Source organism: Burkholderia sp. JPY481 (assembly GCF_038900515.1).
GTDB classification, from domain to species: domain Bacteria; phylum Pseudomonadota; class Gammaproteobacteria; order Burkholderiales; family Burkholderiaceae; genus Paraburkholderia; species Paraburkholderia youngii.
In genome coordinates, this window is record NZ_JAYMRT010000008.1 from 1 (window position 1) to 56,979 (window position 56,979).

Annotated in this window: 54 protein-coding genes (1 of these 54 only partly in view); 15 read left to right on the forward strand and 39 right to left on the reverse strand. The window is 64.6% G+C overall.

Annotated elements, in window-relative coordinates:
• The first annotated feature begins 80 nt into the window (after positions 1–80).
• Entirely contained in the window at positions 81–3,149 is a 3,069-nt protein-coding gene (locus VSR82_RS19845; RefSeq protein ID WP_498858003.1) for a GAF domain-containing sensor histidine kinase, read from the forward strand.
• On the opposite strand, the gene VSR82_RS19850 is transcribed toward VSR82_RS19845, so the two are convergent.
• From VSR82_RS19850 to VSR82_RS19890, 9 genes are all read right to left on the reverse strand, one after another.
• Positions 3,144–3,836 carry an RNA polymerase sigma factor gene (locus VSR82_RS19850; protein WP_410842364.1) on the reverse strand — a complete coding sequence of 231 codons (693 nt, stop codon included), beginning with the start codon at positions 3,834–3,836 and terminating at the stop codon, positions 3,144–3,146. The two genes, VSR82_RS19845 and VSR82_RS19850, sit on opposite strands and share 6 nt — an antisense overlap.
• Complete coding sequence (locus VSR82_RS19855; RefSeq protein WP_429463089.1) at positions 3,833–4,138, reverse strand: cupredoxin domain-containing protein; 306 nt, start codon at positions 4,136–4,138, stop codon at positions 3,833–3,835. Before VSR82_RS19855 ends, VSR82_RS19850 begins: the two co-directional genes overlap by 4 nt.
• A 1-nt stretch (position 4,139) precedes the next feature.
• Positions 4,140–4,676, reverse strand: coding sequence for a DUF4142 domain-containing protein (locus VSR82_RS19860; protein ID WP_368582489.1), 537 nt, complete (start codon positions 4,674–4,676; stop codon positions 4,140–4,142).
• Positions 4,677–4,808: 132 nt separating this feature from the next.
• A complete protein-coding gene (locus tag VSR82_RS19865) occupies positions 4,809–6,227 on the reverse strand; it encodes an FAD-binding oxidoreductase (RefSeq protein ID WP_368624077.1) in 1,419 nt (472 codons plus the stop codon).
• A 17-nt stretch (positions 6,228–6,244) separates the two neighbouring features.
• Positions 6,245–7,504, reverse strand: coding sequence for an alpha-hydroxy acid oxidase (locus VSR82_RS19870; protein WP_410852307.1), 1,260 nt, complete (start codon positions 7,502–7,504; stop codon positions 6,245–6,247).
• Between the two features lie 60 nt (positions 7,505–7,564).
• Entirely contained in the window at positions 7,565–9,112 is a 1,548-nt protein-coding gene (locus VSR82_RS19875) for a UxaA family hydrolase (RefSeq protein ID WP_368624076.1), read from the reverse strand.
• Positions 9,113–9,160: 48 nt separating this feature from the next.
• Positions 9,161–10,441, reverse strand: a complete 1,281-nt coding sequence (locus VSR82_RS19880; protein WP_429463087.1) for an MFS transporter — start codon at positions 10,439–10,441, stop codon at positions 9,161–9,163.
• A gap of 119 nt (positions 10,442–10,560) precedes the next feature.
• Entirely contained in the window at positions 10,561–11,694 is a 1,134-nt protein-coding gene (locus VSR82_RS19885; protein WP_368582494.1) for a mannitol dehydrogenase family protein, read from the reverse strand.
• A gap of 20 nt (positions 11,695–11,714) precedes the next feature.
• Positions 11,715–12,737: a zinc-binding alcohol dehydrogenase family protein gene (locus VSR82_RS19890; protein WP_429463086.1), complete on the reverse strand. Its 1,023-nt coding sequence runs from the start codon at positions 12,735–12,737 to the stop codon at positions 11,715–11,717.
• A gap of 270 nt (positions 12,738–13,007) precedes the next feature.
• On the opposite strand from VSR82_RS19890, the gene VSR82_RS19895 reads away from it, so the two are divergent.
• Positions 13,008–13,718, forward strand: coding sequence for a FadR/GntR family transcriptional regulator (locus tag VSR82_RS19895; RefSeq protein WP_429463085.1), 711 nt, complete (start codon positions 13,008–13,010; stop codon positions 13,716–13,718).
• Positions 13,719–13,815: 97 nt separating this feature from the next.
• Here VSR82_RS19895 and VSR82_RS19900 read toward each other — a convergent pair whose 3' ends face one another.
• The 11 genes from VSR82_RS19900 to VSR82_RS19950 all read right to left on the reverse strand — a co-directional run bounded on the left by VSR82_RS19900 (position 13,816) and on the right by VSR82_RS19950 (position 28,687).
• Positions 13,816–14,736, reverse strand: a complete 921-nt coding sequence (locus tag VSR82_RS19900; protein ID WP_429463084.1) for a LysR substrate-binding domain-containing protein — start codon at positions 14,734–14,736, stop codon at positions 13,816–13,818.
• A gap of 74 nt (positions 14,737–14,810) precedes the next feature.
• Complete coding sequence (locus VSR82_RS19905; protein WP_410852329.1) at positions 14,811–16,058, reverse strand: metal-dependent hydrolase family protein; 1,248 nt, start codon at positions 16,056–16,058, stop codon at positions 14,811–14,813.
• 65 nt (positions 16,059–16,123) lie between these two features.
• Positions 16,124–17,314 carry a M24 family metallopeptidase gene (locus VSR82_RS19910; RefSeq protein ID WP_429463082.1) on the reverse strand — a complete coding sequence of 397 codons (1,191 nt, stop codon included), beginning with the start codon at positions 17,312–17,314 and terminating at the stop codon, positions 16,124–16,126.
• A 72-nt stretch (positions 17,315–17,386) separates the two neighbouring features.
• Positions 17,387–18,274 carry an ABC transporter permease gene (locus tag VSR82_RS19915; RefSeq protein WP_368582500.1) on the reverse strand — a complete coding sequence of 296 codons (888 nt, stop codon included), beginning with the start codon at positions 18,272–18,274 and terminating at the stop codon, positions 17,387–17,389.
• A gap of 3 nt (positions 18,275–18,277) precedes the next feature.
• Positions 18,278–19,339 carry an extracellular solute-binding protein gene (locus VSR82_RS19920; RefSeq protein WP_410852314.1) on the reverse strand — a complete coding sequence of 354 codons (1,062 nt, stop codon included), beginning with the start codon at positions 19,337–19,339 and terminating at the stop codon, positions 18,278–18,280.
• Positions 19,340–19,350: 11 nt separating this feature from the next.
• Positions 19,351–20,403, reverse strand: coding sequence for an ABC transporter ATP-binding protein (locus tag VSR82_RS19925; protein ID WP_429463081.1), 1,053 nt, complete (start codon positions 20,401–20,403; stop codon positions 19,351–19,353).
• Positions 20,404–20,405: 2 nt separating this feature from the next.
• A complete protein-coding gene (locus VSR82_RS19930) occupies positions 20,406–21,269 on the reverse strand; it encodes an ABC transporter permease (RefSeq protein ID WP_410852316.1) in 864 nt (287 codons plus the stop codon).
• 261 nt (positions 21,270–21,530) lie between these two features.
• Entirely contained in the window at positions 21,531–22,826 is a 1,296-nt protein-coding gene (locus tag VSR82_RS19935; RefSeq protein ID WP_429463080.1) for an MFS transporter, read from the reverse strand.
• A 115-nt stretch (positions 22,827–22,941) separates the two neighbouring features.
• Entirely contained in the window at positions 22,942–24,750 is a 1,809-nt protein-coding gene (gene treA / locus VSR82_RS19940; RefSeq protein ID WP_429463079.1) for an alpha,alpha-trehalase TreA, read from the reverse strand.
• Between the two features lie 341 nt (positions 24,751–25,091).
• A complete protein-coding gene (locus VSR82_RS19945) occupies positions 25,092–26,582 on the reverse strand; it encodes an alkaline phosphatase family protein (RefSeq protein ID WP_429463078.1) in 1,491 nt (496 codons plus the stop codon).
• A 188-nt stretch (positions 26,583–26,770) separates the two neighbouring features.
• Positions 26,771–28,687 carry a potassium transporter Kup gene (locus tag VSR82_RS19950; protein WP_429463077.1) on the reverse strand — a complete coding sequence of 639 codons (1,917 nt, stop codon included), beginning with the start codon at positions 28,685–28,687 and terminating at the stop codon, positions 26,771–26,773.
• Between the two features lie 373 nt (positions 28,688–29,060).
• Here VSR82_RS19950 and VSR82_RS19955 point away from each other — a divergent pair, with 373 nt between their 5' ends.
• The 6 genes from VSR82_RS19955 to VSR82_RS19980 are packed head-to-tail and all read left to right on the forward strand — an operon-like array spanning position 29,061 to position 34,832.
• Positions 29,061–29,456 (forward strand): hypothetical protein, encoded by a 396-nt coding sequence (locus VSR82_RS19955; protein ID WP_429463076.1) that lies wholly within the window; start codon positions 29,061–29,063, stop codon positions 29,454–29,456.
• Positions 29,457–29,513: 57 nt separating this feature from the next.
• The gene (locus VSR82_RS19960) at positions 29,514–30,209 is read left to right on the forward strand and encodes a TetR/AcrR family transcriptional regulator (RefSeq protein ID WP_368582509.1); all 696 of its coding nucleotides are present in this window, start codon (positions 29,514–29,516) and stop codon (positions 30,207–30,209) included.
• Positions 30,206–31,171, forward strand: coding sequence for an HlyD family secretion protein (locus VSR82_RS19965; protein WP_368582510.1), 966 nt, complete (start codon positions 30,206–30,208; stop codon positions 31,169–31,171). Before VSR82_RS19960 ends, VSR82_RS19965 begins: the two co-directional genes overlap by 4 nt.
• The gene (locus VSR82_RS19970; protein WP_498858004.1) at positions 31,168–32,154 is read left to right on the forward strand and encodes an ABC transporter ATP-binding protein; all 987 of its coding nucleotides are present in this window, start codon (positions 31,168–31,170) and stop codon (positions 32,152–32,154) included. The genes VSR82_RS19965 and VSR82_RS19970 overlap by 4 nt, the downstream gene beginning before the upstream one ends.
• 32 nt (positions 32,155–32,186) lie before the next feature.
• Complete coding sequence (locus tag VSR82_RS19975; RefSeq protein WP_429463664.1) at positions 32,187–33,302, forward strand: ABC transporter permease; 1,116 nt, start codon at positions 32,187–32,189, stop codon at positions 33,300–33,302.
• Between the two features lie 12 nt (positions 33,303–33,314).
• Positions 33,315–34,832, forward strand: a complete 1,518-nt coding sequence (locus tag VSR82_RS19980) for an efflux transporter outer membrane subunit (protein ID WP_429463074.1) — start codon at positions 33,315–33,317, stop codon at positions 34,830–34,832.
• 12 nt (positions 34,833–34,844) lie between these two features.
• Here VSR82_RS19980 and VSR82_RS19985 read toward each other — a convergent pair whose 3' ends face one another.
• The 5 genes from VSR82_RS19985 to benA form a co-directional block, all read right to left on the reverse strand.
• Positions 34,845–36,062, reverse strand: a complete 1,218-nt coding sequence (locus VSR82_RS19985) for a benzoate/H(+) symporter BenE family transporter (RefSeq protein ID WP_429463073.1) — start codon at positions 36,060–36,062, stop codon at positions 34,845–34,847.
• Positions 36,063–36,186: 124 nt separating this feature from the next.
• Positions 36,187–36,978, reverse strand: a complete 792-nt coding sequence (locus VSR82_RS19990) for a 1,6-dihydroxycyclohexa-2,4-diene-1-carboxylate dehydrogenase (protein ID WP_368582514.1) — start codon at positions 36,976–36,978, stop codon at positions 36,187–36,189.
• Complete coding sequence (gene benC, locus VSR82_RS19995) at positions 36,975–37,997, reverse strand: benzoate 1,2-dioxygenase electron transfer component BenC (protein WP_429463072.1); 1,023 nt, start codon at positions 37,995–37,997, stop codon at positions 36,975–36,977. The genes VSR82_RS19990 and benC overlap by 4 nt, the downstream gene beginning before the upstream one ends.
• A gap of 25 nt (positions 37,998–38,022) precedes the next feature.
• Positions 38,023–38,514, reverse strand: a complete 492-nt coding sequence (gene benB / locus VSR82_RS20000) for a benzoate 1,2-dioxygenase small subunit (RefSeq protein ID WP_410852325.1) — start codon at positions 38,512–38,514, stop codon at positions 38,023–38,025.
• The gene (gene benA, locus VSR82_RS20005) at positions 38,511–39,878 is read right to left on the reverse strand and encodes a benzoate 1,2-dioxygenase large subunit (RefSeq protein WP_429463071.1); all 1,368 of its coding nucleotides are present in this window, start codon (positions 39,876–39,878) and stop codon (positions 38,511–38,513) included. The genes benB and benA overlap by 4 nt, the downstream gene beginning before the upstream one ends.
• A 445-nt stretch (positions 39,879–40,323) precedes the next feature.
• On the opposite strand from benA, the gene VSR82_RS20010 reads away from it, so the two are divergent.
• From VSR82_RS20010 to VSR82_RS20030, 5 genes are all read left to right on the forward strand, one after another.
• Positions 40,324–41,241, forward strand: coding sequence for a LysR family transcriptional regulator (locus VSR82_RS20010; protein WP_018434770.1), 918 nt, complete (start codon positions 40,324–40,326; stop codon positions 41,239–41,241).
• A 287-nt stretch (positions 41,242–41,528) separates the two neighbouring features.
• Entirely contained in the window at positions 41,529–42,308 is a 780-nt protein-coding gene (locus VSR82_RS20015; RefSeq protein WP_498858005.1) for an ABC transporter substrate-binding protein, read from the forward strand.
• Between the two features lie 89 nt (positions 42,309–42,397).
• Positions 42,398–43,087, forward strand: a complete 690-nt coding sequence (locus VSR82_RS20020; protein ID WP_498858006.1) for an ABC transporter permease — start codon at positions 42,398–42,400, stop codon at positions 43,085–43,087.
• The gene (locus tag VSR82_RS20025) at positions 43,084–43,797 is read left to right on the forward strand and encodes an ABC transporter permease (RefSeq protein ID WP_368582520.1); all 714 of its coding nucleotides are present in this window, start codon (positions 43,084–43,086) and stop codon (positions 43,795–43,797) included. Before VSR82_RS20020 ends, VSR82_RS20025 begins: the two co-directional genes overlap by 4 nt.
• Before the next feature lie 32 nt (positions 43,798–43,829).
• On the forward strand, positions 43,830–44,597 hold the full coding sequence (locus tag VSR82_RS20030) for an ABC transporter ATP-binding protein (RefSeq protein WP_176368014.1): 768 nt from the start codon (positions 43,830–43,832) through the stop codon (positions 44,595–44,597).
• Positions 44,598–44,863: 266 nt separating this feature from the next.
• On the opposite strand, the gene VSR82_RS20035 is transcribed toward VSR82_RS20030, so the two are convergent.
• From VSR82_RS20035 to VSR82_RS20085, 11 genes are all read right to left on the reverse strand, one after another.
• Entirely contained in the window at positions 44,864–45,196 is a 333-nt protein-coding gene (locus VSR82_RS20035) for a Rieske (2Fe-2S) protein (protein ID WP_368582521.1), read from the reverse strand.
• Between the two features lie 3 nt (positions 45,197–45,199).
• Complete coding sequence (locus VSR82_RS20040; protein ID WP_368597967.1) at positions 45,200–45,511, reverse strand: YciI family protein; 312 nt, start codon at positions 45,509–45,511, stop codon at positions 45,200–45,202.
• A 5-nt stretch (positions 45,512–45,516) separates the two neighbouring features.
• Complete coding sequence (locus VSR82_RS20045) at positions 45,517–46,389, reverse strand: intradiol ring-cleavage dioxygenase (protein WP_429463069.1); 873 nt, start codon at positions 46,387–46,389, stop codon at positions 45,517–45,519.
• Between the two features lie 45 nt (positions 46,390–46,434).
• Positions 46,435–47,502 carry a maleylacetate reductase gene (locus VSR82_RS20050; protein WP_498858007.1) on the reverse strand — a complete coding sequence of 356 codons (1,068 nt, stop codon included), beginning with the start codon at positions 47,500–47,502 and terminating at the stop codon, positions 46,435–46,437.
• 7 nt (positions 47,503–47,509) lie between these two features.
• Entirely contained in the window at positions 47,510–48,976 is a 1,467-nt protein-coding gene (locus tag VSR82_RS20055; protein ID WP_429463067.1) for an aldehyde dehydrogenase family protein, read from the reverse strand.
• Between the two features lie 46 nt (positions 48,977–49,022).
• Positions 49,023–50,042 carry a hydroxyquinol 1,2-dioxygenase gene (locus VSR82_RS20060; protein ID WP_410850989.1) on the reverse strand — a complete coding sequence of 340 codons (1,020 nt, stop codon included), beginning with the start codon at positions 50,040–50,042 and terminating at the stop codon, positions 49,023–49,025.
• Between the two features lie 24 nt (positions 50,043–50,066).
• Positions 50,067–50,561 carry a cupin domain-containing protein gene (locus tag VSR82_RS20065; RefSeq protein WP_410850990.1) on the reverse strand — a complete coding sequence of 165 codons (495 nt, stop codon included), beginning with the start codon at positions 50,559–50,561 and terminating at the stop codon, positions 50,067–50,069.
• A 233-nt stretch (positions 50,562–50,794) separates the two neighbouring features.
• Entirely contained in the window at positions 50,795–51,724 is a 930-nt protein-coding gene (locus VSR82_RS20070) for a LysR family transcriptional regulator (RefSeq protein ID WP_429463066.1), read from the reverse strand.
• Positions 51,725–51,835: 111 nt separating this feature from the next.
• Positions 51,836–53,107 (reverse strand): MFS transporter, encoded by a 1,272-nt coding sequence (locus tag VSR82_RS20075; protein ID WP_429463065.1) that lies wholly within the window; start codon positions 53,105–53,107, stop codon positions 51,836–51,838.
• A 398-nt stretch (positions 53,108–53,505) separates the two neighbouring features.
• Entirely contained in the window at positions 53,506–53,727 is a 222-nt protein-coding gene (locus VSR82_RS20080; RefSeq protein ID WP_429463064.1) for a TRAP transporter large permease subunit, read from the reverse strand.
• Positions 53,724–53,897 (reverse strand): hypothetical protein, encoded by a 174-nt coding sequence (locus VSR82_RS20085; RefSeq protein ID WP_429463063.1) that lies wholly within the window; start codon positions 53,895–53,897, stop codon positions 53,724–53,726. The genes VSR82_RS20080 and VSR82_RS20085 overlap by 4 nt, the downstream gene beginning before the upstream one ends.
• 174 nt (positions 53,898–54,071) lie before the next feature.
• Between VSR82_RS20085 and VSR82_RS20090 the strand changes: the two genes are divergently transcribed.
• Positions 54,072–54,977: a cation diffusion facilitator family transporter gene (locus VSR82_RS20090; RefSeq protein ID WP_429463062.1), complete on the forward strand. Its 906-nt coding sequence runs from the start codon at positions 54,072–54,074 to the stop codon at positions 54,975–54,977.
• Positions 54,978–55,063: 86 nt separating this feature from the next.
• Here VSR82_RS20090 and VSR82_RS20095 read toward each other — a convergent pair whose 3' ends face one another.
• Positions 55,064–55,336, reverse strand: a complete 273-nt coding sequence (locus VSR82_RS20095; protein WP_013093856.1) for a hypothetical protein — start codon at positions 55,334–55,336, stop codon at positions 55,064–55,066.
• 256 nt (positions 55,337–55,592) lie between these two features.
• On the opposite strand from VSR82_RS20095, the gene VSR82_RS20100 reads away from it, so the two are divergent.
• The gene (locus tag VSR82_RS20100) at positions 55,593–56,408 is read left to right on the forward strand and encodes a class I SAM-dependent methyltransferase (RefSeq protein ID WP_429463061.1); all 816 of its coding nucleotides are present in this window, start codon (positions 55,593–55,595) and stop codon (positions 56,406–56,408) included.
• 49 nt (positions 56,409–56,457) lie between these two features.
• Here the strand turns inward: VSR82_RS20100 and VSR82_RS20105 are convergent, their stop codons facing one another.
• Together VSR82_RS20105 and VSR82_RS20110 are read right to left on the reverse strand one after the other, a co-directional pair.
• Positions 56,458–56,763 carry an acylphosphatase gene (locus VSR82_RS20105; protein ID WP_429463060.1) on the reverse strand — a complete coding sequence of 102 codons (306 nt, stop codon included), beginning with the start codon at positions 56,761–56,763 and terminating at the stop codon, positions 56,458–56,460.
• Between the two features lie 45 nt (positions 56,764–56,808).
• Positions 56,809–56,979, reverse strand: partial view of a hypothetical protein gene (locus VSR82_RS20110; protein ID WP_368582534.1) — the 3' portion only. The gene runs 918 nt beyond the window's last position; the window shows 171 of its 1,089 coding nt (coding positions 919–1,089); its start codon lies beyond the right edge, outside the window; it ends in the stop codon at positions 56,809–56,811.

Here is a 56,979-nt window from a genome sequence, read left to right on the forward strand (position 1 = left end):
TCGCCGCCGAGACGCGACTTGCGGCGCTATCGAAGCGTGCGACGACCACGCTCGAGCGCGCCCAGGTCACGTTCTGGCAGATGGATGTCTACCTGATGCTCGACCAGAGCGAAAACGCGATCGCCGTTGGCCTCGCCTTCCTTCGTCATGTGGGCATCGAGTGGTCACCCCATCCGGACGACGCGCCCGTGCGCCGCGAATACGAGCGCATCTGGTCACTGCTTGGCGACCGGAGCATCGAGGAACTCATCGATCTTCCGCCGATGGAGAATCCCATCGCGCTGGCAACCGTCGAGGTTCTGACCAAGCTCTTCGCGCCCGCGTTGTTCACGGATGGGAACCTCAATTGCCTGACGATCTGCAAGGCAATCAGTCTCAGCCTCGAACAAGGCAATGCCGATGCGTCGTGCGTGGCCTACGCCCAATTCCCCTGGTTCGCCGGACGGCTTTTCGGCGACTACCAGCCCGGATTCGAATTCGGCCGGCTCGGCTGCAAGCTCGTCGAACGACGCGGCCTCGTACGCTTCGAAGCCCGCACGCATCTCGCGTTCTCCGTTTATGTCGCCCGCTGGGTGCGCCCAGCGCGGCAGACTTGCGGCGACCACTTCCGCCGCATTTTCGACGCCTTGAACAGGACCGGCGACCTGTCGTTCGGCGCATTCGCGTGGTTCCACCTCGTCTCGAACCTGCTTTTCATCGGCGAGCCACTGGCCGACGTGCAACGAGAGGGTGAAACCGGCCTTGCGTATGCCAGCAAATTGCAATTCGGCCTGGCGATTCACTTTATCGAAGACCAGCTTGCGGTCATCCGGACGCTGCGCGGCTTGACGCCGGTATTCGGCTGCCTCGACGACGCGCAGTTCAACGAAGCTCACACAGAACAGCACTATCTGGATCTGAACAAACCGTCGCTGTCGGCCGCCGCATGCTGGTACTGGATCCGGAAGCTCCAGGCGCGCTATCTCGCCGGCGACCACGAGGCGGCCATGGCCGCCGCGTCAGAGGCGCAGCGGCTTCTGTGGACCTCGCACTCGTTCCTCGACGAGGCCGAATATCACTTTTATGCCGCGCTCGCGACGGCTGGACGGCGCGACTCCATCGCGGCTGGCGAGTGGCCGCAGCAGCGGGAAGCATTACTTGCCCACCATAAGCAGCTGCGCGTTTGGGCCGATCTCTGCGCGGAGAACTTCGCAAGTCATGCCGCACTGGTCGGCGCCGAGATCGCGCGCATCGAAGGCCACGTGGCGGAGGCCGAAACGCTCTACGAGCAGGCTATCGATTTGGCGCAGGACAGCGGCTTCGCGCATATCGAGGCACTGGCGAGCGAACTCGCGTCGCGCTTTTATGCGGCCCGCGGTCGTCGAAGAATTGCGCGCATGTATATGCAGGACGCCCGCTATGGCTATCTGCGTTGGGGCGCCATCGGCAAGGCGCGTCAACTCGAGGAACAGTACCCATACCTGAGAACCGAAGAGACGGTGCCCGGACCGACCAATACGATGGCGGCAACCATCGAGCACCTGGAGCTGGCGAAAGTGATCAAGGTGTCGCAGGCGGCGTCAGGCGAAATCCACCTGGAAAAGCTGATCGGGATGGTCATGCGCACGGCCATCGAACAGGCGGGCGCCGAACGGGGTCTGCTGATCCTGTCGGATGCGGGCGAGCATCGGATTGCCGCGGAAGCCACCACCGCCGGCGACGCGGTCCATGTGCAGCTATCGGACGCGCCGCTCAACTCAGCGGTGTTGCCGGAGTCGATCATCAACCAGGTCTTGCGTACGCGCGAGAACATTTTCCTCGACGATGCCGCATCGGATCCGATGGCCGATCCGGACCCTTACGTCCGTCAGCATCGCGCACGTTCCATTCTGTGCCTGCCGCTGATGAATGGCGCCAAGCTGATGGGCGTGCTCTACCTCGAGAACAATCTCACTGCCCGCGTGTTCAGCCCCGCGCGGATCGCCGTGCTGAAGCTCGTGGCCTCGCAGGCTGCCATTTCGCTCGAAAATGCCCGCTTGTATCGCGACGTCGCGCAACGCGAAGCAAAGATCCGACGCCTCGTCGACGCCAATCTCATTGGGATCGTCATCTGGGGCCTGGACGGACGACTCATCGACGCCAACGATTCCTTTCTCGACATGCTCCAGTACGACCGTGAGGATTTGCGGAAAGGGCTGCGATGGTACGACATGACGCCCCCCGAATGGCAACAACGTGTGCCGCGCGAGTTCGAAGAGCTTGCGGCGACCGGCGCCATGCAACCCTGCGAAAAGGAGTTCTACAGGAAAGACGGCAGCCGGGTACCCGTCCTGATCGGCGGCGCGGCATTCGAGGATGAGCCGAACCAGGGGGTGGCTTACATTCTCGATCTGAGCGCGCAGAAGCAGGCGGAAAAGAAAATCCGTGACAGCGAAGAGCGCTATCGCGACGTGCAGGCCGAACTGGCGCATGCGAATCGCGTCGCGACGATGGGGCAGCTCGCCGCGTCGATCGCTCACGAACTCAGTCAGCCCGTTACCGCGACGGTGGCCAACGCGGAGGCCGCATTGCGATGGCTGGCCCGCGAGCCCGCCGACCTCGGCGAAGCGAGGCGTGCGCTCGATCGTATCGTCAGGGACACCAATCGCGCCGGAGACGTGCTCGGCCGGATCCGGCAAATGGTCAGGAAGGCGCCACGGAAACAGGAGCCGGTAGATATCAACGAGGCGATCCGCGAGATCACCGAACTGGTCCAGGGAGAAGCAAGGAAGAGTGGCGCCAGGCTGGAGATCCAACTCGCGGAAGATTTGCCGTCCATCGAAGGCGACCGGGTGGAATTGCAGCAGGTGCTGCTCAACCTGATCATCAATGCATTGGAGGCAACGAGCAGTCTGGAGGGGACTCGGCACGTGCAGGTCAGCACGGGCGAGGCGGACGGTGCCGGCGTGGTCGTGACCGTGCGCGACTCGGGACCGGGCTTCGGTCCGAACGGTCCGGAACACGCGTTCAGCGCGTTTTACACGACCAAAGCGACGGGCTTGGGCATGGGACTTTCAATCTGCCGTTCGATTATCGACGCCCATGGCGGCCGGTTATGGGTGAGTGAATCCACGCCGCGCGGCGCGGCGGTTCAGTTCACGGTGCCCCTGCACGCGTCGCCAATGCTATGACTCGCCACCGGATATTTTCCCGAGGACGCTCGCAACGATGCGATCGCACTGCGCCCCGCCGAATTCGAACACGTCGCGCTCGGCGAGATCGAGAGCCTGAGCGAGCGACTCGCGCAACATGCTGCGCGCGCGGAAATGCCGGCTCCGTACCGTCGCTTCTGGAATGTTCAGACACTGCGCGGTCTCCTCGACGCTCATTTCCTCGATCGCGCGCAGCACGAATACGACGCGAAACGGCTCGGGCAATTCATCGAGTTTGCGTTCGAGCAGCGCGCGCACTTGCGAACGCGCAAGCGCCCGGTCGGGGGCATCGTCGTCGTGTGTGGTCATTGCATCGTCAGGTTCGATGTATTCGGGTGCGTCCACGATCGGAATCACATTCTGACGCCGCGCCGAGCGCCGTAATCGCGCGAAGCATTCGTTGAGCACCAGCCGTGACAGCCACGTGAACAATTGCGACTCACCGCGAAACTGGCTGATCGATCGGTACGCGTGCAGATACGCATCCTGTAGCGCATCTTCCGCCTCGGCGTCGTTGCGCAAGGTCGCGCGCGCCATGCGATAGAGCCGGCGGTTATGCCTTCGCATCAGCAGTTCGAACGCGTCACGGTCACCCGCGGCGATGCGGCGCGCGATGCCGAGGTCGTCTTCAGTGGACTCGACAGGCAGATTCATCATCGCTTTCATCGTACGTTCAGAACCGCGTGCATCGTCGGATGCAGCGTGCACGAATACGTGTAGCGTCCCCCCTTGGTCGCCACGTAACTCCACGATGCATCCGGCGCGATGTCATGCGAATCGAACGCTTTCGCATCAGCGGTCGCGGTGTGCGGAAACAGGTCCTTGTTGATCCACACCACGCGATCACCGCGCGCGACCGTCAACGCGGCCGGATTGAACCGCATCTGTTCGATCACGACGACGTACGTCGCCGCCATCGCATCGACGTGCAACACCAGCACGCCCATCAGACAAACGAGCCGGCGCATCTCACGCACCGCTCTTTGCCAGTTCCGCCTGCACGTGGCGCGCATGTTCGAGATGCGCGACGAAGGCCGGCCGCACCTTCACGAGCAGCGCCTTCAGTTCCTCGTTCTTCGCGCTCGGAATGAGCGTCTTGTCGAGCGCGTCGATCACGTTTTCATGATAGGTGACCTCGTGATCGATATAGGCCTTATCGAAGCTGGCACCCGAAAGTGTCTTCAGTTTGGCGATGTTCTGGTCGCCGCCCTGCTTGAGGTTCTGACTCGTCGGATTGTCCTCGGGGGTCACGTTGAGCTTCTTCACGAGATCCGTCGCGGCCTTGTTGACGCCGGTGTGATCGGTGACCATTTGCTGCGCGAACGCCTTCACGTCCTTCGATTTCGTTTTGGATTCCGCGAGCTTGCCCGCGTCGATATCGACCTGATTTGCGGTCACGACGATCGCGGCAATCTGCGGATCGCTCGGCCCGGCGCCTTGCGCGCTGGACGCGATGCTCGCTAACGCGAGCGTTGCCGCCAGCACTGTGTGGATGATGAGCTTCATCTGACATCTCCCCATATTCCGTTGCGGATATGGGATTGGATGTCACGTCGGAGAAGCGCGTTCCCGATCGGCCAGGAACGCGCCCGGAATGCGCGCGCCACGTTGCCGCGTGACGCGCAAAACCACCGCACACTACATCGCGATCACCTTGCCGGGGTTCAGGATATTGTGCGGATCGAGCGCAAGCTTGATCGCCTTCATCGCCGCGAGTTCGGCCGGCGAGCGCGACATGCCGAGCACGCCCAGCTTTTCCTCGCCGATCCCATGCTCGGCCGATACGGAGCCGCCCATTTCCCCGGTGAGTTCATAAACGACGCGCTTGACCTCGTCGATGTCCGCGTCGGTCCAGCCCGGTTCCTGCGCCACCACGTGCAGATTGCCGTCGCCGAGATGCCCGTACACGAGGATCGTCGCTTGCGGCCAGCGCGCGCGCAGCCGCTCGTCGCAACGCTGCGCCGCATCGCCCGCCTGCGCAACCGCGAAGCTGATGTCGAACGAGATGCGTCCCGGGATCAGGCGCGGATATTCGGCCGGCGCGTCGCGAATCGCCCAGAACGCCGCGGCGTCCGCGTCCGATTGCGCGAGCGCGGCATCGGAGATCACGCCCGCGTCGAGCATGTCGGCGAGAAAGTCCTCGAACGCCGCCGACTGCCGCTCCGGGTCCGCGCCGCAAGTCTCGAGCAATACGTAGTAAGCGTGATCGCTGCCGAGCGGCACGCGCAGTTCGGGCAGGCGTTCCCGCACGAAATCGCAATAGCTGGGCCACATGACTTCGAACGCGGACACGCCGGCCGGCAGCCGTTCCTGCGCGCGGCCGAGCAGCGTGGTTACCGCCTCGTAATCCGGCATGCCGCACCATGCGGTCGAGATTGCGCGCGGTTTGGCGCGCAGGCGCAGCACCGCGCGCGTGATGACCCCGAGCGTGCCTTCGCTGCCGGTCAGCAGGTTGCGCAGGTCATAGCCGGTATTGTTCTTGATCATCTTGCGCTCGCCGCCGATCACGCTGCCGTCGGCGAGCACCGCTTCGACGTCGAGCACCTGGTCGCGCATCATGCCGTAGCGGATCACGCGATTGCCGCCCGCATTGGTCGCGATGTTGCCGCCGATCGTGCAACTGCCGCGCGCGCCGAGGTCGAGCGCGAACATGAAGCCGGCGTGATCGGCCGCTTCCTGCACCACCTGCAGCGGCGTGCCCGCGAACACGGTGATCGTCGCGCTGACCGGATCGATGTCGATGACGCCGGTCATCCGCTCGACGCTCAGCGCAACCTCGCCGCCGAGCACGCAGGCGCCGCCAGCATGCCCGGTCATGCCGCCTTGCGTGACGACCGGCTGGCGGAATTGATGACAGATCCTGAGCGCGGTGGCGACTTCTTCGGTCGTGCGCGGGCGGATCAGCGCGATCGGATCGGTCGATGGCGTGCCGCTCCAGTCGGCGAACTGCCGCCCGCCAAATTCGGCCGGCAGACTCACGATGTCCGCGCCGAGCGCTTCGCGCAGCGCGGCGACGGCTTCGTTACCGCGGGTCGCGACGTTCGGTTCTTGCTGCATCAGATATCTCCAGTTCGTCAGACGGACAAAGCCGCTGCACGCGCCTGCACGGTTTGCGTTTGCGCTTGCGATTGCGATTGCACGCGCGGCAGCGGCGCCTGCTGCCCTGGCCAACGCAGATAACTACGGTCCAGCCCGGCGATATCGCAGCAACCGAGCAAGCCGAGCGCCCGGTCGATCTCGGTCTGCAGAATCTCGATGGCCCGCTCAGCGCCCGGCTGACCGCCCGCGCTCAGACCATAGGTGGTCGCGCGTCCGAGCAATACCGCATCGGCGCCCAGCGCGACCGCCTTCAGGATCTCGGAGCCGCGGCGAAATCCGCCGTCGAGCATCACGCACAGCTTACCCCCAACCTGCTCGACGACTTCGGGCAGCACGTCCATCGCCGATACCGCGCTGTCGAGTTGCCGCCCGCCGTGGTTCGACAGCACGATGCCGTCGACGCCGGCCTCCAGCGCCTTCAGCGCATCGGGCGCACCCAGCACGCCTTTGACGATCAGCCGACGCGGCCACAGATCGCGCAGCCAGCGGATATCGTCCCACGACAACGACGGGTCGAGTTCGCGGCCCAGTGTGATCGTCGCGCCCTTCACGCTGTCCTGCCCCGGCGGCAGCAGGTCGCCGAGATTGGCGAAGCGCGGCATGCCGTTCGGCCACAGCACGTTGGCCATCCAGCTCGGATGGCGCAGCACGTCGAACTTGTTGCGCCAGTCGAGTTTCAGCGGCTCGATGTAGTTGCGCAGGTCCCATTCGCGTTTGCCGAACACCGCGCTGTCGGTCGTGACGACCAGCGCCTCGATGCCCGCGGCGTTCGCGCGCCGCGCCAGCTTCGCGAGAGATTCGCGCGTGCGGTACATGTAGACCTGCATCCACACGCGACCGCCCGCGCGCTGCACGACGTCCTCCAGCGAGATCGTCGACACGTTGCTCAGCACGAACGGAATGCCGGCCGCTGCCGCCGCACTGGCCAGCTTGACGTCGCCTTCGCGAAACATCAGGCCGCTATAGCCGGTCGGGCCGATCATGAACGGCGACGCGCTGCGCTCGCCGAACAGCGTCACGCTCTGATTGCGCTTTTCGACGTTCACCAGCGTGCGCGGCAGAAAAGCGATTTCGCGGAACACGTCGCGGTTGCGCCGCAGTGTGGCTTCGTCTTCGGCGCCGCCCTCGACATACTCGAAACAGAAATTCGGCAGACGCTTGCGGGCCATCGCGCGCAGATCATCGATGCTGTGCGCGCGCTTCACGTCGCGGCCTGAATAAAGGCGGCGTTCCAATTACATCCTCCAGTGCGTGATTTATTCGCTTGTTTGCTTGTGTCGCTGCAATGCAGCCGTTCAGGTCACCACGCCGACTTGCCACGGCACGAACTCGCTCTGCCCGTAGCCATGCAGCTCGCTCTTGGTGCGCGTACCCGACGCGCAGTCGAGCATCATGCGGAAGATCGCTTCGCCGAGTTCATCGATGCTCGCGCTGCCGTCGATCACCCCGCCGCAATTGATATCGATGTCGTCCTGCTGGCGCTCCCACAACGCGGTGTTGGTCGCCAGCTTCAACGACGGCGACGGCGCGCAGCCGTAAGCGGAGCCGCGCCCGGTCGTGAAGCAGATCAGGTTCGCGCCCGAGGCGACCTGTCCCGTCGCGGAAACCGGGTCGTAGCCGGGTGAATCCATGAACACGAAGCCCTTCGCGGCGATCGGTTGAGCGTATTCGTAGACGTCGACCAGATTCGTCGTGCCGCCCTTCGCGACCGCGCCGAGCGATTTTTCGAGGATCGTCGTCAGACCGCCCACCTTGTTGCCCGCCGATGGGTTGTTGTCCATCGCGCCGCCGTTGCGCGCGCAGTAGTCCTGCCACCACGCGATGCGCGCGAGCAGTTTGTCGCCGACCGCCGCGCTCACCGCGCGGCGCGTCAGCAGATGTTCCGCGCCGTAGATTTCCGGCGTTTCCGACAGGATCGCGGTACCGCCATGCCGCACGAGCCGATCCACCGCGGCGCCGAGCGCCGGATTCGCGGAGATGCCCGAGTAGCCGTCCGAGCCGCCGCATTGCAGACCAACGCACAGATGCGAGGCCGGCACCGGCACGCGCTGCACGCGATTCGCGTCGGCGAGCATCTCGCGCACCATCGCGATACCGCGTTCGATCGTCTTGCGCGTGCCGCCGCTGTCCTGGATCGTGAAGCTGCGCAGCTTCGTCGTGCTGGCGTCGAGGCCGCCCGCCGCGAGCACGCCGTCGATCTGATTCGTCTCGCAGCCCAGCCCGACGAACAGCACCGACGCGAAGTTCGGATGCACCGCGTAGCCGGCGAGCGTGCGACGCAGAATCGCAATGCCCTCGCCTTGCATGTCGATGCCGCAGCCGAGCCCGTGCGTCAGAGCGATCACACCGTCGACGTTCGGATAGTCGGCGAGCGCGTCGGGACGCACGTCGCGCCGGAAATGATCGGCAATCGCGCGCGCAACCGTCGCCGAGCAGTTCACACTGGTCAGAATGCCGATGTAATTGCGCGTCGCGATGCGGCCGTCGTCGCGACGAATCCCCATGAAATGCGCGGGTTCATCGACGTAGACGGTCGGCTGCGCATCGGCGCCGAACGCGTGCTCGCGCGCGAACTCGGACATGCCGAGATTGTGCGTATGAACATGCTGGCCGCGCGCGATCGCCTCGCGCGCTACGCCGATGATCTGGTTGTAGCGCTTGACCGGCTCGCCGCGCGCGATGTCGCGCGTCGCGATCTTGTGCCCCGGTGGAATCAGCCCGGCGACCACCAGTTGTTCCGCGTCGATGCGCGTGCCCGGCAGCAACTGCCGGGTCGCGATGATGACGTCGTCGGCGGGATGCAGGCGAATGATCGGGCACGCGCGGCTAGCTTGAGTCGACATGAAAAGCCTCGAAGACAGGGTTATCGGTAAGCGTTCAAACAGAATACGTCAGATCGTGGAGCCCACGCCCTTGGGCAGATCGCGGCTGTCCGATTCCAGCGACAGCGGCTCGATGCGTCCCACGATGAAAAGATAGCTGAACGCGCCAAGGAAGCAGAAGCCGCCCGCGACGACGAGCGGAATCGTGAACGAGCCCTTCGACATCGCCACCATCACGCCGGTGAACGTGGTGATCACGATCCCCGCCAGATTCGACGCGAAGTTCTGGATGCCGCCGATCGACGCGACGTGGCGCGGCGTCGGCGCGACGTCGCCGGGCAGCGACCAGATGCTCGCCGCGGCGAACGCGAGGCTGCCGTACGCGATGCCGAAGAACGCGAGCATCAGATACGTGTTCTCCGTGAACGCCGACAACGTGATCACCGACGACAGCAGCATGCCGCCGACCATGCAGGTCTTGCGCGCGGCCGTCAGGCTCCAGCCGCGCCGGAACAGCGCGTCGGACACGAAGCCGCCGAGCCAGCCGCCCGGAATCGCGATCAACGCCGGAATCATGCCGAGCGTGCCGAGCGATTTCAGCGAGAAGCCACGGGTCTCAACGAGGTAGCTCGGAAACCACGTAATGAAGAAATAGATCACGAAGTTCAGGCAGAAGAAGCCGAGCATCATGCCCCACAGCGTGCGGTGGCGAAACAGCGACGCCCATGTCACCTTCTCCGCGCTCACCTGAGCCGCGGGAGTCGCCTCGAGTGCAACGGCCATCTCGTCTTGCACCGGATTGCGATAGATCACGAACCAGCCGACGATCCAGACCGCGCCGAGCAAGCCGGTAAGAACAAAAGCCGCCTTCCAGCCGAGCGTGCTGATGATCAGCGCAACCACGGGAATCGACAGTGCCGAGCCGACCCGCGAGCCGCTATCGAAGATGCTCGTCGCGAGCGCACGTTCCTTGGGCTGGAACCATTGGCTCACGAGCTTCGTGCAGGACGGATACGCACCCGCCTCGCCGACGCCGAGCAACAGGCGGCAGCCGAACATGCCCGCGACGCTGGTCGTGACCGCGGTCGCCGCGGTAAACATCGACCACCAGCCGACCGCGAGCGGCAGCGCGATGCGCGCGCCAACTCGATCGACGAACCAGCCGAACGGCATCTGCATGAACGCGTAGGTCCAGAAGAAGCCGCTCAGGATGAAGCCCATCTCGGCGGGGCCGATGCCGAGCGCCTTTTCGATTTGCGGCGCGGCGACCGCGAGATTCGCACGATCGATGTAATTCACCGCGATCGCGAGAAAGCACAGAAAAATCACTACCCAACGCATTTTCTTCATGAAACTGTCTCCTGCTAGCCAGGCTAAGCCTATGTTTAGATGAACCTTGCGACCTCGTGAGCCGCCGGTGTACTGCGGGGTCGACGACCCGATTTACTGCGGAGTTGCGGCCCGCGCCTTTAGCCGCGTTGCACGCACGCGGCAAGCGCCGCGTTCAGACGCGGTTGCTCGACACGCACGTCGAGCTCGCGCGCGAGTTCGATCACCGGCCTGAAGCGCCGCTCTTTCTTTTGCTCGTGATTGCGCGCGATGTCGGCGAGGCGATGATCGAGGAACGGGTTTTCGAAGCGCTCGCGCACGTCATCGAGATAGGCGCGCGCGTCGCTGCCCTGACCGAGCGCATCGAAGACCGGCAGGACCTCGTCGCGCCACAGCGATTCGAGATCGGCGCGCAACAGCGGATCGCGCATCGCGTGCAGCACGTTCTCGTCGGGATCGCGCGCGTCGGCCTGCCAGCGCTCGGCGAGCCACGTATGCCCGAGGTTCAGCAGCAGCAGCTTCAGGCGTTCGTAGTGCAACAGATCGTCGGTGACGATCATCGCTTCGTGCTCGCACGGCAGCACCATGCCGGCACGCCGCTCGATCGCCCACAACGCGTAGGGTTCGGCAATCGCGCCGACCGGCCGGATCGGCTCGGATACGATGCGGTCCACCAGCGAATTGACCCAGACGCAGGTGTGCTCGATGTAGCGCACGAACTCGGTCCCGGCGCCCCACTCGCGCGCGATATCGGCGACGAGACCACGCAGCGTGTCGCCGTTGCCCGATACGAGTTCGCATGGCAGCAGCGTCAGCGGCGCGGCGCCGGCATTGAAGCGCGCGTGCAGCAGCACCACGAGCTTCGCCGCGAATCCGCGCGGCACGCTCTTGTCGTTGTGCAATAGCTCGGCGGTGTCTTCGGCGAAACACTCGTAGCCTCGATCGCCGGTGTTAGAGATCACCACGCGCGCGTCGCGCGCAAAGCGCTCCACCACCGTCGGCCAATCGGTATTCGCGTTCAATGCCTCGCTGATCGCATGACAATGCGTGGTCGTATCGATCACCGCTTCGCGGCGCAGACCGCGAATGCGCACCTCGTACTGCCGGTGCGCGCGTAACGCGTCGATGCGCGCGAGGCTCTCGGGGTTGGCCGTCGTCTGCACGACGGTCACGTGTCCCAGCGCGCGGCCCGCGTCGAGCGCCGCCGATACGAACAGATCCGCGTGCGCCTGCAGAAAGCGACTCGTGCCGAATTGAAGAATCGGGTTGCCCATCGTCCGTTGTCCCCGCTCGCTCAACAGGCCACCAGCGCCTTGATGACGCCGGCATCCGGTTTCAGCAGCTTGGGGAATTCGCCCGGCAGATTGGCGAGTTCGACCACGTGCGTATTGAGCGCGGCCGTCGGAATCTTGCCGGCGCGCATCGCTTCGAGCACCGTTTCGAAGTCGGCGACGGTCGCATTGCGGCTCGCGAGCAAGGTCGTCTCGCGCTTGTGCAACTCCGGATCGGCAAACGAAATGCGCTCGCTGACGATCGACACCAGCACGTACTTGCCGCCATGCGCGACGAACTGCAGCCCGCGCTCCATCGCCTTCACGTTGCCGGTCGCGTCGAACACCACGTCGAAGAACTCGTTGTCGGTCAGCGCCGCGAGTTGGGCGGCATCGGTCGCGGCGTCGGTGGTGTCGAGCAGCACCGTGTGATCCGCCTGCAATGCGCCCGCGCACACGGACAGACGGTCCGCGCGGCCGTCGAGCACGCTGACCTCGCCGCCGCGCAGCTTCGCAAAGATCGTCGCGGCCATGCCGATCGGCCCAGCCCCGACTATCAGCACACGCTGCCCGGCTTGCACGTCGGCGCGCGCGACCGCGTGTGCGCCGATCGCCAGGAATTCGAGCATCGCGGCCTGGTCGAGCGTCACGCCGTCGGCCTTGAAGACGAACGCCTGCGGCACCGCGAGGTACTCGGTCATGCCGCCGTCGGTATGGACGCCGAGCACGCGGATGTTCACGCAGCAGTTGCCCTTGCCCGCGCGGCAGGCCACGCAGCGCCCGCACGACAGATATGGCATCACGTACACCTGGTCGCCGGCCGCGACGCGCGCACCGGCCGGCGCCGCTTCGACGATGCCGGCAAGCTCGTGCCCCATCACGCGCGGATACGACAGATACGGCTGATTGCCGGTGAAGATATGGAAGTCGGTGCCGCAGATGCCGACTCGCCGGATGCGGATCAGCACATCGTCAGGGCCGGCGTCCGGCATCGCGCGTTCAGCTAGCGCGAGCTGGCCGGGTTGTTCGCAAATGACTGTCTTCATCGTCGTGGAGGAATGGATCGGGTATCGGGGAGTGGAGCGACCCGCAGGTCTACTCGTTTGACGCCTGCGTGGCGTCGATCTGGCCTTACCAATTTGCAAAATTAACCGCACGTGCGATACTGGTCAAGCCAATTTGCACGGAGTTGGGGGAAACCCCGAACGCTGTCAGCGCGCCGCCGGGCGCGCGCGATTTGCGCGCAGGGCGCTTCGATCTACAATCGGCGCTCGCCTTATCGGGCTTGCAGAAGCTCCATTGCCGGGAATCGTTTCGTGAACACCAAACCTGCCGACACTCGCCGCTTATATCTTCAGATCGCGGAAAAATTGCGCGATCTGATCGCTCAGCCGGAGTTCGCGCCGAACGGCCGCCTGCCGCCCGAGCGCGCGCTGGCGGAGACGCTCGGCGTATCGCGGCCGTCGGTGCGCGAGGCTCTGGTCGCGCTCGAACTGGAAGGGCTCGTCGAGATTCGCATGGGCTCGGGCGTCTATCTGTGCACGACGCCGCCCGCGCAGCGTGATGCGTCGCTGTCGCAGGCCGAACTCGGCGATAGCCTGCTCGACATCCTCGGCGCGCGCTGCCTGATCGAAGGCTCGATCATCGCGAGCGTCGCACCGTTCTGCAAACCGAAAGACCTGAAAATGCTGCGCGCGATCTACAACGAGATGGAGCGCGAAGTGAAGGCCGGCAGAATTCCGGTCGCGGCCGATCGCGCGTTCCATCTCGCGATCGCGCAGATGTCCGGCAACGAAGTGCTGGTGCGCACCGTCAGCTCGCTATTCGATGCGCGGCATAGTCCGCTGTCGGAGAAGCTGCGCGGCCACTTCGAAAACGAAACGACGTGGGGCGCCGTGCCCGAAGAACATCTGGTGATTCTGGAAGCGCTGGAAGCGCATGATCCGCTGCAGGCGCAGGCGGCGATGCAGCGCCACTTGAAGCTGTCGTTGGAGCGGGTGATTACCGGCGGGCAGCGCACGACTTAGGCGCCGCTGCCGGGATATGACGAAGTCCGGCCTCGGTGGCCCGATCTGTATTTGATTGGATAGCTTGTGAGCGACGCTGCCGTGAAGCGGCAATAGGTCAACTCGCGGCGGCCAAACGCGCATTCACGGCCGCCAGCACTTCTTCGAGCGTCTCCTCCATTACCTTCGACAAATCGTCGAGATGCGGAGCCGGTGCGGCGCCACGTGGCGTGATCTTCAGCGTATAGAAAGGCATCGCGTGCTCGAAGCGGCGCAGGATCAGATTCGAGTCGAGAAAGTCGTACGCCGACACCGGATGCAGCAAACCGATGCCAAGACCTTCCTTGACCATCGTCGCGATGTTGACCGAATACGGCGCGATCGCCACCACCTGCGATTGCAGCTGACCGGTCGCGAGCACCTGATCCATGCCCCAGCGCACGAGGTCGGGCAAGTCGTACGACACGATCGGCTGATTCCGCAGATCGGCCACCTTGATGACCTTGTGCTTGCCGAGCGGATGACCGGCCGGCAACGCGCAGATCGCATCGAGCTGCGCGAACGCGGTCGAATCGGTGCCGGTCACGTCGACCGTATTCGTGACGAGGCCGAGCGCGAGTTGGCGCGACACCACCTGATCGCGAATCAGCGACGACGCCCCGGTCGTCAACGCAATCTGCACGGCCGGATGCCGGCGATGAAAGTTCGCGACCACGCGCGCGAAGTAGCCGAGCCCGAACGACACGACCGAACCCACGCGAATCACCGCGGTCGACGGATTGCGCAAGCTCAGCGCGAACTCGCGGATGTTGTTCAGCCCCGCATAACGCCGCTCGACTTCCTCGAACAGCGCCAACGCTTCGACGGTCGGTTCGAGCCGTCCGCGGCTGCGATCGAACAGCGTCAGACTGGTCAAACGCTCCAGGTCGGTAATCAGACGGCTGATGCCCGACTGCGAAGTGCCGATGACCTGCGCGGCGCGGGTCGTCGTGCGGGTGAGCATCAGCGCCCTGAATGCGTCGATGTGCCGAAAGTCCATCCGTTCTCTCCGGATTGCATGGGCCGCCGGCGCCCCCCGCTGTCAACCGCGCTCGCACGGCAGCGCTGCGCATGTCACGCCGGCAAATCAAAGGCATGGATTTTACCGGCCTTCATCACGACCGGAATGCGCTCGCCCTGCCCCAGCAGACAGTCGAGCGACGCAAGCGGATTGCCGTCGACAACCAGCATGTCGGCGTGCGCGCCTGCCGTGATCTGCCCGAGCTGCCCGACCTGGCCGAGCACCTGCGCGCCGACCACCGTCGCGCTACGCAGGATCTCGAGCGGCGACAGCACTTCGCTGCGCAGGCGGAATTCATCGCTTTGCAGACGCTGCGATTCGCCGAGCAGATCGCTGCCGAAGCCCATCGGCACCCCTGCCGAGCGGAAGATTTCGAGCGAATGCAAGCCCGCCTGACGCACGCTCTCGATCTTCGCAACGCTGTCTGCCGGCAGGCCGAGCGCTTCGCCTTCGTTCGCGAGCGCGTCGTAGGTGACGAGCGTCGGCACCGCGAACGCGCCGTGCTCGGCCATCACGCGCGCCGCCGCTTCGTCGACCAGATTGCCGTGCTCGATCGTGCGGACCCCGCAGCGGACCGCGCGCGCGATCGCCTCGGCCGTATACGCATGCGCGAGCACGTAGGTGCCGCGCGCCCGCGCCTCGTCGACGATCGCCCTGATCTCGTCTTCCGAATAGCCCCATGCGCCGACCGGATCGGTGGGCGACGCGACACCGCCCGAGGCCATGATCTTGATCTGGTCGGCGCCCATCTGCAGCTCTTCACGCACCGCGCGACGCACGGCATCGACGCCGTCGGCGACACGCGATATCGCGCCGACGCGCGCGCAACACGCGCATGGACTATCGGTGCCGATGTAGTCGCTGCGGCCGCGCATGTCGCCGTGTCCGCCGGTCTGGCTGATCGCGCGGCCCGACACGAAGAGCCGCGGACCTTCGGCGAGCCCCTGTTCCAAAGCCTGCTTGAGCGCGAAGCCCGCGCCGCCCGCATCGCGCACCGTCGTAAAGCCGCGTCTGAGCATGCCTTGCAACAGCGGCAACGACTTCAGCGTGACCAGCACGTTCGGCAGGTTCACCTGTGCCGCGAGATTGAGCTGCGTCGCGTGCACGTGCACGTGCAGATCGATCAGGCCAGGCATCAGCGTCTTGCCGCGCACGTCGATTTCGCGCGCGGACGTGATACGGATCGGCCGATCCGAGACTTCCTTGATGCGTCCGTTTTCCACCAGCACCGCGTGGTCGTCGCGCAACTCGCCGGCAACCGGATCGAGCAGCGCGCAGTGCGAGAACAGAATCGACTCCATCATCTCTCCTCCCGGTTCACAGCCGGGTCCTCTTCAACGTTGAAGGGTGTCGCGAGCCGCGCGACTCAATCGATGGTCGCGTGCGCGAGCGTGCGCGGGGTCTTCGTCAGCAGCTCGGGGGTGGGGCCGGTCACGACCGAATCGTCGAGCCGGAAGCCGCCGAGGCCGTACACATAGATGCCAGGCTCCGCCGAGTAGACTTCGTTGTCGAGCAGCGCGCGGTGATTGAATGCCATGTCGTCCGGATACTCGTGACCGATGATGCCCATGCCATGCCCGGTGCGATGCCGGATGTACTTCGCGCAGCCGGCCTGCTCGATCACAGCCTGCGCGGCCGCGTCGATACCCGAAACGGGCTGGCCGGTGACGGCCGCCGCGACCGCCGCCTCGTTGGCCGCGCGCGCGACCTCATGAAAACGCGCCTGCTCGGCGCTCGGCTTGCCGCAGAACCACGTGCGCTCGTTCTCGATCACGAGACCGTTCAAACGCGGAATCACGATATTGACGAGACCGTCGCCCGCCTTGATCTTCGCGCCGCACGACGCCCCGTCGCCATGCGGCGACGCCGATGCCGGTCCCGACAGGGTCCAGCAACGCATCACTTCGAGGTTCTCGCCGGGAAAGCGGCGTGCGCCTTCGGTCACCATCAGCGCGGCCATCTGATAGTCGAGTTCCTGCACGAGCCGTCCGGGGCGGATGTTCTCGCGATATTGGTCCTGCACCCAATCGGCGAGACTCGCGGCTGCCCGCATCACGGTGATCTCCTCCAGGTGCTTGACCCAGCGCAACGAGCGCAGCTCGGCGAGCATCGGCAGAAACTTCGCGTCCGGCAACAGCGACGCCGCACGGCCGAGCGGACCACCCGCGGCCTCGACGCCGATTCGCGATGCGCCAAGCCCGGCGGCGCGCAAACGCGCGGCGATCAGCTCCGGGACTTCCGCGAGCAGCGGCTGCCGCTCGACCACGCGCGGATGCTCGGAATAGAACGAGATATCGTCGAGCCACAGATGCCCGCGCTCGCGCGCCATCATCGCGTGATGCGTCGACAGCTCGTTCATGATCGCAAACGGCTCGCCCGACAGCGGCACGCACACCGCGATCGGCCGCTCCCAGGTCTGCACGTCGACATGGAAATTGGTCGCAAACTGGAAGAAGTCGGCGGACGTGAAGATCAGTGCATCGACCCGCTGACGTTCCATCAGCTTTTGCATCAGGTCGTGACGGTAAGCGCGAGTCTTTTCGGTGAGGGTCGGCATCTGTGATTCCTTCAGAAAGTCAATTGAAGAGAGGCGCATCCCACACACGAGCCCGCGGCGCGCCCTGCCAGTTCAGGTCATCATCGTCTTCGCGTAGCGGCGCTGGATGATCCAGTGCGACAACAGCGCCAGCGCAAACGTGACGACCATCGATACGAGCGACAGCACGGCCCCGAACGGCCAGTTGTTGGCCTTGGCGATCTGGTCGTAGATCGCCGGCGTCATCATCGTGATGCCGGTGCCGCCGAGCAGAACCGGTGTCGCGTATGCGTTCATGCACAGAATGAACACGAGCATCGTGCCGGCCGCGACGCCGGGCGCAGCGATCGGCAACACGACGCGCGCAAGCGTCTGGGCGAAGCTCGCGCCGAGATTGCGCGCAGCTTCCTCGATCGAAAAATCGAGGCCTTCGAGTACGCTCTGCAACGTCAGGATCATGTACGGCAACACCACGGCGGTGGTGCCGGCCACCACCGCGAACGGCGTATACAGCAGCCGCACCGGTTGATCGACGACGCCGAGCGCGATCAGCGTCGCATTGACGAAACCCGCGTTGCCAAGCATGACCATCCAACCCGCCGCGCGCACGACGTTGCCGACCAGCAGCGGAAACACCAGCAGCATCACCAGCTGGCTCTTGTAGCGGCTCTGCGTTTTAGCGAGCACATAGGCGACCGGAAAACCGAGCACGAGCGACAGCGCCGTGCACAGCGCGGCCACCTTGATCGTGGTCCACAGCACCGCGTGGTAGTACGGATCGGTCAGAAACTGGACGTAGTTCTCGAGCGTGAACGCCGCCTGCATCATCTGGACCGAGTCGAAATGATTGAAGCTGTAGCGCACCAGTTGCACGCCTGGCAGCACGATCACGAATAGCACGACCAACACTGCAGGCGTTGCGAGCAGGCCCCCGGTGAAGTCGCGGCGCCGCGGCGCGGCGTTCAGTGCGCTCGTCGTCATGGTTCAAAGTCCCGGCTTGAATTCCTTGTTCCAGAAGTCGAGCAGCGCCGGTTTTTCCGCGGTGAAGCGCGCGTAGTCGACTTTCACCAGACGATCGAGTTCGGCATTGGTGAAGCCGACGCTCTGTTGCAGCGTCGGCGGCAAGGCCGCATCGGTGACGGTCGGCGCATAGCCCATCGTCTCGGCGAAGCCGACCTGCGCGCGTGCATCCAGCATCGCGTTCAGGTAGTTGAAGCCGCACGCACGCGATGGGGCATTCTTCGCCACGGCGGCTTCGAACGTGACCGGCACGCCGCCCTCTTTCGGGAATACGTAGTCGACCGGCACGCCGCCTTTTTTCCACTGCAACGCGCGCGCTTTCCACATGCAGGTCATCCAGATTTCGCCGCTTTTCAGCGCCGCCGCGACCGCTTCGTTCGACGGATAGACCTTCGGCTGCTGCTTGCGCACCTCGCGCAGAAACTGGATGCCGGCCGTCGTGTCGCCATTGTGCTGACCGGCCGCGAGTGAGGACTGCAGCACGTTGAAGTTGTACAGAATGTCGGAAAAGCCCACCCGTCCCTTCAGTTTCGGATCAAGCGCGACCGCGAACGAGTCCGGCTTCGCCTGAAACTTCTCCGGGTTATAGACGATCACCATCGCACTGAAGATGTGCGGAATCGAATACGGGCGGCGCAGCGCTTCGATCGTGCGCGCCGAGTTCGGCACCAGTTTCGTGTCGAGCGGTTCGAGCACGCCCGAACGGTTGACGTCGAACATGTCGATGTCGGCGAGACAGGCGACGTCGAGCGAACCGTGACGCGACATCTTCTCCGCGCGCAGCTTCGTCATGCGGCCGATCTGATCCGCCGAGTCGTAGGTGACGCGACCGCCGGCCGCCGCGATGATCGGCTTGCCGATGTTCTGCTCGAGCAGGTTCAGATAATCGCCGCCCCACGTGCCGACGACGACACTGGGACAAGCGTCGGCTGCCAATGCCGCGCGCGGATCGAAGCCGAGCGTGGGTGCGACGAGCAGACCGGATGCAGCTTTCAGAAACGTGCGGCGCGTGATGGGATGGCTCATTTGATGGTCCTTCAGGCGGAAAAAAGCAGGCAATCTTCGGTTCTGAAGCACGCGTGCAGCGTGTCGCCCGGCGACCATCCGCCGGCACCCGCATGCGCGGTGTTCGGCACGAGCGCGACGAGGCTCTGGCCACGCTCGCTCGTGAGGCGTAATTCGACGGTTGCGCCGAGATAGATCCGGTCGGCGAGCCGTACCGGAATCGATACTTCGCTGTGCTCGGGCGCCGCGGCGAGACGCAGGCGCTCCGGGCGAATGCCGAGGGTGTTGGCCCTGGGCGCGGCGGCGCTCAGCGCGATCTTTTCGCCGTTCGCCGTGATGAACCGGCCGTCGTCGACGTGGCCCGCGAGGAAATTCATGCGCCCCAGAAAGCTCGCGACGAACGGATTCGCGGGCCGCTCGTACAACTCGTCCGCGCTGCCGATCTGCTGCACGCGTCCGTCGTGCATCACGGCGACGCGGTCCGCCATCGCGAGTGCTTCCTCCTGATCGTGCGTGACGAAGATCGTCGTGAGACCGAGACGCTGCTGGAGTGCGCGGATTTCTTCGCGAACCTCGACGCGCAGCTTCGCGTCGAGATTCGACAACGGTTCGTCGAGCAGAAACACGTCGGGCCGGATCGCGAGCGCGCGCGCAATCGCGACGCGCTGCTGCTGCCCACCGGACAACTGCCGCGGATAGCGTTCGGCGAGCGACGTCAGCCGCACCATGTCGAGCGCCTCGCGAATGCGCGTGTCGCGCTCGGCTTTTGGCACGCGCCGCATTTCCAGACCGAACGCGACGTTCTGCGCGACGGTCATGTGCGGAAACAACGCATAGCGCTGAAACACCATGCCTGTATTGCGCTTGTCGGGCGCGAGCCGCGTGACCTCGGTATTGCCGATCCAGATTTCGCCGTCGCTCGGCTCGACGAAGCCCGCCACCATGCGCAGCGTCGTCGTCTTGCCGCAGCCGCTCGGGCCGAGGAAAGCGACCAGCTCGCCCTCGGCGATATCGAACGACACGTCGGCGACCGCGGTCGTCGCACCGTACTGCTTGCGCAGATTGCGCAGGGATACCTGAGCCATATTCAGATCACCTTGCCGAGCTTCACGAATCGATCGGTGATCAGCATCACGATGCCGAGCAGCACGATCTGCGCGGCCGATACCGCCGCGATGGTTGGGTCGAGATTGAATTCGAGGTACTGCATGATCGCGATCGGCAACGTCGTCTTGCCGGGGCCGACGAGCGGCAAGGTCATCTCGAGGTTCTCGAACGAGACGATGAAGCCGAACAGCGTGGACGCGACGATCGCCGGCCGCAGCATCGGCAACGTGACGCGCCACAGCGTGCGCCACGCGCCGGCGCCGAGATTGCGCGCCGCCTCCTCGACGGTGGTGTCGATCTGGCTCAGGCTCGCGGTGACGAGCCGGATCGTCCATGGGATCGTCAGGCAGATATGCGCGAGCAGCAGGCCGCCGAAGGTGCCGACGATGTCGGTATCGAGCGCATTTTCGGCGCGCAGATAGAACAGATAAGTCGCAATGCCGGCGACGATGCCAGGCACGACTAGTGGGAGCAGCAGCGTGTTGCCGACGAGGCGCCGCCCAGGAAACCGGTAGCGCGCCAGTGCGAGCGAGGCGGCCACGCCGAGCACCACGCCGCCGAGCGCCGCGCCCGCCGCGAGCTTCAGCGACAGCACGAAGCCATTCGCGAACGCGTCGTTACGCCATGCATTGACGTACCACGACAGCGTGTAGCCGGATGGCGGAAACGTGATGATCGCGTCCTTGAAGAAGCTCAGCCAGATCACGAAGATCAGCGGGCTCAGCATGAACAGATAGATGAGCGCGACGCCCGCCCTGACGAACCATTTCGCCGGGGCCAGACGTGGGCGGGACAAAGCGTGCGCGGAGACGATGCTGCTACGTTCGATCGGAACCTGCGTCACCGCGCTTTCTCCCTGGTCAGGATTACACGTTGGGGTGTGTCCGGCGGGGTGGCGACCTCAGGCCATCCCAGTTCCGCCTCGGCCGGCTGCAATGTAAATTTGCATAGCCTTGCGAACTGCGATTCACAGTAGCATGAATAAAATAAGGAGCAAAGCGGGTTCGGCCAGACGCGCGCTGGGGTTTACGCGGGCGCTGGGCCGCCTAGGGATGGGGTGTTTTCGCCGCAATGGCAAACCTGTCGAGCGTCGACGCGGCTCGTATCAGCGCGCCGCCTCGGCCCGTACGCTGCGCGATTTCACGCGCCAGTTTGCGAGCGCGCCGAGCGCCATCAGCACGCTGGTGCCGAGAAACACCGCGCGCATGCCGACGTGTCCGCCGACGAAACCGCCCAGCAGCGGGCCGGCCACCTGCCCCGCGTACTGCGACGACACCGAGTAGCCGAGAATCGCACCAGTCACGCTCGCCGGCACGTTGTGGCGGATCACACTCGCGATGCACGGCAACAGGCCGCCGAGTGCGATCCCCATCAGGAAACGCAGCACGATCAGTTGCCAGCTCGCGGTGACGAACGCCTGCGGCACGAGCAACACCGCCGATACCGCGAGGCAGCCGACGATCACGTTCCAGTGCCCGACGCGATCGGCGAACCTGCCGAGGCGCGACGACGAGATCACGCTGCCGAGCGCCGCGCCGGACATGACGAAGCCCGCGACCATCGTCACGCTTTGAGGCTTCGTGAGCTGGGCGACGTAGACGGTGATGATCGGTTCGATCGACATGTTCGCGACCATCAGCAGCAGGCCGGTGGCAAGCATCGCGATGGCTGGCCGCTTGTCGTCGACCGAGGCCCACGCGCCCTTCTTCGACGCGCTGTCCGCGCGCTTGCGGACGGGCTGCTCGCGAATCAGAACCGCGGTCGCGAGAAAGGCGACGAAGATCGCCGCGCCCGAGGCCCAGAAGGTCGCGCGGATGCCGATCAACGGCGGCAAAAAGCCGCCGATCAGCGGGCCGACAAGGTTCCCCGCCATGATCCCCGACGACAGCACGCCGAGCGCCCAGCCCGAACGCGCCTTCGGCGTCTGCGTCGCGACGAGGATCATCGAGCCCGACGCATAGCCGCCGAGCAGCCCGGCGAGCAGCCGCAACGCAACCAGTTGCCAGGCCGAGTGCGCCATACCGATCAGCGACATCGCGACCGCCATGCCGAGGCTCGAGCGGATCAGCATCAGCTTGCGGCCGTAGAGGTCCGCGAGCTTGCCCCACAGCGGCGCGACGAGCGCGGCGCTGAAAAAGGTCGCGCCGAATGCGGCGCCGGACCATTGCACGATCGCCGCATGATCCTTCACGCCGAGCTGTTCGACGTAGAGCGGCAGGAATGGCAGCAGCAGCGTCATCGCGACGATGGTCGTAAACGAGCCGAACACGCACACGCACAGGTTGCGCTGCCAATGCGCGGCGGCTTCATCGCCGGCCGCCGGGGCGGCCTTGGCAGCCGCCGTGGCCTGCGCCTGCGGCGGCACCGGTTCGGCCGATGGTATGTCGAGCTTGCGATTCATCTTCGAGACTTTCCAGGTGACTAGGGGCCGTTCGAGCTATCCGAAGCATGCTAACGGGCTGCGTCGCTGTCAGGCAGTCAACCCATCATCCTGGTATCGCTACTACCTCTTCCCGCTAGTGGCCCGCGGCCGACGTGCTGTGCGACGTCTGCGGCGCGGCCGCCGCCGATGCCGCCGCATCCGACACCCCCACCGCGCCGCCCGGCAGATCGGCCGGCTTCGTCGAACTCACCGCATCCGGATAGAGCTGCATCAGCACGCGCAGCACACCATTGGTCCAGCCAAAGCCGTCCTGTAGCGGATACTCGCCGCCGCCCGCCGACTTGTCGCTCGCGTCGACGTCGTACTTTTCGACCAGCTTGCCCGTGCGCTGGTAGTACGCGACGTTGGTGCGGATCCAGCGGGTCGCGATATCGCGAGCTAGCTCCGGCTCGCTGTAGCGGCGCAGCCCGATCACCGCGAGATACTGCAGCGGCGCCCAGCCGTTCGGTTCGTCCCATTGCTGTCCGGTATTGGTCCGCGTCGTCGCCAGACCGCCCGGGCGCAGCAGATCGCGCCGGATCGTCTGCGCCACTTCGCGCGCGTCGTTGCGTGCCGCGACGCCGGTGTAAAGCGGGTACACCGTCGCGGCAGTCAACCGGTGCGTGAGCGTGCGATGCACGAAGTCGTAGTCGGTGAAAGCGTGCAGTTGCGGATCCCACAGCATCCGGCGGATCGCATCGGCGCGCACGCGGGCGCGTAGTTCGAGATTCTCGGCGTGACCCGCGTCGCCGGTCACCCGGTAGGCTTTCGCGAGCGCGCGTTCGAGCTCCACCATCAGGCAGTTCAGGTCCACTGGCACGAGCGAGGTCACGTCGATGGTCGCGAGCGTCCTGCCGTCGGCGAACCAGCGCGAACTGAAATCCCAGCCGGTTTCGCCGCCCGCGCGCAGGTTGCGCCACAAATCCTGCGCGTCGCGTTGCGGTATCTGCTGCGCCGTCATCACATCCTCGCGGTACGACTCGTCGCGCGGCGCCGCGCGCTCGTCCCAGTAGCGATTGAGCAGCGTGCCGTCGGCGAGGCGCACCAGATGGCGGGCCGCGTTGCCCGGCGACAGATGATCGCTGCCCGCCATCCAGTACGCGTATTCACGGCGCAGCTCGGGCAGATAGCGGGCGTAGACCTGATCGCCCTCTTTGCGCGCGACGAGCTGCACCATCTGCGCGAAGAACGGCGGCTGCGAACGGCTCAGGTAATACGTGCGATTGCCGTTGGGGATGTGGCCATAGCGGTCGATCAACGTCGCGAAGTTGTTCAGCTCGTCGTCGACGAGCGCGCGCTGGCCGCTCGCGTCGAGCCCTAGCAGGATGAAGTACGAATCCCAGTAGTAGATCTCGTCGAAGCGGTCGCCTGGCACGATGTACGACGACGGCAGCGGCAACAGCGAAGCGTACGGGCTGGCGCTCGCCTCCGGTTCGCGGCGCAGCACGCTCCACAGCGTATCGATGTGCGCGGTGACGCTTTCGTTCGGATCGGACACATAGCGCTTCGGCTCGCGCGGGGGCAGCGTGAAACGCTGTTCGACGAATTGCTTCAGGTCGAAGCGCGGCTGAGCGCGCTGGCTGTCATAGTCGGCGATGACTTGCGCCGGCGGCTGGTTTGGCGACATGTCGGCGAACGTCTTGCTGTCCGGGTACAGGTGGGCGAGTTCGACGTCGCGATACAGCTCGCCATACAGTTCGGACGGCGGCGTCGGCACGACCGGCGACGGCTGCGCGTGATCCGTGTTGTCGACGTGCCTGGCCGCGGCGCTGCTCCCGGCATTCGCAGCCGCAGCCGATGCGGGCAGCGCAAGGGCCGGCACGGCCGGCTGGGTCGGTGCGACCGTCGGCGCGGATTGCGCGGTGACGCCGGTGCTTGCGGCGAGCGCCAGCGCCGTAGCCACGGAGGCGAGAACGCAGCGGTACGACCGCTGGCGGGAAAACCAAACGGGAAGATCGGAACGAAATGGCATCGGCGGACCCGTTGAGGACGACGCGGTGACGTCGACGTAGGCGGCCCGCCGCGCGTGCCGATCCTATGCTGCACGCTGCCGCGGGGCTTCGAGAGGGTCTCGCTAGCAAATGCGGGGCCCGCTTCGCAAAACGATGTCGCGCGCAAGCGCTCTCTACCAGGTGCCGACCAGGTTTCTGGCGACCGACCGCGCTCGAGGCATGAGCTTCGTCAGGCCGCGCGGCCCGGTCCGGCGCCGGCTTGCGGCCCGCTCATTCTAGGCGGAAACCGGCGTTAGCCGCCGGTCGCGAATCCTAATGACGCCGCCTTCGCGCGCAGGTTCGCGAAGCGGTCCGCCGTCGGGTTGATCGCCCGCATTTGCGACTGATCGATCGCCGATACCGAACTCGACGGCGAGGGCGCGGCCGCCCCCAGGCAGGTTCCGCCGAACGGCCCCTGGGCGACCGTGAACGCGGGAGCGTCGGTGCGCGGCGCGCCGTTGAAATCGAGCGCGTAGGCGAGATTGAAGGTCGCCGGATCGCTGCCGCGCACGCCGAGCGGCTGCAAGCCGAAGCGCCATTGCAGCAGCGCGTGAATCGAACTGGGGTCGAACGGATAGCGCGTGACCGAACCCGCGCGCACGCGCGGGCCGAGCAGCGCGAGCGGCACGCGAAAGCCGAGCTTGCCGTCGTTGCCGAGCGTGAGCTCGCTGTTGCTGATCGGCCTGGTGGGCGGCACCACGTGCTCGAGAAACCCGCCCCATTCGTCGTAGACGACGATCATCAGCGTGCGGCTCCACGTCGGGCTCGTGCGCAGCGCCTCATAGACTCGCGCGAGAAACGCCTCGCCATCGCGGATGTCGGCATGCGGATGGTCGTCGGCGGAAACGCCTTCGGGCTCGCCCGTAAATGACGGATCGACCATGCAGAATGGCGGCAGCGTCCCCGCCGCGGCATTCACGAGGAAATCCGCAAACGGGCGCGAAATGCCGAGATACCGCGTGCCATAAAGCGCCGTGAGCGGCACGTCGTGGTAGTAGTAGCGAGCGTCGACATCGGCGTCGCTCAGCTTGTCCCAGATCGTCGCGAGCGACGACGTGTCGGCGCTGTCGTCGAGCCGGTCCGTTGCGCCGCTATGCAGATACAGGCGATTGGGAAACGTGCTGGTCAGGATGCCGCTGAAGTAGAAGTCGCCGATCGTGTAACTGCTGGCCACGGCGCTGAAAAATTGCAGGTCGGCCTGCGTGTAGAAGCCGATCGGCAGCAGGTCGCCCCGGCTCAGACTCGTGCCCGGCGTGAGCAGCCAGCCATTCATCGCACCCGATGCCAGTTGCGTGCGGCCCCCCGAGAAGCTGTGATTGGGGTCCAGGAAGGCGCACGCCTGATAGCCGTACGCGGCATTCGCCGCAAGCGAAAACGGCGTTTGCGTCGCGCCGAACGCGTCCTTGAATTGCCGGTTCGCGGGCATGCCCTCCGCGCCCGGCACCCAGCCCAGGAAATGGTCGAACGAACGATTTTCCATCGTGACCAGCACGATGAAGTCGATGCCCGAGCTGGCCGGCGCGGGCAACGCCGGGCGCGGCAGGCCATAGCGGTCGGCGGCGTTGGGCGCCGGAATGTCGGTAATCGAGGGCGCGGGGTCGCCGCCGCTTCCTCCGCCCGTTATGTCGTCGCCCGATCCGCCGCCACCGCAACCCGATAGCGCAACGCTGCCGGCCACCGCGGCTACGCCGGCAAGAAAGCGGCGGCGGTCGTGTCCATGATTCTTGTGAGTCTCGTCGCCCATCGCACGCCTCCTGATTGGCTGCGGCGCGGGCATTCGTCCATGCCTGCCTGCCGCGGAGCAACACGCGCGCGCCGATTGGAGCGGCGGTTGGTCGTTGGCAGCAAGTTTCGAACCCGAGCCGGTGGAGGGCCGTTGCGAAGTGGCGATGTCTATCGAATTACTTCAAAGGCAGATGATGCCTTGTCTGCCTAAATCTCCACGCGCGCGCCGACTTCGATCACGCGACTGGCCGGCAGTTTGAAGAAAGCCGCGATATTGCCGACGTTGTGCAGCATCACCGCGAAAAGCCGCTCGCGCCATAGCGCCATGCCGTGGACGCGTTTGGGCACGACAGCCGCGCGGCTCAGGAACCAGGATGTGTCGTCCGGGTTGAACGTGAATTCCGGCGACTTGTGGGCGGTCAGCGTGCGCGGCAAGTCCACTTCGTCCTTGAATCCGTAGTTCACCGTTGCGTGCCAGCAACCCGCGCACAGCGGCCTGATCTGCACGCGCTCGCTGTCGGCCACCCACGGCACGTTTTTCGTGATTACGGTCAGGAAGACCGTGCGCTCATGCAGCACACGGTTGTGCCGCAGATTGTTGACGAGCGCGTGCGGCACCGCTTCGGCGTCCGGCGTCAGGAAGATCGCCGTGCCGCCCACACGCGTCGGCGAACTTTCGAGCAGCGTGGTGAGGTACTGTTTGAGCGGCGTCTTTCCCGCCCGCGTGCGCGCTTCGGCCAGCATCATCTCCCAGCCGCGTCCCCACGTCGCCATGATCGTGAACATGATCGCGCCGACTACGAGCGGGAACCACCCGCCATCGACGATCTTGAGCAGATTCGCCGAAAAGAACAGCGCGTCGATCACGAAGAAGAACGAGGTGGAGAGCACGCACAGCAGCCAGTTGTAGCGCCACGCGTAACGCACGACGAAGAACGTCAGGAACGTGGTGATCAGCATCGTGCCGGTCACGGCGATGCCGTACGCGGCCCCGAGCGCCGTCGACGAGCGGAAGCCCAACACCGCCGCGACCACGGCGACCAGCAGAATCCAGTTGATGCCGGGCACGTAGATCTGCCCGATCTCGCGCTCCGACGTATGCACGATGTTCATGCGCGGCAGGAAGGAAAGCTGCATCGCCTGCATCGTCATCGAATAGGTACCCGAAATAACGGCTTGCGACGCGATCACGGTGGCGATCGTCGCCAGCACGATCATCGGCACGATGGCCCACTGCGGGAACAGTCGGTAGAACGGGTTTTGCACCGCGCCGGGGTTCGCCAGCAGCAGCGCGCCCTGGCCCAGATAGTTCAGCGCGAGCGCGGGAAAAACGACGCCGAACCACGTCACACGAATGGGCCGCTTGCCGAAATGGCCCATGTCGGCGTAGAGCGCCTCGGCGCCCGTCAGCGACAGCACCACCGCGCCAAGCGCGACGAACGCGAGCCAGCGGTGATGCATGACCAGGCGGAGCCCTTCCAGCGGATTGAGCGCATACAGCACGACCGGCGTGGCCATGATGTTAGCGACGCCCGCCGCGCCGATCACGACGAACCACAGCACCATCACCGGCCCGAACACGGCGCCGATGCCGCCCGTGCCGTGCTTTTGCGTGACGAACAGGACGATCAGCGCGGCGAGCGTCACCGGAACCACATAGGTCTTGAGCCCGGGCTCGACGACTTCGAGCCCTTCCACGGCGCTCAGCACGGATATGGCCGGCGTGATCACGCTGTCGCCGAAGAACAGCGCCGCGCCCATCACCCCCACCACGAGGAGCCCGCGACGCAAGCGCGGCCGCGACGCGATCGACGACGCCGCGAGCGCGAGCAACGCCATGATCCCGCCTTCGCCGTGATTATTCGCCCGCAGGATCAGGACGACGTACTTCAGCGAAACGACGATCATCAGCGACCAGAAAATCAGCGAAACGATGCCGACGATATTGAAAGCATTGAGCGTGAGACCGTTGGCGGGATCGAACACGGTGGCAAGCGTATAGAGCGGGCTCGTGCCGATGTCGCCATAGACCACGCCGAGCGCGGCCAGCGCGAGCGCTGGAAGAGCCGGTGAGGCGTCGCCGTGGCCTTCCTTCCCCGACTCGGCGGTTGCGGAATGTGCCATGTCTCCCTCCTCATACGAATCGCGCGTGAGCCGTGATGGCCGCGCCGCGGGTTCGCTTAGATTCCTTCGTTTCGTTGACGTGAATTCGTCTGGGTCGCGCGCGCTGGATCGTGCCAGGTGCGCTAGAGAAGTATAGAAATTTCCGGCGAAAATGCGCTTTGCGCGCAGCAGTCACGCATTCGGACGACGCCGTCGCGCCGTCCAATGTCAGCTTAACGTCAGGCAGAACGGCGCAAGCGTCAGCAGACCGCCTCGTCTGTCCGCCTCGAAGGCGCCGTGCCCGCATGCTCTCCGAGTTCCATGATTTCCACGAGCCGCTGCTGGTAGTGCTCCGGCAAATACTCAGCGAATAGCTTCTGCCCTTGTCCGCCAGATGTTCCGCCAGTCGATCCAGTGCCAGTTCGAGGCTCTGAGGCTCAGACCGAAATTTGATCTTGTTGCCTACCGCGTCACCGGTCGTCGCCATGCTGCCGCCGTCGTGGACGAGGGCGGGCAAACCGAGCATCGCGGCCTCGATAGTGACGAGCGGCGCATTCTCGGCTCCCAACGATGGCTCGACGACCGCGTCGGCAAGTCGAAAGGGAAAAACATCTCAAGGGCTCAGTGCTGTGAATTTCGTCGCGTTGTTTGTAAGAGCGTCTATTCCGGTACCCAGGTTGCATGGCCGCGCGGTCTCTTGACGCGGATCGACGACACGACGGCGGCCACCCCCAGCCAGGGTTTCCCCTCCTCCAGCACCTCAAAACTTGTCCTACTATCAAGCAGTTAAAACTAACTAACTCATCAGTTAGTCAGGTTTCCCATGCCGCAAGTCGCCCGCTCCAGAATGGGTCGCCGTCCTCATCCGCAGGACTTCGACGCACGCGAACATCTGCTCGATGTCGCGGTGACGCTGTTCGCCGAGCGCGGCATCGCCAACACGACGGTGGCGCAGATCGCGGCGGCGAGCGGCGTGACGTCCGCGATGGTGCACTACTGGTTCCAGACCCGCGAAAAGCTGCTCGACGCGTTGTTCGAGGAAAAACTGGTCGCCGCATTCGGCGCGATCTGGGACCCGGTCGATGCCGAACACGACGATCCGCTCGCGCTGACGCAAGGCATCGTCAAACGCATGTTCGACGTCACCGAGACCATGCCGTGGCTGCCTTCGCTATGGCTGCGCGAAATCATCAACGAAGGCGGCCTGCTGCGCGAGCGCGCGTTTGCGCATATCCCCGTGCAAAAGGTCGCCGCGTTCGGTCAGAACATCGCACGTGGCTGCGCGTCGGGCCAGTTGAATGCGCAGCTCGAACCGTTGCTGCTGTTCAACTCGGTGCTCGCGCTCGTGATGCTGCCGCAGGCAACCGCCAGGATCTGGCAGCGCCTGAATCCGCGCAGCTCGTTCGATCGCGCGACGCTCGAACGCCACGTCGTGGCACTGCTCACGCAGGGCATGAGCGCAGCCACCGCAGTCAAGACGAGCTCCAGGGCCAGGACCCGGGCGACGTCCACCGCACGCCGCGCGAAAGGAAAGCCGTCATGATTCCGTCCGCCCGCTCATCCACACGTGTCGCGTTGCTCGCACTGTGCATCGCGTGCGCGAGCTGTTCGCAACAACCCGCGAACACGTGGCAAGGCTATGTGGAAGGCGAATTCCTGTACCTCGCGTCTTCGCAGGCGGGACAGTTGACCGAACTCGCGGTCTCGCGCGGGCAGACCGTCGCGCAGAACACGCCGCTGTTCGCGCTCGAAGCGCAGAACGAAACCGACGCGGTGGCGCAGGCCAACGAGCAGCTGCGCTCCGCCCGCGCCCAGCTCGCCGACCTCGGGACCGGCAAGCGTCCGCCGGAAGTCGACGTGACGCGCGCGCAACTCGTACAGGCCGAAGCCGATGCGGCGCGCGCCGCGACCCAGTTCCGCCGCGATCGACAGCAATTCGACGCCGGCGGCATCGCGCAAAGCCAGCTCGACGACTCGCGCGCGAGCGCGCTGTCGAGCGCCGCGCACGTGCGCGAGTTGCAAAGTCAGCTCGCGGTCGCACGTCTGCCGGGGCGGATCGAACAGATTCGCGCGCAACAGGCGCAAGTCGACGCCGCGCAGGCCCAACTCGGCCAGGCCCAATGGAAGCTCGATCAGAAAAGCGTGCACGCGCCGCACGCGGGCCTCGTGTTCGACACGATGTATCGCAGCGGCGAATGGGTGCCGGCGGGCAGCCCGGTCGTGCGCATGCTGCCGCCGGAGAACGTCAAGGTGCGTTTCTTCGTGCCGCAGGGAGTGGTCGGTTCGCTCGCGCCGGGCCGTCACGTATCGATTCATTGCGACGGTTGCGCCGCCGATGTGCCGGCCGTGCTCAGCTTCATCTCGGACCAGGCGGAGTACACGCCGCCGGTGATCTTCAGCAACGAAAGCCGCGCGAAGCTCGTGTTCATGGTCGAAGCCAGACCGCAAACCGCCGATGCGCCGAAGCTGCGGCCCGGCCAGCCCGTCACGGTCACGCTGCAATGAGTGCGCCCGCGCCGCCCCCCGCCAACGCCAGCGAGCCCGCGTACGCTATCGACGTGCACGGGCTCAACAAGCATTTCGGCAGCAAGCACGTGGTCAACGACGTGACGATGCAGGTGCAGCGCGGCGAGATTTTCGGTTTTGTCGGCCCGAACGGCAGCGGCAAGACTACCTGCATCCGCATGATGTGCGGACTGCTGACGCCGGACTCCGGCAGCGGCACCTGTCTCGGCTACGATATCGTGCAGGACAGCGCGCAGATCAAGCGCCGCACCGGCTATATGACGCAGCGCTTCTCCTATTGGGAAGATCTGTCGATCCGCGAAAACCTCGACTTCGTCGCGCGCATCTACGAGATGAAGAACCGCCGCGAGGCGGTGGATCGCGCGCTCGAACAGCTTGGTTTGCAAAGCCGCGAGAAGCAGCTGGCCGGCGCACTGTCGGGCGGATGGAAGCAGCGTCTCGCGCTGGCCGCGTGCATGCTGCACGAGCCGGAACTGCTGCTGCTCGACGAACCGACCGCCGGTGTCGATCCAAGCGCACGCCGCGACTTCTGGGAAGAGCTGCACCGCCTCGCGGCGCGCGGCATCTCGGTACTCGTCAGCACGCACTATATGGACGAAGCGGAACGCTGCCACAAGCTCGCCTATATCGCGTACGGCAAGCTGCTCGCGCAGGGTACGTCGCAACAGGTGATCGACTCGCAAGGGCTCGTGACGTGGGCCGTGTACGGCCAGAATCTCGTCGAGCTCGGCGACCGGCTGCGCAGATCGCCCGGCGTCGAGCAGACCGTCGCGTTCGGTTCGTCGCTGCACATGAGCGGGCCCGACACGCCCGAACTCCACGCGAGCATCGATCAGTTGGAACGCTCGAACCCCGCGCTGCGAATCGAGAGACAGGAAACCGGCCTCGAAGACGTGTTCATCTTCATGATGAACCGCTCGACCGACAATTACGCAACGCCTTCCGCGGGCAAAGCATCGTGAATTCCGCGCGCCGACTTACGCGCTTTTCGCTGATGCGCTGGTGGAGCATCGTGCGCAAGGAGTTCTTGCAGCTGAAGCGCGATCGCATCACGTTTGCGATGATGATCGTGCTGCCGATCATGCAGATGGCGCTGTTCGGCTTCGCGATCAATACCGACCCGAAGCATCTGCCGACCGCCGTCATCGCCGCCGACCACAGTGAATTCACACGCAGCTTCCTGATGGCGATGCGCAACTCCGACTACTTCGACATCGTCTCGACGCTGCCCGACGAAGAGTCCGGCCGCCGCGCACTCGCGCAAGGCAAGGTGCTGTTCGTCCTGAATATTCCGGTCGGTTTCACGCGCGAGCTGGCCAAGGGCGCGCGGCCCTCGCTGCTCGTCGAAGCCGACGCGACGGACCCGATGGCGGTGGGCACCGCGCTCGGCGCGTTGCCGTCGATCACGCAGTCGGTATTACAGAAGGACCTCACGGGTCCGCTGTCGTCGCTCGCGGTCGGCCCCACCGCGTTCGATGTGCAATTGCACCGGCTCTACAACCCCGAAAGCATCACCCAGTACAACGTGGTGCCGGGCCTGATGGGCGTGATCCTGACGATGACGATGGTGATGATGACGGGCCTCGCGATCACCCGCGAACGCGAGCGCGGCACGATGGAAAATCTGCTGGCTACGCCGGTGCTGCCGCTCGAAGTGATGACCGGCAAGATCGTGCCCTACGTCGCCATCGGTCTGGTGCAGGTCAGCATCATTGTCGCGGCGGCTCGCTTCGTGTTCAACGTGCCGTTCGAAGGCAGTCTGATCGCGCTGTATCTGTCCGCCCTATTGTTCGTCGCGGCCAATCTGACGATCGGCATTACGCTGTCGTCGCTCGCGCAGAATCAGTTGCAGGCCATGCAGCTGACGATGTTCTATTTTCTGCCCAACATCCTGCTGTCGGGGTTCATGTTTCCGTTCGCGGGCATGCCGAAGTGGGCGCAGTACATCGGCAATCTGTTGCCGCTCACCTACTTCAACCGGCTCGTGCGCGGCATTCTGCTAAAAGGCGTCGGTTGGGCCGACATGTGGCCGCATGTGTGGCCGCTGCTGATCTTTCTGTTCGTCGTGATGGGTGTCGCCGTGAAGTTCTATCGACGCACGCTCGATTGAGGAAGGCCCGCAATGTGTTCCGCTCCTCGCTTTCGTGACGTGGTTTTTCATCGCGCGGCCTGTTTATCGGCTACGCGTCGGCTCGCCGCATTCTGCGCAAGCGCGGCATTGTGCGCGTGCACCGTCGGCCCCGATTTCCATCGGCCCGACGTGACCAGCGTGTCGAGCTACACCGCCGCGCCGCTCGCGGCAAGCACCGTCGCCGCCGATGGTCCCGGCGGCGCCGCACAACACTTCGTGCCGACCGATGTGCCCGGCGACGGCTGGTGGCGCGCGTTCGGCTCGCCGGCGCTGAACGCGCTGGTGCAGCAGGCGCTCGACGACAGCCCGACCCTCGCGCAAGCCCGCGCGAAACTCGACCAAGCGCAGCAGGACTACCGCGCGCAGGCGGGCGGCACGCTGTGGCCGCAGGTCGACGCGAACCTGTCGACCACGCGCGAAAAAATCGATCCCGAAGCGCTCGGCTTCGGTCAGCTGACGCAGGGCCGCGCGTTTGCGCCGTTCACGCTATACAGCGCGCAGGTCACCGTGTCGTACACGCTCGATCTGTTCGGCGCGAATCGCCGCGCGCTCGAAGCGGTGGCCGCGCAAGTCGACTATCAGCAATACGAACTCGAAGCCGCGCGTTTGACGGTCGCGGGCAATGTGGTGACGGCGGCGATCCGGCGCGCATCGCTTGCGCGGCAGATCGCGCTCACGGAAGCGCTGCTCGCGAACCAGATGCAGCAACTCGATATCGCCGAGCGCCGCTATCGTGCGGGCGGCATCTCCGAGGTCGATCTGCTGAGCCAGCGCACGCTCGTGCAGCAAACCCGCGCGACGTTGCCGCCGTTGCGCACGCAGCTCGCGCAGACCGATCATCAGCTCGCGATCTATCTGGGACGCGCGCCAGCGGAATTGGCCACCGCGCACGACCTTGCCGCGCTCGACCTCGATACGCTCGTACTGCCGGCCGACCTGCCGCTGACCTTGCCGTCGACGCTCGCGCAGCAGCGGCCCGACATTCGCGCGTCCGAGGCGTTGTTGCATCAGGCGAGCGCGAACATCGGCGTCGCGACCGCGAACCTGTATCCGCGCATCACGCTATCGGGCAGCGCGGCGACCGAACGGGTCAACGTGTCCGACCTGCTGACGGGTTTCAACGTGTGGAGTTTCGGCGCGGGTCTCACACAGCCGCTGTTTCATGGCGGTGAACTGCTGGCGCGCAAGCATTCGTCCGAGGCGGCCTACCAGGCGGCGCTCGCCGTCTACAAGCAAACCGTGCTGCAGGGACTGCAACAGGTCGCCGACGCGCTGCGCGCGCTCGATCAGGATGCGATTGCATTGCAGGCGCTCGATGCCGCGCAGCGCAGCGCGCAGCACAGCGCCGGTATCGCGAGTCAGCGTTATGCGGCGGGCGGCATCAGCCAATTGACGCTGCTCGATACGCAGCGCCAGGAATTGCAGACCGGACTCGATCGCACCAAAGCCGCCGGGCAGCGTTATGCCGATACCGCCGCACTGTTTCAGGCGCTCGGGGCGCGGCCTTGAGTCACTGCTTCGTCATTGGTTTGCCGACGTCTCGCGCCGCACCTTGTTCAGCACGAGGTAGGCGAACGAGCCGATCACGATGCCCCAGAACGCGGAGCCGAGCCCGAGGAAGGTCATACCGGATGCAGTCGCGAGAAACGTGATGACCGAGGGCTCGCGATGGTCTTCGTCCTGGATCGCGCCCATCACGTTCGACGTGATCGCACCGATCAACGCTAGACCCGCCAGAATCGCGACGAACTCCTTCGGCAGCATCGTGAACAGCGCGACGATCGCACCGGCGAAGGTGCCGCCGATCAGATAAAACACGCCGTTGGCGATGCCCGCGATATAGCGCTTATCCGGGTCGTCGTGCGCATCCTTGCCGGTGCACAGCGCCGCCGTGATCGCGGCGATCACGATCGTGATGCCGCCGAAAAACGCCACGCCGATCGACGCGATGCTAGTCGCGGTGATGATTGGCCGCGCCGGCGTGTGATAGCCGGACAGGCGCAGAATCGCCATGCCCGGCAGAAACTGCCCGGTCAGACTGACGACGACGAGCGGCAGCGCAAGACTCAGCGTCGAGCTCAGCGTCCATTCGGGTTGGATGAAGATCGGCCGCGTGACTTGCAGCGGCAGCGCGCCGAGGTGCGCGGCGCCGAGCGCGATGGCGAGCACCGTGCCCGTCAGCAGTACCAGCACGATGCAATAGCGCGGCAGCAGGCGCCTGAACACGATGTACGCGCCGATCATGCCTAACGCCAGCGCCGACATCGACGTCGCAGCCTTGAACGCATGTGTGCCGAACTGCAGCAGAATGCCGGCCATCATCCCGCAGGCGATGCCCTTCGGAATGCTGCGCACCATGCGATCGAAATAGCCCGAGATGCCGATCAGCAGAATGATCACAGCTGCGCTCAGGTATGCGCCCACCGCCTGATGCAGCGTCAACGCGGGAAACAGTCCGACCAGCAGCGCGGTGCCGGGGGCGGACCACGCGGTCACGACCGGCACTTTCAGCTTCCAGCTCGCGAAGATGCCGGAGACGGCCGCGCCGATCGAGATGCCCCATACCCACGACGCGACCATCTCGTTGGGCATGTGGGCCGCTTGCGCCGCCTGGAAGAAGATCACGAGCGGGCCCGCGTACGAGATCAGCACGGCCAGAAAGCCGGCCACGATGGCGGACACGGACCAGTCGGCCGCAATGGCGCGCGCGGTCGGCGCCTGGCTAGGGGTGGGATTCATCGTCGATGTGGGTCGTGGCGGCCCGCTGTTGGTGACATCGCGCCGGGCGGAGCAGTCATTCCGGGCCGATAGTATGAAGGACAATCGCGGCACGGCCTATCGGCGTGGTTCGGCCCGCCGCTCGCTAGCCTTGATCGCCGCCGCCGACCGGCAGCACGGTGCCGGTGATATACGACGCTTCATCGGAAGCGAGGAACAGGATCGCGCCGACCTGTTCGTCGATCGTGCCGTAGCGATGCATCAGGCTCGACGCGATCGTCTGATCGACGATGCCCTGATACCACGTCGCTTCCTGCTCGCTTTGCGGCGCGGTATTGCGCGGCACGCGGCGCGGCGGCGCTTCGGTGCCGCCGGTCGCGACCGCGTTGATGCGGATGCCGTGTTCGGCATGCTCGAACGCGAGGCTCGCGGTCAGCGCATTGACGCCGCCCTTCGACGCCGCATACGGCACGCGATAAATACTGCGCGTCGCAATCGACGACACGTTGACGATCGCACCGCTCGCGCGCTCCAGCATCGCGGGCAACACCGCGTGGCAGCACCACAGCGTCGGGAACAGCGAGCGCCGCACCTCGGCCTCGATCTGCTCGGCTTCGTACTCTTCGTACGGCTTCGCCCAGATCGTGCCGCCGACATTGTTGACGAGCGCGTCGATGCGGCCGAACACCTCGATCGCGAAGGCCGTCATTGCAGCCGCGCCCGCATAGGTTTCGAGGTCGGCGATGAACGCGCGCGCAGCGCCGCCGGCACGCGTAATCTCTTCTGTCACCTCGTGCACGATCGGCGAACGGTCCACCAGCACCACCGCCGCCCCCTCGCGCGCCGCGCGCAACGCGACGCCGCGGCCGATGCCCTGGCCCGCGCCGGTCACGACGAGCACCTTGTCCTTGAAGCGATCGATAAAGGTCGAAGTCATGCTACGTTGCTCGCCGAGAATTTTTCGTAGTAGAAGTTCGCGGGCTCGACGCTGCTCTCGCGCAGCCAGCCCTGCACCGCTTCGACCATCGCGACCGGGCCGCACAGGTAGACGTCGACGTCGCCGCTATTGAGCCATTCGCTGTCGACGTGCGCGGTCACGTAGCCTTTGCGCTCGTGGCTGCTCGCGGCATCGACGACACAGGTGCGGTAGCTGAAATTCGGCAGCGTGCGCTGCGCTTGTTCGAGCTGTTCGAGCGCGACCAGATCGATGTCGTGGGTCACGCCGTACACGAGCCGCACCGGCTGCGTGTTGCCGCTCGCCTTCAGCACGTCGAGCATCGACAGGAACGGCGCAATGCCGGTGCCGCCCGCGAGGAACAGCACCGGACGCTGCGGATCGCGCAGATAGAAGCTGCCATACGGACCCGTGAAGCCGATCCGCTGACCCGGCTGCGCATCGCGGCTCAGAAAGCCGCTCATCTTGCCGTCAGGCACGTTACGCACGACGAACGCCGCGCGCGCCGCGCCCGGCGCCGAGCTGAACGAGTACGACCGGCTCTCGCCGCTCGCGCCCGGAATCTCGACGTTCACGTATTGGCCCGCGAGAAAGCTCGGCGCGCTCGCGCCTTCGATATCGATCGAGAAATGGATCGTCGAATCCGACAGCCGTTCGACCGCCGCGAGCGTGCCTTCGAAACGCGACACCCCGGTCTTGCACGCCGCCGACGACGCCTGCAAGCGAATCACCAGATCCGAGCGCGGCCGCGTCTGGCACGCGAGGATATAGCCCTTGCCCGCTTCCTCGGGGGTCAACGCATCTTCGACGTAGCTCTCCTCGGGCATGTCGTACGCGCCCGATTCGCACAGTCCGCGGCAGGTGCCGCATGCGCCTTCGCGGCAGTCGAGCGGAATGTTGATCTTCTGCCGATACGCGGCATCCGACAGTGTTTCGTTCTCACGGCAGCTGATGAAGCGCGTGACGCCGTCTTCGAACTGAAGTGCAATAGTGTGTTCCATGACCTGTCTCCTGCAACCGCACCGGCTAGATGTGGTAGATGTCGATGACCTGATTGATGTAGTCGTTCTTCAGCACGACGTACTTGCTCAGGATTTGCGGCTCGGCGCCGTTGAAGTCGATCACGTAGCGCGACATGCCGAAGTAGCTGTAGTTCGTCCTGTAGCGATGGCTCAGCGTGTGCCAGTTGAAGCGCACCGTGTACACGCCGTTCTCCACGCTCTCCACTTCGACGTTCGCGACGTTGTGGCTCGTGCGCGTATCGGGCATCGTCGCGCTCGAACGCTCGGTCTTGATGCGGAACACGCGATCTTCGAGGCCCTGGCGGTTCGGGTAATAGATCAGCGAGATCTCGCGCTGCGGATCGGTGACGAGCTTGTCCTCGTCGTCCCACGACGGCATCCAGAACGACGCATCCGGGTGATAGCAGGCGAGCCACTCGTCCCATTGCTCGTCGTCGAGCAGGCGGCTTTCGCGGAACAGGAAAGCCTGAATATCGGTGATGGCGATGTTGCTCATGCGCGGCTCCCCGGCGCGTTCAGCGCCTTTTTCATCGTGTCGATCCAGTAGCGGTGCTGCACCGTATAGAGGCCTTCGTCTTCGGTCTTCACACCGCTCATCACGGGGTTCAGGCCGATCTTTTGCGCGGCTTCGTCGGCGCCGTCGATCCAGTGCTTCGAACCGCGGCACATGTCGTTCCATTCGACCGCGCGGGCCGCGTAGCCCAACTGGCAGGCGCGGAATTCCTCGAGGTCGTCGGGCGTGGCCATGCCGCTCACGTTGAAGAAGTCCTCGTATTGCCGGATGCGGCGCGAACGCGCTTCGTCGGATTCGCCCTTCGGCGCGATGCAGTAGATCGTCACCTCGGTCTTGTTGACCGACAGCGGCCGCAGCACGCGAATCTGCGAGCCGAACTGGTCCATCAGATACACGTTCGGGTAGAGGCACAGGTTGCGCGAGTTCTGGATCATCCAGTCGGCGCGCTCGGCGCCGCAGCGCGCGGCGAATTCCTCGCGGCGGCTGAAGTTCGGACGGTCTTCGGGATTGGCCCAGCGCGTCCACAGCAGCATGTGGCCGTGCTCGAACGCGTAGAAGCCGCCGCCCTGACGGCCCCAGCTGCCCGCATCCATCGCGCGGATCTTGTCTTCGCGGGCGTTTTCTTCCTTGCGATGATTGGTCGTCGCCGCGTAGTTCCAGTGCACGGCCGACACGTGATAGCCGTCCGCGCCGTTTTCGGCGGTCAGCTTCCAGTTGCCTTCATACGTGTAGGTCGATGAGCCGCGCAGCACTTCGAGACCGTCTTCCGACTGGTCGACGATCATGTCGATGATGAGCGCCGCCTCGCCGAGGAACGTCTCGAGCGGCGGCACGTCATCGCTCAGGCTGCCGAACAGGAAGCCGCGATAGTTGCCGAAGCGCGCGAGCTTCTTCAGGTCGTGCGAGCCTTCCTTGTTGAAGCAGTCGGGATAGCCCGCGTCCGACGGGTCTTTGACCTTCAGCAGCTTGCCGCTGTTGTTGAAGGTCCAGCCGTGGAATGGGCACGTATAGGTCGCCTTGTTGCCGCGCTTGTGACGGCACAGCATCGCGCCGCGGTGCGTGCACGAATTGATGAACGCGTTCAGCTCGCCCTGACGATTGCGCGCGATCACGACCGGCTGCCGGCCCATATAGGTCGTGAAGTAATCGTTGTTGTTCGGAATCTGGCTTTCGTGCGCGAGATAAATCCAGTTGCCCTCGAAAATATGCTGCATTTCGAGTTCGAACAGACGCTCGTCGGTAAACGCGCTGCGATGCAGGCGGTAGTCGCCGCGCTCGCGGTCTTCCACGAGAAAGTCGTCGATGTTCTTCAGTTGTGGAGTGTGATCCGGATAGATCGGAATCATGCGTGTCTCCTGGTACGGACTGTCGGTATGCGTGCGAAGCACGCGTGTAGGGAGCGGCCTGCCTGCCGGGAGGCCGGCAGGCCGGTTGGTCTTTCACGTCGGGAGTGGAGGCGGTGCGCCTCCGGGCGTTGCGTCAGGTCGCGGCGCGCAAGGGCTCGACCTTCGGCACGAGAGGCGGGATATCGGTGGGCAACCCTTTCGACAGGGTTTCGATTTCAGCGTGTTTCATTGCTGCTCCTGAACTCTTCTAAGTCTTGGATCCCATGCGCGAGGAATTGCCTGCGCCGTCTCCGTGGGGCCGACCGACGCTTCAGACCGGGCCGAGTTGTCAATGCTCGGGAGGTATAATTTTGTGGGGCGTCTACGGTAACTGAAGGATAGTTGTCCGCCATTTGCATCGTCCAACACTGATTTAGTATCGGGACGATACTTAAAAGGTATTTTTATGGAATTGCGCCACCTGCGCTACTTCGTAGCCGTTGCCGAGGAATGCAACGTCACCAAGGCCGCCAAACGTCTGCATATTGCGCAGCCGCCGTTGAGCCGGCAGATCCAGCAGCTCGAAGACACGCTCGGCGTGCAGCTGTTCGAGCGCAACTCGCGGCCGCTGAAGCTGACCGAGGCGGGCCGCTTCTTCTATTCGCACGCGGTGCAGCTGCTCGCGCAAACGACGGAAATCGAGGCGATGACGCGGCGCGTCGGCAAGATCGAACGGAGTTTATCCGTTGGCTTCGTCGGCTCGACGCTGTACGGCATGCTGCCGAAAATCATCCGCCGCTTTCGCACCGAGAACAGCACCGTCGAGCTGAGCCTGCACGAGATGTCGACGATGGATCAGATCAAGGCGCTCAAGGAAGGCCGCATCGACGTCGGCTTCGGCCGCATTCGTCACGAAGACCCGAGCATCAAGCGTGTCGTGCTGCGCGAAGAACGGATGATCGTCGCGCTGCCCCTCGGCCATCCGCTGAGCGACGCGAAGCCGGTGCTGTCGCTGCACGACCTGACCAGCGAAACGCTGATCATCTTTCCGAAGGCGCCGCGGCCCAGTTACGCGGACCAGGTGCTGGCCGCGTTTCACGATCGCGGCCTGAAACCGCAGCGGCTCTACGAGACGCGCGAGTTGCAGATCGCGCTCGGCCTCGTCGCCGCCGGCGAAGGCATCTCGATCGTGCCGGCGAGCGTGTACGGCTTGCAGCGCGGCGACATCGCCTATAAGGACCTCGACGATCAGAACCTCGTGTCGCCGATCATCATGAGCATCCGCATGCTCGACGAATCGGCCGACATCCAGCGCATGCTCGAACTGATCTACGCGCTGTACGACGAACAGCACATGACCTATCTGCCGCCTTCGCATCAGTAGCGCGGTTCGCGGGGTTCGCGGCTAGATGCCCATGCGGGCATCGCCGCAACGAAGTTGTATGGACAAGCTATTTGCCACGGTATAGACCGCGGGTATACGCGAAAACTCGGGCTGCGCCCGCAGCCTTTCAATCAGCCTGACAATCCCGCCCGCAAACGCCTATACGCCTATTCTCCGTCTCCCTCCTGGGTGCGCGTAAGCACTAACCCTGATTGCCGCTCAACGGCCGTACGGGATAATTTGTCTATACAACATCGCACCTCGCAGCATCCCTCCCGGAGACTTTGATGAAGAAACTTGCCCTATCCCTCGCCCTCGCCCTCGCACTCGCCGCCACCGGCGCTTTCGCCAAAGATTGGTCCACGGTCCGCTTCGGCGTCGATGCGAGCTATGCGCCGTTCGAATCGAAAGCGACCGATGGCAAGCTGGTCGGCTTCGACGTCGACCTCGGCACCGAAATCTGCCGCCGTCTGAATGCGAAGTGCGTTTGGGTCGAGCAGGACTTCGACAGCATGATTCCGGCACTGAAGGCGAAGAAGTTCGACGGCGTGCTGTCGTCGATGTCGACGACGCCGAAACGTGCTGAACAGATCGCTTTCTCGTCGAAGCTGTTCAACACGCCGACACGGCTCGTCGCGAAGAAGGGCTCGGGTATCGCGCCGACCGCCGACTCGCTGAAGGGCAAGACGGTGGGCGTCGAACAGGGCACGATTCAGGAAACCTACGCGAAGACCTATTGGGAGGCGAAGGGTGTGAAGGTCGTGCCGTACCAGAACCAGGACGCGGTCTACACCGACCTGCAGTCGGGCCGTCTGGACGCGGCACTGCAAGACGCGGTGCAGGCTGACCAGGGCTTCCTGAAGACGCCGCGCGGCGCGGGCTTCGCGTTCGTCGGGCAGAACATCGACGATCCGAAGATCCTCGGCAACGGCGCGGGCATCGGCATGCGCAAGGAAGACGAAGATCTGAAGATCAAGGTCGACAAGGCGATCGCCGACATGATCAAGGACGGCACCTACAAGAAGATCGAGCAGAAGTACTTCGACTTCGACGTGTACGGCGGCTAAGCCCGCGCGCAACACCACGAGCCCGCTCCACCCGATCGGTAGACCCCGCGCGCATGCGCGCGGGTCGCTCCTTCAACAAGGACACTCCCATGCTGTTTCAAGGCTTCGGTCCGCTGCTCCTCGCGGGCACGTGGGCAACCATCAAGCTCGCGGTGCTGTCGCTGGCGGCGTCGTTCGCGCTGGGACTTCTCGGCGCCGCCGCGAAGCTGTCGACCAACCGCGTGCTTTCGCGCATCGGCGCGATGTACACGACGCTGATCCGCGCCGTGCCCGACCTCGTGCTGATGCTGTTGCTGTTCTACAGCATCCAGATCTGGCTCAATGAGCTGACCGACATGTTCAGCATGGAGCAGATCGACATCGATCCGTTTCTCGCCGGTGTGATCACGCTGGGCTTCATATACGGCGCGTACTTCACCGAAACCTTCCGCGGCGCGTTCCTTTCGGTGCCGCGCGGGCAGATCGAAGCGGGCTTCGCGTACGGCATGAGCGCGCGGCGCGTGTTCACCCGCATCCTGTTCCCGCAGATGATGCGCTTCGCGCTGCCCGGTATCGGCAACAACTGGCAGGTGCTCGTGAAGGCCACCGCGCTCGTGTCGATCATCGGTCTCGCGGACGTGGTCAAGGCATCGCAGGACGCCGGCAAGAGCACGCAGTCGTTCTTTTTCTTCACGCTGGCGACCGGGGCCATCTACCTCGCCATCACGACCATTTCGAACCTGGTATTGATCCGCCTCGAGAAGCGCTACTCGATCGGCGTACGGAGGGCCGCGCTGTGATCGAACTGATCCGTCAATACTGGCAGAACTACATTTTCACGGACGGCTTCAATTACACCGGCCTCGTCATCACGCTGTGGCTGCTGGTTGCATCGATCGTGCTGGGTTTCATGCTGGCCGTGCCGCTCGCGATCGCACGCGCGTCGCGCAACCGTTACATCTCCGGCCCCGTCTGGCTGTTCACCTACGTGTTTCGCGGCACGCCGTTGTACGTTCAATTGCTGCTGATCTACACGGGGCTCTACAGTCTGCATTTCGTCCATTCGCACGCGATGCTCGACAGCTTCTTTCGCAATGCGATGAACTGCACGCTGCTCGCGTTCGCGCTGAACGAATGCGCGTACGCCACCGAAATCTTCGCAGGCGCGATCCGCGAGACCTCGCACGGCGAGATCGAAGCGGCTCAGGCTTATGGCATGTCGAAGTTCAAGCTGTATACGCGCATCATCCTGCCGTCTGCGCTGCGCCGGGCCCTGCCCTCGTACAGCAACGAGGTGATCCTGATGCTGCACGCGACCACGCTCGCGTTCACGGCGACCGTCCCCGACATTCTGAAAGTGGCGCGCGACGTCAACTCCGCGACCTACGCGACGTTCCAGGCGTACGGCATCGCGGCGATCCTGTATGCGGCGATCGTGTTCGCGCTGATCTGGGGCTTCCGCAAGATGGAAATCCGTTTGCTGGCTTATCTGAAACCGCAAGGGCATTAAAGCGCATTCGCGCCATGATGGAGCATACGAGCATGTACAAGCTGACAGTCGACGACCTGCACAAGAAGTTCGGCGACAACGAGGTATTGAAGGGCGTCTCGCTGAAGGCGAAGGCGGGCGACGTGATTAGCCTCATCGGGTCGAGCGGCTCAGGGAAAAGCACCTTCCTGCGGTGCATCAACTTTCTCGAATCGCCGTGCTCCGGGCGCATCACGCTTAACGGCGAGGAAATCAACACGAGCAGGGATCGCAACGGCTCGCTACGCGTGACCCATCCGAAGCAGTTGCAAACGATGCGCACGCGTCTCGCGATGGTGTTCCAGCATTTCAATCTGTGGGCGCATATGACGGTGCTCGAGAACATCATCGAGGCGCCGATCAGTGTGCTGGGATTGAGCCGCGCCGAAGCGGAAGAGCGTGCTCGCAAGTATCTGACCAAGGTCGGTTTGCCGGCCAGCACGGAGAAAAAATATCCGTCGCATCTGTCGGGCGGTCAGCAGCAGCGCGTCGCGATTGCTCGCGCGCTCGCGATGGAGCCGGAAGTGATGCTGTTCGACGAACCGACTTCGGCGCTCGATCCCGAGCTCGTCGGCGAAGTGCTGCGCGTGATGCAGGCGCTCGCCGAAGAAGGCCGCACGATGATCGTCGTCACGCACGAAATGGGCTTTGCGCGCAACGTGTCGAATCATGTCGTGTTCCTGCACAAGGGCAAGATCGAGGAGCAAGGGCATCCGCATCAAGTGCTGACGAATCCGCGTAGCGAGCGGTTGCAGCAGTTTCTGGCGGGGCGGTTGAAGTAAGAATGGCAGGGTATGGCGCGTGGTTCAGCCTCGCGCCTTACCCCGAATCATCCGCGCAACGAATGCGCCACTCACCGGAGGGCCCCCGCGTAGGCCCGGAATTGCAGCAATTCGAAGTATTCTGGGTGAAGGATGAGGACCTTGCCCCGCTACGGGGCAAAAATCTCATCGCTCGTTTGCGCGTGAATCCGGATCAGTTCCCGATTCCCTAAGCCGTTGGCCTAATCACGCTACCGCAGAGGTTGAATCTGCTATCAGAGCGCCAACTACGGATTCAACACCACCCACGCGTCCCCATCGACCGCAATCTTCACCGCATCGAGGCTCGCCCCCGCACACGGCCCCTCGATACAGCGTCCATCCTCGAAGCGAAACAACGCGCTGTGATGCGCGCACATCAACACCTGCGAGCGATAGCACAGCACATCGCCGGGTTCGAAATCGAGCGGCACCGAAAAATGCGGGCAACGGTTCGCGTAAGCCCACACCTGCTCGCCCCGCCGCACCACCACGACGGGCACGCCGGCGGCCGTTGCATCGACGACCCGCGCGCCGCCATCGGGCACGTCGGCAAGCGGACATAGCGGCGTTTCGTTCATCGCTCAGACTCGCCGTTCCGGATTGCCGAGGCTCCAGTCCCACGGGCGAATCTCGACGCAATCGAACAGCCCCGCCTGCATGTACGGATCGTTGCTGACGAACTCCATCACGTCGTCGATACGCTCCGCTTCGACGACCAGCAACGTGCCATTCATCGCATCGCATTGCGGCGCGAGCGTCGGACCGCCGAGGCGCACGAACACACCGCGATGCGTACCGCCGCGCAGCCACGTGCGATGCACCGGACGCACCCGTTCGCGCACTTCGCGCATGCCTGGCTTGTCGGTCGCGAATACCGCGAAAAAACGTGCCATTGCCATCAGCTCCGATCGAGAATGAAGTCGTAGCGCGCTTCGCGGAACGGTCCATCGAAACCGAAGCGGCGCGCGAGTTCGTGATCCGCGGGGCACTCGCGATAGTCGACCATCAGCGACGGCTTCACGCCGAACACCGCGTCCGAACCCAGATAAGGATCTTCGCGATCGAACACATGCGTGACGAGCGTACGATGCCCAGGCGCGTCGATCATGAAGTGCAGATGCGCGGGCCGCCACGGATGCCGTCCGGTCGCTTCGAGCATGCGGCCGACCGGGCCGTCGGTCGGAATCGGATAGCTGACCGGCACGATCGTCGAAATCGCATAGCGGCCTTCGGCGTCGGTGCGAAAACGGCCACGCAGATTGCCGTGCGGCTGCTCGGTGTCCTGCCCCGAGTACATGCCGTTCTCGGCGGTCTGCCAGACGTCCAGTACCGCGTTGGCAAGCGGTTCGCCGTCCGTCGACAGCACGCGCCCATGCACGAGCGCGGGCGTGCCCGGCGTGAACGCGATGTTCTCGCCATACGCGCGCTCGGGCATGCCGCGAATATAGAACGGCCCGAACACGGTGGTGTCGGTGGAGCCCGTCGCGAGCCGGTGATTGATCGCGTCGACCAGCATCGATACGCCGAGCGTATCCGACAGCAGAATGAATTCCTGGCGCACGAGGTCGTCGCACATCTTGCCGGTGTCGGTCAGAAAGCGGATGGCCGACATCCATTCGGCCTCGGTCGGCTCGACTTCGCGCACGAACGCATGCATGTGCCGCACGAGGCTTTGCATCAGCGTGCGCAGTCGATCGTCGGGCGTGCCGGCGAAGCTTGCTACCACCTGCTCGGTCAGGGCCTGCTCGGCCTCTTTGCTGTCTGTCGACATGTCTTCCTCCATCTATTGTTTGGGCGGCGCTGCGTTCTCCGGCGCTCAGACGGGTTCGGCACCCTGCCACGCCCGTTGCAGCAGCGCGCGGATCGCATCGCGTTCCACGGGACGCGGGTTCGCATACGGATTCTTGCACGCGAGATCGGCCGCTTCGTCGAGTCCCTGCTCGGGCATGCCGATCTGCGCGAGCGCCAGCGGAATGCCGAGCGCGCGGTTCAGTTCGAACAGCAGCGGACCCGCGTCGGCCGCGCGTTCGCCGCCGAGTGCGCGTGCGACGCGCGCGAGCGCAGCGGGCGCGGCGTCGTGGTTGTAGTGTGCCGTATGCGGCAGCATCGCCGCATGGGTTTGCGCATGCGGCAGGTTGAACGTGCCACCGAGCGTATGACAAAGCTTGTGATGCAGGGCCATGCCGACCGCGCCCAGACAGGTGCCCGCGAGCCACGCGCCGTACAGCGCGCCGCTGCGCGCGGCGGCATCGTCCGGTGCGCGCACGATCGCGGGCAGCGCTTCGCCGAGCGCGCGGATCGCTTCCTCGGCCATCAGGCTGATCACCGGGTTCGCGTCTTCCGCATACAACGCTTCGACCGCATGGGCCATCGCGTTGATACCCGACGCGGCGGAAATGCCCGCCGGCAACGACAACGTCAGCGACGGATCGTAGATCACCGTGCGTGGCAGCACGCGCATATCGCGTCCCGTGCGCTTCAGACGCCCTTCCGTGAGGCCGTAGATCGGCGTCATCTCGGAGCCCGCATAGGTGGTGGGCACGGCGATGATCGGCAGCGACGATTCGAGCGCGATCGCCTTGCCGAGGCCGACCGTCGAACCACCGCCCACCGCGACGCAGCAGTCGGCATCGAGCGCGGCCGCCGCATCGCGCGCCGCGCGAGCGACTTCGATCGGCACGTGCATCACGGCTTGCGCATGCACACCCGCCGCGCGCTTGCCGAGCACCTCCGCGACCCGCTCGGCCAGCGCGTGCTGCTCGGGTGTCGCCAGGATCAGCGCGCGCTTGGCTCCTAACCGTTCGACCTCCGCGGGCAGCGTCGCGAGCCCGCCCCATTCGAACACCACACGCGACGGCGTGCCCTGATAGATGAAGCGCTCCATGCGGCCCTCAGCGCTTGAAATGCGGCGGCACGTTGCCGTCGACGTTGACCCACACCGAGCGCGCTTCCGTGTAGTCGTGCATCGCCTCGAAGCCCATCTCGCGGCCATAGCCCGACTGTCCGACGCCGCCGAACGGGCTGCCCGGATTGACGCGCTTATAGCAGTTGACCCAGCACATGCCCGCATGGATTCGCGCGGCCATCGAATGCGCGCGCGACAGATCGCGCGTCCATAGCCCGCTGCCGAGGCCGTAGTCGGTGCCGTTGGCGATTGCGAGCGCTTCGTCGTCGGTACGGAAACGCAGCACCGTGACGAACGGGCCGAACACTTCCTCCTGCGCGACGCGGTCGTTCGGACTCGCGGCCTCGACGACGGTCGGGCGCACGTAGTAGCCGTTCGCAAGCGATGCATCGCTCGGTGCAGTGCCGCCGGTCAGCACGCGGCCGCCCTGCTGACGCGCGATGTCGACGAACGCGAGCACGCGTTCCTGATGCTGCTTCGAGGTGAGCGGCCCCATCTCGGTGTCGGCATCGAGCGGATCGCCGAGCCGGATCGACGACGCCAGCGACACGAAGCGCTCGAGGAACTGATCGGCGATGCGCTCGTGCAGGATCAGCCGCGAGCCCGCGATGCACGCCTGGCCCTGGTTGTGGAAGATCGCCCAGGCGGCGCCGTTGATCGCGGCATCGAGGTTCGCGTCGTCGAACACGATGTTCGCGCCCTTGCCGCCGAGTTCGAGCTGCACACGCTTCAGATTGCCCTGCGAGGCCTCGACGATGCGCCGCCCGGTCGCGGTCGATCCGGTGAACGCGATCTTGCCGACGCCCGGATGCTCGGCGAGCCGCTGCCCAGCCGTATGACCATAGCCCGCGACGATGTTGACGACGCCCTCGGGAAAACCGACCTCGGCCATCAGCTCGACGATGCGCAGCGTGGACAGCGGCGTGATCTCCGACGGCTTCAGCACGACCGTGTTGCCGGCCGCGAGTGCCGGTCCCATCTTCCAGCTCGTGAACATCAGCGGGAAATTCCACGGCACGATCTGCCCGACCACGCCGATCGGCGCGCGCTGCACGTAGTTCAGAAACCCCGCTTCGACCGGAATCACCGAGCCTTGCAGCTTGTCGGCCATGCCGCCGAAGTAGCGAAAGCATGCCGCCGTGCGCGGCACGTCGAGCGAGCGCGAATCGCGGATCGGGTGGCCGGTGTCCAGCGATTCGAGTTGCGCGAGTTCCTCGGCATTGGCCTCGATCGCGTCGGCGAGCTTCAGCAGCAGCCGGCCGCGTTCGGCGGCGGGCAGCGCGGCCCACTTCGGGAACGCGCGCGCGGCGGCAGCGACGGCCAGATCGACGTCGGCGGCGGTGGCCGCGGCGATCTGCGTGATCAGCGAGCCGTCGTGCGGATTGAGCACGTCGATCGTGCCGCCTTCGACGGCGTTAGTGAAGCGGCCGTCGATGAACAGTTGGGTTTGCATGAATGATCCTCGGTGAATGCGGGCGCGCGGCTCTTCAATCGAGCCTTCAGAAATCGACGGGGTACGGCTTCAGCTCGCCGCTTTCGTAACGCTTCGGCAGATTCGGCGTCGCGTTCTCCCACACGAGCAGCATCGAGCGCTTGGTCGAGTAACCCTGATGGCGGATGTCGGCCGGCATCGCGCAGATGTCTCCCGCACGCATCGTGATCCGCGCGCGCGGTGCGCCGGTGTTCTTGTCGCCGATGTCCCAGACGATTTCATCGGACAGTTGCAGGAACCACTCGACCCGATCGTTGCCGTGAAACACCGGCAGGATGTATTCCTCGGTGGTCGGGCAGAACAGGCTCTGGCCGCACACCGACGTAACCGACGGATTCCACGTGACGTCCGAGCGCGACAGATACTTGAACAGATTGAACGCGTGCAGCTGGCCCTCGAAGCCGGGCTCGACGTGCACCTCCGGATCGTCCTGCACGACGTCGGCGAACGCGCGGTTGACCGGCAGTTCGTCGCGCAGCGGCGAGTCGCCTTCGAGGCCCGGCATGCGGCGTGTCGCGATGCGCGTGCGCTCGATCGCGGCGTCGTTGTCGCCATGCTTGCGGCCGAACGCGGTGCCGGTTTCCTCGGGTGCCGCGAACGGGTCGAAGCCTTCGTTGGTCCAGTCGTGCAGGATCGCCTTGAAGGTCGCCATGATCGTGGGCGTCTCGAAGGTCTCCATGTAATCGACGCCCGCGTCCTTCATGATGCCGTTGAACGAGCCCGCATACACGTCCACCTTGCCGTAGTGATTGCGCGTGCCGAACACGTGGTCGAAGTTGACCCAGCCGTAGAAGAAGCCCCAGGCGACGTCGCGCATCATCGCGCGCAGGAACGCATCGGCCGGCACCGCGTGGGTGCGGGTCTGGCCTTTCGCGGGCCAGTTGATCTTGACGAAGTACTCGTCGCGCAGGAATTCGAACGCGCCGAGCGTAAAGCGGCGATAGCCGGTGATCGCGTCGGGTTCGCTGGCGCGCACGGTGTCGGCCGCGAAGCCGGCCGGGTGATCGAGGGTTTCGAGGGATGCCATGTCTTGTCTCCTAACGTGTGCGTATCAGTGCAGGCAGATATCGGCCCACTTCTCCACCGACAGTTCGCCGCGCATCGTTTGCACGAGCACGACGCCGGGCTTTTGCGCGCTGAAACGATATGCGCAGCCGGCCGGCAGCAAAGCCTGATGACCGCGACGCAGCACCACGTAACCCATCGCGCGGCCGGCAGGTTGCGCGCCCGCTGCGACGGTGCCCGCGCCACTCTTCGGCGGATTGTCGAGCTTGACGAAATCGATGCGTACTTCGCCGTCCATCAGGATCGCGAACTCGTCGTGTGCGCAGGCGAACCATTGCGATTGGCCTTCGGTGCGCAGCGCCTCGATCACGTAGTCGAGGTTCTTGCCGACTACGACCTTCTCGTAGGGCGCCGACTCGGAAGCGACTTCGAAGATGTTGGAAAACACGTAATGGCGCGCTTCGCCGCTCGTGATTTCGATTTCGCCTTTGCGGTAGCCGTCGAGCGAGCCAAAGACGGTGTGGAATGACTGGTCGGTCATTGCTGTCTCCTGTGTCGATCGGAGTTGGCGCTTTAGCTGTCGACCGGTGTTGGCGCTTAGCGCCTACTCCGGTCCCATGCAAAGCTCTTGCTCCGATCCCATGCAACGAAGTTGCGGTTGTTGAATCGGTCTTGTTGGAAGTAACTTTAGAAGCGCAACAGGATGGCAACAACCGGCGATCGGGCGATTACAGCATTTGCACTTTGCAAATAATCGCCGCGTGAATAGCCGCCTTACGTCACCCAGCCACGCTCGATCAGCGGCCGGTCCCACGCGGGTTCGGGTCCCAGGTACTCGGCCAGAAACTCGACCAGCGCTTTCACCTTGAGCGCCTGTCGTTGTGTCGCGGGATACACGGCCGCGAAATTCAGCGGCGACAGCGTGTAGTCGGTCAGAATCGGCACCAGCGAACCGTCGAGCAGCGCGGCGCTCGCGACCAGCGTCGGCAGGCAAACGACGCCGCCGCCGGTCAGCGCATAGTCGCGCAGCAGATGCACCGAGTTCGAACGGATCATGCCCGGCAGCTCCATTTCGACGACCTCGTCGCCATGCGCCATGGTCCAGCGATTGCGCGACGGATAGCCCGAATACAGCGCCGTGGTGTGTTGCAGCAAATCTCGCGGGTGTTGCGGCGCGCCATGCTCCTGCACATACGCGGGCGTCGCGCAGAACAGACGCCGCACTTTGAACAGCCGTCGCTCGATCAGCGATTCGGCGATCGGCGGAAAGATCTGGAAGGCGACGTCGAAGCCCTCTTCGATCGGATCGACCACCCGGTCGTTGACGATCACGTCGAGCTGGATGCCCGGATAGCGCCGGTTGAATTCCGCAAGCGGCGCGCCGAAGTGGCCGAGCGCGAAGCCCGGCAGCATCTGGATGCGCAAGCGGCCGGTCGGTGTCGCACGCAACTCGCGCATCTGGTCGGTCAGTTCGTTGACCCGCCCGACCACTTCCGCGCATTCGCGATAGAACGCCTCGCCCACCTCGGACAGTCGCACGACCCGCGTGCTGCGATGAAAGAGCGGCGCGTTGACGAACTTCTCCAGCTGCTGGATGCGCGTCGTGATCACCGAACTCGTCACGCCCAACTGCCGCGCCGCTTCGGCGAAGCTGCTCGTCTCGGCCACCCGTACGAAGGCCTCGATGCTCAGAAAACGGTCCATGCTGCGTCCTTGTCCACTCGTCCAGCCTGTCAGTGTATCTGGGCTGGGGCGCGTGAACGCGCCGCCCGGTCGGCGACAACGGACTCGTTGTCGCCGACCGGTTGCAGCGCATCATTCCGGTTGCTCGCTGGCCGGCAATTCGAGCGACGGCGCAAGCCTCTGACGGCGCACCCGGGCCGGCGCGGTTTCCTCGAGCAGCAGGCTCACGCCGATACCTAGCAGCACCGCGCAGATCGGCAGCCACAAGATGTTCTGAATGCCGAAGTGCGTCGCGACGAAGCCCGCCAATGCCGGTGCAATGCCGCCGCCGAAAATCTCGCCCGCGCCGACGACGATGCCGATCGACGTGGAGATCATGCCGATCGGCGCTGCTTCGGTCGCAACCGGACCGGACAGCAGCGACACGAGTCCGAGCGTGAAGAACGACGCGACGAACAACACCGCGAACAGCTGCACGGGCTGCGCGCCGAGTCCGCGGAACAGGTACAGCATCACCGCGGTGCCCGCAAAGCCGACGACGCTCGCGACGCGCCGCCCGGTCAGGTCCGACAGCCCCGGCAAACCGAACTGGCCGATGAAGCCGCCAAAGCCGATCGCCGAGACGACGACGCCCATGCGCTGCGTGTCGAGCGACAGATACTCGGTCAGATACAGCGGCAGCATCGCGCCGAGCACGAATACGCCGGTCATCGCGCAGAACAGCGCGGCCATCGCGATCAGGATGTTGCGGCTCTTCAGCACGTCGCGCCAATTGCCGCGTTGGGCCGGGCAGGTGGGCCGCTTTGGGGTAGCTTGCGGCGCGGCTTTCGGTTCGCGAATCACGAAGAACATAAGCACGCCGAGAATCAGCCCCGGCACCGACACCAGCGCGAACACCCAGCGCCACGTGACCACGCTGAGTAATTGCGTCGCGATGATCGGCGACAGCGCGAGGCCGAACAGCGCGAAGCCGCTTTGCTGCAAGCCGAGATTGAAACCGCGGCGCTTCGGATGCGACGCATCGGCGGTCGCGGCGAAGCTGGTCGGGCAGAACGAGCCTTCGGCGACGCCCATCAATGCGCGCACCGCGAGCAGGCTCATCAGGCCGCCGGCGAGTCCGGAGAAACCGGACAGCAGCGAGAAGGCCAGAATCGCCGGGATCAGCACCTTGCGGCGCCCGATCTTGTCGGAGATGCCGCCCATCAGCGCCGCGAAAATTCCCCACGACAAGCCGAGGATGCCGATGCAGTTGCCGACGTCCTGCGCGGTCAGATGCAGGTCCTTCATGATCGCCGGAAAGAGCGGCGCGATCAGCCACCGGTCGAGTCCCACGAGGCCGAAGCCGAGGGCCAGCAGCACGACGGCCTTCCATTCGTAGGCCACGTCCCAGTCGTTCGATTTCATCTTTGTCTCCATGTCTGCGTAGGCCGGCCGCTTGGCGCGCGCACGGCATTCGCTGGCGCAAGGGCGCGCCGCCGGGTTCGTCGAATTCAGCAACGGGTGTCGTGCCGCGCTTCGTCGATGCGGCAGCGACGCGGCCAAGATTGGCGCAACTGGGGCGGCTCAGGTACGGGACAAGCGCCGAATGCGGCATTCGTGAATCGCAAATAATCGCGATGCATAGCGCGGCAGCGAGTGTGGGCAAGGCCTGGCGATGAACGACGGCGGCGAATTGGATGCGCCTGAAAGCACCCCAGGAAAAGCCCGGGTAGACGCACGGGTGGGCCGCGGGCGGTTGGCGTTCCACCGGTTTGTTGCCCCGCGCTTTGCCGACCCGCAGGCACGTGCGCATCCGCCGCACGTCATCGCATCAGCCCGACGAGCCCCAGCGCGATCCCCGGCACCAGAATCACCGCGACCAGCGCGACGATATTGGCGACAGGGAACGGAATCGTGCCGCGAAAGATCGTGCGAATCGACAGATCGGGCAGCATCGTCTTCACCATGAACACGTTCATGCCGACCGGCGGGTGGATCATGCCGATCTCCATCATCATCGCGACGTAGATGCCGAACCAGATCATGTTCGCGCCGAGCGGCTGGACGATCGCAGCGAAGACGGGATCGTCAGCAGCATCATCGCAAGCGCTTCCATCAGCGAGCCGAGCGCGATGTAGATCATCGTGATCACCGCGATCACGCCAAGCAGCGTCAGATGCAATTCGTGGATCCGCGCGACGAGCGTCCCGGTCATCCCCGATAGCGTGATGTAGGAAACCGGGAATGACTAACCGCGCAGGCGCTCAATGGGCCAGACAGTTAGTAGCGTTTTGCCGCTGTGAGCCGGGCCGCGACGATCCGGCCATTCGCGCCCGATATACTCCCCTCAGCCAAGAACGTCTTTCAGCCACGGGCGGTCATTCGGATCATGAAAGCAACGGACCTCGAACAACGCATCCTCAAGCAGTCGCTGCTTTGCACCGTGATGATCGCCGGACTCGGCATCGCGGTCGGGATCCTGAGCGGCTCGCTGGCGATCATCTTCGACGGCATGTTCTCCGCGCTCGACGCCGCGATGTGCAGCCTGTCGTTGCTCGTCACCCGCCTGCTTCAACAGGAGAGCAGTCGACGCTTCCAGCACGGCTTCTGGCACATCGAGCCGCTCGTGCTCGTGTTCAACGGCAGCCTGCTGGCGGTGCTGTGCTTTTACGCTTTCGTCAACGCGGTCAAAGGCCTGCTCGACGGCGGCCACGAACTCGAATTCGGCTGGGGCGTCTTCTACGCGATGGTGGTCGCCGCGTTTTGCTTCTTCATGTTCTTGCGCGAGCGGCGCGTGAATCGCGTGATCGACTCCGAACTGATCGGCCTCGACATCAAGAGCTGGCTGATGTCGGCGTGCATCAGCTCGGCGCTGCTGCTGGCGTTTTCGATTGCATGGCTGCTCGAACATATCGGGCAAGGCCACCTGACGCCGTACATCGACCCCGGCGTGCTCGCCCTACTGACGCTCGTGCTGATCCCGATGCCGATCGGAACCGTGATCGGCGCGGTCAAGGAAGTGTTGCTGATTACGCCGCCGGATCTGGAGCAGGAGTTGCGCGACCTGATGCAACAACTGACCGCCGACTATGGCTTCGTCAAGCACTCGCACTATGCGACACGCGTCGGCCGAGGCCTGTTCGTCGAGGTGCACATCGTGTTGCCCGAGGCGATGGAGCAAGCCGGCGTGCGCCAGCTCGATCAGATCCGCGACAGGATCTCGCGCGCGATCGGTGAGTCGGGCCCGGACCGCTGGTTGACCGTCGCGTTTACGCGCGATCCGCGCTGGTTGTAACGACGCGTTGCGGCGTGCGTTCCCATTCCCGTTTCCAGCATGCGCACGCGATCAAAAACGCACAACGAATTTTGTGTGTTTCGCGGCTAGTCCCCGAATGGGTTGCCGGTGTCCTTCACCTCGGTACTGAGGTTGTATTCCGCGCGCATGGCCTTGAGTACGCCCTCGATGTCGCGCTCGAAGCCAATCGCATTGCCGAAGTGGGTCATGTTCCAGTTGCAGCCTGTCTTGTCAGCCTCTTGCAACTGCGGCCGCGGCACGCGAATCTTCACGCCATCGTCGACGATTTCCTGCAGTCGATGAATTCTCCGATTGACCTCCTGCTGAAGCTGCGAGGCGTTAAGCGTCTTGCGTATCATCCTGGGTCTCCTTCCGGTTGCTCGAGCCAGTCTAGCGCAAGTGAAGCGTTTCGCGACCGGCGCTGCAATGCTAGAAGCGCCGGCGCGCGCGCGAGTCTGGCGGCTTTAGACGACGCTAGTTGTGCGCCGCACCACACATCCGTCTATTTTCGCTGTCGCCCGCCTGAATTGTTTCCCCGATAGCCAGACCTGCGGATTCCGAGGAACATAGTCGTGCGCTGCAAGTTGCCAACGTGTAAAACCGGTGGGGGTAAGCATGGGACAACTCGACTTCAGCACCTTCGAACATGAAGGTTGGGAGCGGGTCGCGCAGGCCTATCATGAGTATTTCGGTGATTTGACCGCGCAGTCGAACCAGGCCATTCTCGAGACCCTTTGCATTCGTCGGGGTGCGCGTTTTCTCGACGTCGCATGCGGCCCTGGCTACCTCGCGGCGGCAGCCGCACTGTGCGGCGCGGATGTCGCCGGCGTCGATTTCTCGGTCGCGATGGTCGACAAGGCGAGACGCGTCTTTCCGCCACTCGAATTCCGCGTCGGCGACGCGGAGGATCTGCCATTTCCTGACGAAAGCTTCTCGGCCGTGGGGATCAGCTTCGGAATGTTGCACTTTGCGCATCCCGAGCGCGCACTCGCGGAGGCGCTTCGTGTACTTCGACCTGACGGCAGAATCGCCTTCACGGAATGGGCGACACCGAACAAGGCGGTGGGCTTCGAAATGGTGTTGAGGGCAATCGAGCAGCACGGGACGACCGATGTGCCCCTGCCGCCGGGACCAGCCCTGTTCCGGTTCAGCGATTGGCAGGAATCGAAGCACATGCTGCTCGAGGCCGGGTTCGTCCAACCCGAGATGCGGGAGTTGGACCTCACGCTCGTGCTTCATGCTCCCAATACACCTTTTCATGCACTCCTGCGTGGCGGCGTGCGGTTTTCCGCGTTGCTACATGCGCAGACGCCCGCCGCGCTGGCGGCTATCGAAAGGGCCGTCGCACGCGACGCAGAGGCATATCGCAGCGATAACGGGGACCTGCGGCTTCCGATGAGCTGCATTCTGGCCTCCGCGGTCAAGCCTTAGGGCGCTCGAAAAACCAGCGTTCACGTCCGACACTATTGCGTGACCCGAACTAGACCGTCGCGGCCAGCTTGAATTCATCGAACCGGGCAACTGGTGGCGGCAGTTCCCTGATTTCCAGGCGGTCCACCAGCGCTCCATGCGCACCGTCGACCAGCCAGTCGCAGATTCGCTCGAGCTCTTCAGCGCGCCCTTGCAACACCGCTTCGACCGAACCATCCATCCGGTTGCGCACCCAACCCGTGATCACTCGCGCCGTGGCCTCCTCGATGCAAGCCTGTCGGTAACCTACACCCTGCACACGACCGTAGACTCTCACCAGTCTGGTCCGCAAATCGGTATCGAACTGTGGTGTCATGGTGCACGCAACTCCAGGCTGGATAAGCGGCAGCGCGGTTGCCTCTCAACCGCCGCGCATCTCGTCGCTTTCGCCAGCCGAGTCTGTCGCCTCCCAATCCGCCTGCGTCGTTGCGGGTGGCGTCGCCGGCTGGACACGTGTCCACCACGCGGTATTTGCCGGTGCATGGAAGCGAAACTGCGTGCTCCATGCGGCCCAAAACTCCTGCTGCGCGGC

Coding starts and splice junctions, on each gene's coding strand:
- VSR82_RS19860 (WP_368582489.1), bottom strand. CDS start 4,676: ATGAAGCTCATCATCCACACAGTGCTGGCGGCAACGCTCGCGTTAGCG.
- VSR82_RS20090 (WP_429463062.1), top strand. CDS start 54,072: ATGAAAGCAACGGACCTCGAACAACGCATCCTCAAGCAGTCGCTGCTT.
- benA (WP_429463071.1), bottom strand. CDS start 39,878: ATGATTCCGATCTATCCGGATCACACTCCACAACTGAAGAACATCGAC.
- VSR82_RS20010 (WP_018434770.1), top strand. CDS start 40,324: ATGGAATTGCGCCACCTGCGCTACTTCGTAGCCGTTGCCGAGGAATGC.
- VSR82_RS19960 (WP_368582509.1), top strand. CDS start 29,514: ATGGGTCGCCGTCCTCATCCGCAGGACTTCGACGCACGCGAACATCTG.
- VSR82_RS20080 (WP_429463064.1), bottom strand. CDS start 53,727: ATGATCTGGTTCGGCATCTACGTCGCGATGATGATGGAGATCGGCATG.
- VSR82_RS19855 (WP_429463089.1), bottom strand. CDS start 4,138: ATGCGCCGGCTCGTTTGTCTGATGGGCGTGCTGGTGTTGCACGTCGAT.
- benC (WP_429463072.1), bottom strand. CDS start 37,997: ATGGAACACACTATTGCACTTCAGTTCGAAGACGGCGTCACGCGCTTC.
- VSR82_RS20100 (WP_429463061.1), top strand. CDS start 55,593: ATGGGACAACTCGACTTCAGCACCTTCGAACATGAAGGTTGGGAGCGG.
- VSR82_RS19970 (WP_498858004.1), top strand. CDS start 31,168: ATGAGTGCGCCCGCGCCGCCCCCCGCCAACGCCAGCGAGCCCGCGTAC.
- VSR82_RS19980 (WP_429463074.1), top strand. CDS start 33,315: ATGTGTTCCGCTCCTCGCTTTCGTGACGTGGTTTTTCATCGCGCGGCC.
- VSR82_RS19905 (WP_410852329.1), bottom strand. CDS start 16,058: ATGGAGTCGATTCTGTTCTCGCACTGCGCGCTGCTCGATCCGGTTGCC.
- VSR82_RS19900 (WP_429463084.1), bottom strand. CDS start 14,736: ATGGACTTTCGGCACATCGACGCATTCAGGGCGCTGATGCTCACCCGC.
- VSR82_RS19910 (WP_429463082.1), bottom strand. CDS start 17,314: ATGCCGACCCTCACCGAAAAGACTCGCGCTTACCGTCACGACCTGATG.
- VSR82_RS20065 (WP_410850990.1), bottom strand. CDS start 50,561: ATGACCGACCAGTCATTCCACACCGTCTTTGGCTCGCTCGACGGCTAC.
- VSR82_RS19965 (WP_368582510.1), top strand. CDS start 30,206: ATGATTCCGTCCGCCCGCTCATCCACACGTGTCGCGTTGCTCGCACTG.
- VSR82_RS19935 (WP_429463080.1), bottom strand. CDS start 22,826: ATGAATCGCAAGCTCGACATACCATCGGCCGAACCGGTGCCGCCGCAG.
- VSR82_RS19925 (WP_429463081.1), bottom strand. CDS start 20,403: ATGGCTCAGGTATCCCTGCGCAATCTGCGCAAGCAGTACGGTGCGACG.
- VSR82_RS20070 (WP_429463066.1), bottom strand. CDS start 51,724: ATGGACCGTTTTCTGAGCATCGAGGCCTTCGTACGGGTGGCCGAGACG.
- VSR82_RS20045 (WP_429463069.1), bottom strand. CDS start 46,389: ATGTCGACAGACAGCAAAGAGGCCGAGCAGGCCCTGACCGAGCAGGTG.
- VSR82_RS20015 (WP_498858005.1), top strand. CDS start 41,529: ATGAAGAAACTTGCCCTATCCCTCGCCCTCGCCCTCGCACTCGCCGCC.
- VSR82_RS20035 (WP_368582521.1), bottom strand. CDS start 45,196: ATGAACGAAACGCCGCTATGTCCGCTTGCCGACGTGCCCGATGGCGGC.
- VSR82_RS20050 (WP_498858007.1), bottom strand. CDS start 47,502: ATGGAGCGCTTCATCTATCAGGGCACGCCGTCGCGTGTGGTGTTCGAA.
- VSR82_RS19915 (WP_368582500.1), bottom strand. CDS start 18,274: ATGACGACGAGCGCACTGAACGCCGCGCCGCGGCGCCGCGACTTCACC.
- VSR82_RS19845 (WP_498858003.1), top strand. CDS start 81: ATGGATGTCTACCTGATGCTCGACCAGAGCGAAAACGCGATCGCCGTT.
- VSR82_RS19850 (WP_410842364.1), bottom strand. CDS start 3,836: ATGAAAGCGATGATGAATCTGCCTGTCGAGTCCACTGAAGACGACCTC.
- VSR82_RS19885 (WP_368582494.1), bottom strand. CDS start 11,694: ATGGGCAACCCGATTCTTCAATTCGGCACGAGTCGCTTTCTGCAGGCG.
- VSR82_RS20075 (WP_429463065.1), bottom strand. CDS start 53,107: ATGAAATCGAACGACTGGGACGTGGCCTACGAATGGAAGGCCGTCGTG.
- VSR82_RS19920 (WP_410852314.1), bottom strand. CDS start 19,339: ATGAGCCATCCCATCACGCGCCGCACGTTTCTGAAAGCTGCATCCGGT.
- VSR82_RS19880 (WP_429463087.1), bottom strand. CDS start 10,441: ATGAAGAAAATGCGTTGGGTAGTGATTTTTCTGTGCTTTCTCGCGATC.
- VSR82_RS19945 (WP_429463078.1), bottom strand. CDS start 26,582: ATGGGCGACGAGACTCACAAGAATCATGGACACGACCGCCGCCGCTTT.
- VSR82_RS19875 (WP_368624076.1), bottom strand. CDS start 9,112: ATGTCGACTCAAGCTAGCCGCGCGTGCCCGATCATTCGCCTGCATCCC.
- VSR82_RS19865 (WP_368624077.1), bottom strand. CDS start 6,227: ATGCAGCAAGAACCGAACGTCGCGACCCGCGGTAACGAAGCCGTCGCC.
- VSR82_RS19975 (WP_429463664.1), top strand. CDS start 32,187: ATGCGCTGGTGGAGCATCGTGCGCAAGGAGTTCTTGCAGCTGAAGCGC.
- VSR82_RS20085 (WP_429463063.1), bottom strand. CDS start 53,897: ATGACCGGGACGCTCGTCGCGCGGATCCACGAATTGCATCTGACGCTG.
- VSR82_RS20030 (WP_176368014.1), top strand. CDS start 43,830: ATGTACAAGCTGACAGTCGACGACCTGCACAAGAAGTTCGGCGACAAC.
- VSR82_RS19955 (WP_429463076.1), top strand. CDS start 29,061: ATGTTCCGCCAGTCGATCCAGTGCCAGTTCGAGGCTCTGAGGCTCAGA.
- VSR82_RS19990 (WP_368582514.1), bottom strand. CDS start 36,978: ATGACTTCGACCTTTATCGATCGCTTCAAGGACAAGGTGCTCGTCGTG.
- VSR82_RS20040 (WP_368597967.1), bottom strand. CDS start 45,511: ATGGCACGTTTTTTCGCGGTATTCGCGACCGACAAGCCAGGCATGCGC.
- VSR82_RS19950 (WP_429463077.1), bottom strand. CDS start 28,687: ATGGCACATTCCGCAACCGCCGAGTCGGGGAAGGAAGGCCACGGCGAC.
- VSR82_RS20095 (WP_013093856.1), bottom strand. CDS start 55,336: ATGATACGCAAGACGCTTAACGCCTCGCAGCTTCAGCAGGAGGTCAAT.
- VSR82_RS20105 (WP_429463060.1), bottom strand. CDS start 56,763: ATGACACCACAGTTCGATACCGATTTGCGGACCAGACTGGTGAGAGTC.
- VSR82_RS20055 (WP_429463067.1), bottom strand. CDS start 48,976: ATGCAAACCCAACTGTTCATCGACGGCCGCTTCACTAACGCCGTCGAA.
- VSR82_RS20060 (WP_410850989.1), bottom strand. CDS start 50,042: ATGGCATCCCTCGAAACCCTCGATCACCCGGCCGGCTTCGCGGCCGAC.
- benB (WP_410852325.1), bottom strand. CDS start 38,514: ATGAGCAACATCGCCATCACCGATATTCAGGCTTTCCTGTTCCGCGAA.
- VSR82_RS20020 (WP_498858006.1), top strand. CDS start 42,398: ATGCTGTTTCAAGGCTTCGGTCCGCTGCTCCTCGCGGGCACGTGGGCA.
- VSR82_RS19985 (WP_429463073.1), bottom strand. CDS start 36,062: ATGAATCCCACCCCTAGCCAGGCGCCGACCGCGCGCGCCATTGCGGCC.
- VSR82_RS19890 (WP_429463086.1), bottom strand. CDS start 12,737: ATGAAGACAGTCATTTGCGAACAACCCGGCCAGCTCGCGCTAGCTGAA.